Raw genomic sequence first — 56,403 nt, forward strand, 5'->3', positions numbered from 1 at the left:
CGAGTACTGCCAGGACCGGGGCCTGCCGTACGCGGAGATCGGCAAGCTCGTCATGGCGGTGCGCGAGGACGAGCTGGGCCGGATGGAGAACCTCTACGAACGGGCCAGGAACAACCACGTGCCCGAACTGAGGAAGGTCTCCAAGCAGGAGATCAGGGAGCTGGAGCCCCACGCCGGGGGCATCGCGGCCCTGCATTCCCCGCGCACCGCGATCACCGACTACCCGGCGATCGCCCGGGAGTTCGCCAAGGACATCGAGGCCTCGGGCGGCGAGATACGCCTCGGATTCCCGGTCACCTCGATCACCGACGTGCCCGGCGGCATCGAGGTGGCCTGTGGGCAGGAGCATGTCCGCGTCGACCGGCTGATCCTCTGCGCGGGCCTCCACTCGGACTCCGTCGCCCGGCTCGCCCAGGACAAGAAGGAGCCGAGGATCGTCCCGTTCCGGGGCGAGTACATGCTGCTCAAGCCCGAGCGGACGGACCTGGTGCGCGGGCTGATCTACCCGGTCCCGGACCCGCGTTACCCCTTCCTCGGCGTGCACTTCACCCCCCGCGTCGACGGCTCGGTCGAGGTCGGCCCGAACGCCGTCCTGGCCCTGGCCAGGGAGGGTTACACGCTCGGCAGGATCTCACCGAAGGACCTCGCGGGACTCGCGGCCTACCCCGGCTCCTGGAGGATGGCCGCCCAGCACTGGAGGACCGGCATCAGGGAGTACCGCGGCTCGCTGTCCAGAGCCGCGTTCATGAAGGACGCCGAGCTGTACGTTCCCGGCGTCGGCGTCTCGGACGTGGTCCGCGGCGGAGCCGGCGTACGCGCCCAGGCCCTGGACCCGGACGGCATGCTCGTGGACGACTTCCGCATCCACCGGGTGGGCCGGATCACCGCCGTCCGCAACGCGCCCTCCCCGGCCGCCACGGCCTCCATGGCGATCGCCGAGCACATCGTGGACGCCGTGCTCGGGGGCGCCGGCGCAATCTGAAAATGCCCTGCGTACGGGCGACTTTCGCGCAAGTTGTGCTTGCGCCCCGGGGACTCGGCAAGGCCCCACCACCCGCCTAGCGTTCCTTCCACACCACCCCGCCACCCCCTTCCCTTCGAGGGAAGCACTTCCCCTTCGAAAGAATTCGAGAGAAAGAGCCGAGGACATGTTCGTTGTCGACACGCAGATCCACATCTGGAAGGAAGAGACCCCGGAGCGCCCCTGGGTCCCGGGCGCGCGTGAGCGCATCCGCCTCAACGGCCACCGCGAGGACCCCTTCTCCTACGAGGAGGCCCTCGAGCTGATGGACGAGGCCGGCGTCAACCGGGCGCTGATCCTGCCCCCGTCGTGGGAGGGCAACCGCATCGACTACGCGCTCGAGGCCTGCGAAGCGCACCCCGACCGCTTCGGCATCATGGCCCGCGTCCCGCAGGACGACCCGGTCGAGGGCACCGCCCTGCTGAAGGAGTTCGCGCGGAACCCGTACATCAAGGGCACCCGGCTCACCTTCCACCGCCCCCAGGACCGCAACTGGATGATCGACGGGACCAACGACTGGTACTGGCCGATCGCCGAGGAACTCTCCATCCCCACCATGGTCCACGCCCCGATCTGGAAGCGTGAACTCGGCCAGATCGCCGCCAAGCACCCCGGGCTGAAGATCATCATCGACCACATGGGCATCATGGCCCGCTGCGTGGACGACGCGATCGGCTACTGGGTCCAGGAGACCGCGGACCTCGCCGAGCACCCCAACATCTACGTGAAGGTCTCCGCGCTGCCGGGCTACTCGACGCAGCCCTTCCCGAACAAGAACATCGAGAAGTACGTGCGCGAGATGGTGGACAGGATGGGCCCGCAGCGCTGCTTCTACGGCACCGACATCACCCGGCTGCTCGGCCACGGCATCACCTACACCGACACCATCGAACAGTTCGCCAAGCACTGGGACTTCACCCCCGAGGAGCTCGAGTGGATCATGGGCCGGGGTATCTCCGAGGTCCTGAACTGGCCGATCGAGGGCTGAGGAAGCACACGAGATGACGGACACCCGGAACACGCCGGACGCCGCCGGAGGTGACGGCGGCGATGCCTTCGTGGCCGCCTTCAACGCCGTCGGCGCCGACTACCTCTTCTGCTCCTCGGGGTCCGAATGGGCCCCGGTGTGGGAGTCCCTCGCCCGCCGACACCGTGACGGGCTGCCGTGCCCGCGCTACCTCGACCTGACCCACGAGACCGTCGCCGTCGGCATGGCCACCGGCTACGGACTGATCGAGCGCCGGCCGCAGGGCGTACTGCTGCACGCGGCGCCCGGACTGCTGCAGGGCTCCATGGCCGTCCACGGCGCGCTCCTCGCCGGCGTCCCGATGGTGGTCGCCTCCTCGGAGTCGACCACGTACGGCGACGGCCCCGGTCAGGACCCGGGCGGCCAGTGGTATCGCAACCTGTCTTTCGTGGGCGGCCCGCACGGCGTCGCCCAGCCCTTCACCAAGTGGGCCAACGAGGCGGCGAGCGTCCACACCCTGCCCACGATGATCACGCGGGCGGCGGAGCTGTCCTGGCGGGCCCCGGCGGGCCCGGCCTACCTCAACATCCCCCTGGAGATCCTGCTGGAGGAGTGGGACGGCCGCGAGGCCGTGCCCGTCGCCCCGCCGGGCTCCACGCACAGCTCACCCGAAGAGGTCGACCTCGTCGCCCAACTGATCCGCGAGGCCGACAGCCCCGTGATCGTCACCGAGACGGCGGGCCGTGAGGCGGGCGGCTTCGAGGCACTCCTCGCCTTCGCCGAAGCGTGGAACATCCCGGTCGTCGAGCCCGACTCGGCCGTGTGCGGCAACTTCCCGCGCACCCACCCGCTGCACGCCGGCAGCGACATCGGCCCATGGATGGACGAGGCCGACCTCATCCTCCTCGTCAACTGCCGCGCGCCCTTCTACCCGCCCTCGCGCCGCCCGTCGAAGGCGCGGATCGTCGTCATCGACGAGGTGCCGCAGCGCCCGCACGTCGTCCACCAAGTCCTCTTCGCCGAGCGGTACCTGGAGGGCAACGTCGCCCACACCCTGCGCCAGCTCACCAAGCGGGCGAAGGACGCCCACGCTGACGAGACAGCCGTGGCCGCCGCCACCGCGCGGCGCTGCGCGCAGGAGGAGCGGCACGCCGACGAACAGGCCTCGATCGCCGCGGTCGAGGCCAAGGCGGCAGGGGCCGAGGGCATCGACCCGGTGCTCGTGGCCGCGACCCTGCGCGGGCTGCTCGACGGGCGGGACGCGATCGTCGTCGACGAGACGATCACCCACAGCCGCGTCGTGAAACGCCATGTGCAGACCTCGGACCCCGACTCGTACTTCTATGTGCAGGGCGGACTCGGTCAGGGCATCGCGGTGGCCCTCGGCGTCAAACTCGCCGCCAGGGAAAGGCCCGTGGTCCTCACCATCGGCGACGGGGCCTTCGCGTACAACCCCGTCATCCCGTCGTACGACGCCGCCAAGGCGTACGACCTGCCACTGCTCATCGTGGTGTTCAACAACCGCGTCTACAAGTCGATGAACCTCAACCACCGCAGGTTCTACCCCGAGGGCGCGGCCGCCGAGACCGGCGAGTGGCTCGGCACCGACCTGCACCGGTTGCCCCGACTCGCGCAGTTCGCCGAGCCGTTCGGCATGCACACCGAGACCGTCGACGCGCCGCACGCGCTCGCCCCCGCCCTGGAGCGCGCGCTCAAGGCCGTGGCGGAGGGCACCACCGCCGTCGTCGACGTTCTCGTCACCCGCTGACCCAGGAGGCCCCCGCCACCATGACCGGCACCCCAACGCCCAATGCGGGCAAGGTACTTGTCCCCGCCGACGACCTGCGCGCCTTCGCCGCCGCCCTCCTGGAGAAGGGCGGACTCGGCCCCGAGCACGCCCGCACCACCGCCGACGTGTTCGTCTGGGCCGCGCTGCGCGGCGTCGACTCCCACGGCACCGCGCGGGTCCCCGCCTATCTGGAGCTGCTCGCCAAGGGGGTGGCCAACGCCCGGCCCGAGATGACGTTCGAGTCCGGTACGTCGGCGGTCGCCGTCCTCGACGCCGATCGCGCGCCCGGCCCGGTGGCCCTCACCGCGGCCGCCGAGGAGGCGGTGACCCGGGCCCGGGCGGGGGGTGTCGCGGCCGTGGGGGTACGCCGGACCGTCCACACCGGCGCCATCGGCTACTACGTGTCGAAGATCGCCGAACAGGGCCTGGTCGGCATCGCCTTCGTCGCCGGGATGCCCAACATGGGCTACACCGGGGTCAAGGGCGCGGCCGTGGCCACCAGCCCGCTCGCCATCGCCGTACCCGCCGCGAGCCACGCGCCGCTCCTGCTGGACATGGCCACCGCCACGATCGCCCTGGGGAAGATCCGCCAGGCCAGGGCGAGCGGCACCCCATTGCCGGAGGGGGCCGCCGCCACCGCGGACGGCACCCCCACCACCGACCCGGAGAAGGCGGTCATGCCGCTGCCGCTGGGCGGCGCCAAGGGGTCCGGCATGTCGCTGGCGTTCGAACTGCTCACCAGTGTGCTCGTCGGAGCGCCGATCTTCGCCGCCTTCCACTCGGACGATCCCCAGGGCCGGGGGCACCGCCAGAACGCCCTGATCATCGCCATCGACCCGGCGGCCTTCGGCGACGCGGACGCCTTCACCGCGGCTGTCGACGCCACTCTGGGCACGCTCAAGGGTCTGGCCGCGGCGGACGGCGCCGAGGGGGTGTTCTACCCCGGTGAGCGCAGTGCCGCCGTGAGTGTGCGGCGCGCCGAGAAGGGGGTACCCGTTGCGGCGAAGGTGTGGCGTGAACTGACGGAGAGCGCGGGCAAGTTGGGCATCACGCCACCCGAGGCCCGCTCGCAGGGCTGACAGGCGCCTCCATGGAGAGGGGGATGGAGGAGCGGGTGGCCGGGGCGTCCGACGTGCGGCGGGCGCCTCGTCCGTCCCGGGCCCGCCCGCTCGACTGCCCCCCGCCCGCCTTGCCCATCCCGGCGTGCGGCGCTGCTCAACCGGCCTCGCGGGCCTCGGGGTTGAGGGCCCGGCGCACATGACGGGCGATCACGGCGTAGGTCTCCAGGGCCTTCTTGTCGTCCTTGCCGTCGTACCCGTGATCGACCCCGAGCACGTCGTGGTGCTCGACGAGGGCGCCCGCCCGCTGAAGACGCTCGGCGTAGCGCACGGCTTCCGCCTTGAGAAGGTCGAACTCCGCCGTGACGACCAGAGCCGGGGCGATGCCCTTGAGGTCGGCGGTGTCGGCCGCGCCCGCGGGGGACACCAGCCGGTCGGCGCGCTCGCGCGGGTCCGGGACGTACGAGCTGTCGAAGATCTCGCCCATCCAGGGGCGCAGCACAGGCTTGGCGATGGCGGCGCGCTTGTCCCGGGCGCTCGTCGCGAGGTCCAACGGCGGGTAGTGCAGGACCTGCAGGGCGATACCGGGCCCGCCCTCCTCGAGTGCCTGGCGCGCGACGGCCGCGGCGAGACCGCCTCCGGCGCTCTGTCCGCCCACGGAGAGGCGGCTGCCGTCCCAGCCGTGCTCGCCCCCGTGCGCGGCGATCCACCGGACGACCTCGAAGGCCTGCAGGGGCGGGGCGGGGAAAGGGTGCTGCGGGGCCACGACGTAGTCGACGTTGACCACGGCCACCCCCGCCTCGGCGGCGAGGAAGCGGCAGAGCGGATCGTCGATCTCCGTCAGCGGCATCACGTACCCGCCACCGTGGAAGTTGACGTGAACCGGCGGTGGCGGACCCTCGGACGTCGGCAGGTACACCACGACCCGGGCCGGAGCGACCGAGGTCGGGACCGTCAACTCGCTCACGGAGCGCGGGAACTCGGGAAAGCGGCCGTGCGAGGCGGCCGCCGAACCGCGGCCGCTCGGGCGCCGGTCGGCCGCCACGGCGAGACGCTGTATCGACTTGGCGGCGAAGGAGGCCACTCCGGGCCGGGCAAGGAGAGACATACGGTTCCGATCGTCGAGCCATGTCATCGATCGACAGGATTCCTGGCAATTGGTGGGGCGATGCTAGCACGGGCACCCAAGCCTTCTCGGTCCTCTCATGATGTCTCTCGTGCGCGCGGGGCCCAAGCCGGACGCCGACGTGACGTGGCACCCGCCGCGCCGCACGTCCATGGGCTTCCCCGCGAGCCCCGATGATGGACCGGACGAGTCCTAGGCGGTCCCGCCGTTGTTCCACAGTTGCTGGGGCTCGTCGCTGTTGCAGGTGGCCACCATCACCTGCTTGCCGCCCCCGTACGCCGGGGAGGCGATCTCCAGGCAGTGCCCGGTCTCGGTGTTCTTCAGGGTCTGGCCCGCCGCGGTGGAGCTTCCGAAACGCCACACCACATGGCCGGTGCCTCCGACGCCGCCGCAGGCTTCCAGCCCGGCCGCGTAGTTGTTGTTGAAGGGCGCCGACAGGCAGTTTCCACTCGCGCGGTTGACCAGCTCGAAGGTGCCGCCGCCGGAGGAGCGCAACGTCCATGCGTAGGCATCGCTGGAATCGCACGTCCCGAAGTCGGGGTAGACGGAACCGTCGCCGGACGCGCACTGGTTGGTGGAGACGTTCCGCAGGCGCGACACGGACCCCGGGGAGAGCTTGGTTGCCCCGGACTCCGCGGCGGGCGGCGCCCCGGCCTCGGGCGTGGCCGCCGCACCGGTCCGCTCCGGCTGGGCCACGGCTGCCGCGGAGCCGGACGCGCGCACGATCGGTGCCGAAAGGGAGGCGGTGGCGGACGGGGAGCCGGTGGCGGACCGTGGCCCGGGAGGCGACGGTGTCGGGGAGAACCACGGTGCCGGGGACGACTGCTCCGGGCCCGACGGAGATGAGTCCGGCGCGAGAGTGATGGCCGTGATCGTCCCGCCCGCCACGACGACGGGCACGACCAGCATCCGCAAGCGGCGTGCACGCTGCTTGCGGATGTACGTGACATGGTCGGCGTGGCCGACCGCCACCGCTCCATGGGAGGCGGTGACGTAGGGGGCCCGGCTGTCACCGGCGGCGCCGAAGCCCGCCATGTGCAGCAGTGTTCCGAGGAACGCGCCGCGGCTACGGCGCTGTGGACTGGAGGAGCCGGGGGCGGTCAGTCCTGGACCGGCCCCGGCTTCGGAGGGTCCACACGCACACCTCCGTTGACCACGCCGGCGACAACCGATCCGTTTGTGGCCTTCATGATGACGTCGCCGGTGGCCGCGAACCCACCGGTACCGGCCGAGGCACCGGAGCCGGAAGCGTGCTGCCGGACATGCTCGACCAGGGAACGCAGCGCCCTGACGGCCTCGTCCCTTTCGGATTCCGGCAGATCCTGGAGCAGGTCCGTGAAACGCGTTTCCCAGGACCGGGACTGCGCGCCACGTACCCGTTCCAGCGCTCCCCGCGCGTCTTCGCCGGATGCCCTTGCGAGATCCGCGGCGGTCTGGTCAAGGCGCTGCAACACCACCTCTTCCCGTTGCCCGTCCCGCCCCAGGAGCCGGGCCACTGTTGTTCGGGTCCCTGACCAGGCGTCGGTGCCGGCCGCCGTCACGACCGCCGTTCCCCCCGAAGCGGCAAGCCCGACCAAGATTTCCGGCAACATCCAGATCCCCTATGAACAGTTGAGTGACGGACCTTCAGCCACGCAATTCAACACGCCTCGTCGGGTGCAGGGGCGACGAATGAGACAACGGGGTGACCGACCGGGATAGGGATTCGGAACTCGCCGGACCGGCCACGTTCGCCGACGTGCACCACGCTCGCGCGCCGGCGACCGTTGACAAAGCGGAACGTCGCTCCGTATCTTAATCGGAACGACGCTCCGTTTCATCCGGAGCCGATGCCGGGCGCCCCTGACGGGGCCTGACCGCCTCACTCGCCGTCAGCCGAAGGGGACCGGCAGCAGAGGTCATTGAAGGGAAATACGCATCATGAGTGAATCGACGTACCCGGCCCACACCTTCGGTCCGCCCACTCCAGTGCTCTCGGTCAGTCCCGTAGTGCTCCCGGCCCCCGGCCGGGCCGTGGACCTGGAGGTGCGCGTCTCCGCGCCCGTGACCGGGAGCGACCTTCCGCTCATCCTCCTCTCGCACGGCCAGGGTTACTCGAACCACCTCTCCTCGCTGAACGGCTACGCCCCCCTCGCCAACTTCTGGGCGGCGCACGGCTTCGTCGTGATCCAGCCCACCCACCTGAGCTCGAGCACGCTGAGCCTGGATCCCGGTACCCCCGGGGGGCCGCTGCACTGGCGATCGCGGGCCGAGGACATGACGCGCATCCTCGACCGACTCGACGTGATCGAGGCCGCCGTACCGCAGCTACTCGGGCGCCTGGACCACGACAAGGTCGCCGTGGCCGGGCACTCGATGGGCGGGCACACGGCGAGCCTGCTGCTCGGCGCCCGGCTCATCGATCCGGACGACGGAACGGAAGTGGACCTGGCGGAGCCCCGGATCAAGGCGGGTGTACTGCTTGCCGCGCCCGGCAGGGGCGGCGATGCCGTCACCGAGTTCGTGGCCGAGAACTATTCGTTCTTCTCGACCATGGACTTCTCCAAGATGGCGACGCCCACGCTCGTGGTCGCCGGCGACAAGGACGCCTCCACCCACCTGACGGTTCGGGGCCCCGACTGGCACGCCGATCCGTACTTCCTCTCCCCGGGCCCCAAGTCCCTGCTCACCCTGTTCGACGCGGAGCACGGGCTCGGCGGGGTTTCCGGATACGACGTCGCCGAGACCACGGACGAGAACCCGGAGCGAGTGTCCGTGGTTCAGCGGCTCACCTGGGCCTACCTCCGCACCGAGCTCCACCCCGGGGATTCCGCTTGGCAGACGGCGCGTGACGCGCTGACGGCCGACCCCGACCCGCTCGGACGAGTCGAATCCAAGTAAGTCGAATCCAAGTAATCCAAGTAAAGGGTGCAAGGCGGTCCCGGGCGGCCACCAACGGTCAGCAGTACGGGGGCTGGTTGGTGAGGGAAGCCGCTACTCGCATCCACACTCCGAACAGCCGGTAAAGGCTGGGCAGAGTGCCCTGTGCCTGGACGGTCCGCGTGTCCGTCGAGGTGACCCCTGGAATTCCCAGGAGGGTGGCGGCCACTGAAGCCGACTGCCACCGTACGGTGAGCGTGGACGGGCCCGATGGCACCACCGTGGCCGGTCGTCGCGCGGACAGACTGGCGGCGACCGCCTCCTCGATCGCGGTACGCGCTTCCTCGGCGGGTCGCAGATCCGCCGCGAATCTGTCCCGCGCACTCTTCACGGCCACGGTGGTGACAGAGGCGTCCCATGCGGTCATCTCCGCGCAGGCGCAGTCGTCACCGGTGAGGACCGCCACCGGAACGCCGATGGCCACCGCGGTGGCGTGGGCCAGGCCGATCTCGCCCACCGGCCGGCCGTCCAGCCACATGTCTTCGATCTCGTGGCCCATGAAGCTGTGGCTCAGCACTCCGAGTGTGCCGGCCTTCGAGTGATAGCCGACGCAGAGCATGGCATCGTGCTCGGGCGCGAGACCTTCGAGCATGAGCATGTGCTTGGGCTTGCCGCGGATGAGGCGGGCCGCCGGGTGCAGGGCCTCCGGAAGGAGGTTGCGCATCGGTCCGTGAGCATCGTTGACAGTGATGTCGGTGGCGCCGGCCGCGAGGGCACCCCGGATCGCGGCGTTGACGTCCTCCGCCATCATCAGCCGTCCGCGCTCGTAGTCCCGGCCGCCGGGCTGCACATCGTCGGCGTCGACGAGCCCTGTGACGCCCTCCATGTCCACGCTGATGTAGATCCGCACTGCGCACACTCCTCAAGCTTGATCGCTGAGGAGACGACTGCCACTCCTCCTGCGGTTCCGGCGGGCTGCGACTGCCGTACGGCCACGGGTTCGAGCCGGGTCCGCGGAGTGACCTGCCTCACATGCTGTCACAGCGATCGATCCCGCGGTGTCTTGAGGCCGAACCCCCGGAATCGAAGGAGACACCATGACGGAGAACACCGATGTGGTCGTGATCGGCGGCGGATACGCCGGGGTCATGGCGGCCAATCGCCTGACACAGCGCGACGACGTGACCGTGACTCTGATCAACCCGCGCCCGACCTTCGTCGAGCGGATCCGCCTGCACCAACTGGTGGGCGGGTCCGACGACGCGGTCGTCGACTACCGCAAGGTCCTGAGCGAGCGCGTCCGGCTGGTGGTCGACACCGTGACCCGGATCGACGCGGCCGAGCGCGGCGTGACGTCGGCCACCGGCGGCACGGTCGGCTACGACTATCTGGTCTACGCGGTGGGCAGTGGCAGCGCCGACCCGCAGGTGCCCGGGGCGGCCGAGTTCGCCTACCCGATCGCCGGCCTGGAGGAGGCCCAGCGGCTGCGACCGGTCGTCGAGGCCGCGCCCGCAACGGCCGCGGTGACCGTTGTCGGAGCCGGTGCGACCGGCATCGAGACCGCCGCCGAACTCGCGGAGGAGGGCCGCACCGTGACCCTGGTCTGCGGCGGGGTGCTCGGCCCCTCCCTGCACCCTCGGAGTCGGCGCTCGGTCGCCAAGCGGCTGGCCGGACTCGGTGTGACCGTGCTCGAAGGACCCGACGCGAAGGTGACGGCGGTGACTCGTGATGCCGTACGGCTCAGTGGCGGCCGCGAGTTGCCGAGCGAGGTGACCATCTGGACCGCCGGATTCGGTGTGCCGGACCTGGCCGCGCGCAGCGGACTGAGCACCGACGCGTTGGGCCGCCTGCTCACGGACGAGACCTTGACGAGCGTGGACGACGTGCGCATCGTCGCGGCCGGGGACTCGGCGGCACCGTCGGACCTGCCGTTCCGGATGAGCTGCCAGGCCGCGGTTCAGCTGGGCCCGCAGGCCGCCGAGACAGTGCTCAGCCGACTCGCGGGCGAGCAGCCCGCGCCCATCGACGTCGGGTTCGTCAGTCAGTGCATCAGTCTGGGCCGTCGCGCCGGCGTCTTTCAGCTCACCGGCAGGGATGACACCGCGAAGGGGTTCTACCTCGGCGGCTGCCCGGGCGCGAAGATCAAGGAGCTCATCTGCAAGGGCATCCCCTGGCAACTGGCGTACGAGGCACGCAAGCCCGGTGCACGCACCTGGTGGGCCAAGGACGCCAAGCGCCGGCAACTGCTGGGGACCGAGCGCGGCGAGGCGCCGGCCACCGCTGAACGGGCTGCCTAGCCAGGCACTCATGGCGGCCCGGCCGAGCGTCAGCGGTTCTGGTCCGCAGGTCGTGCGGCGACGCCCGTTGTCGCGGGCGTCCCCCCCCGGGCCCAGGGCGCCTGATCACTACTCAACAAACCCACGGGTATGGACAGTTACTCATGAGAAGGATCTGGCTGTGGATGCACGCTTGAAGGACTTCGGCGACCGGCGTCGGCCGCGAAGGAGAGGAATCGAGATATGAGCGACCACGTCACCGACACGGCGACCGAGACGTTCGTCGCCCACCGCAACCTGCTCTTCACCGTGGCCTACGAGATGCTCGGATCGGCCGCCGACGCCGAAGACGTTCTCCAGGAAACCTGGCTGCGGTGGGTCAAGGTCGACCTGGGGCAGGTACGCGACCCGCGTGCCTACCTGGTCCGGATCACGACCCGGCAGTCGCTCAACCGGCTGCGCTCGATGAGTCGCCGCAAGGAGGTGTACGTCGGCCCCTGGCTGCCCGAGCCGCTGCTCACCGCGCCGGACGTGGCCGAGGACGTCGAACTCGCCGAGAGTGTGTCGATGGCGATGATGCTCGTGCTCGAGACGCTGTCGCCGACCGAGCGCGCGGTCTTCGTACTGCGCGAGGTCTTCGACGTCAGCTACGACGAGATCGCGGCCGCCGTCGACAAGACCCCCGCGGCCGTCCGTCAGATCGCACATCGCGCACGTCGGCACGTCGATGCCCGCCGCCCCCGCGAGGTGGTCCCCTCGGGCAAGATCCGGGCGGCCCTGGAGTCGTTCCAGCGCGCGTTCGAATCCAGGGACCTGCAGGGCCTCATGGACGTGCTCGCCCCCGAGGTCGTTCTGGTGAGCGACGGCGGCGGCGTCAAGCAGGCCGCGCTGCGGCCGATCAGCGGTGCCGCGAAGGTGATCCGCTTCATCGTCGGCGGGACCGGCAAGGCCGAAGGCACGCTCACCAGTGACCCCACCGTGGTCAATGGCAACCCGGCACTCGTCCTACGCCTGGACGGCGAGGTCGACGGCATCATGGCGATCCGTGTCGAGGACGCCCGCATCACCGGCCTCTACTACGTCCGCAACCCGGAGAAGCTGACCCGCGTCGCATCCGAGACCCCGCTCACCCTGCGATGAAGACCATGAAGACGATGAAGACGATGCCGACCGGTGGCGGAACAGCCCCCGGGTATCAAGTGCCGCGTCCGACGCGGCGATCCGGACCACGGAACCGCGCACCCGACGCGGCGACGCACACGCTGGTGCGGTTACGGGTGCGCGTCCGGCGCGGGGTGTGCCGTGCGGGACCCGGCCGACGCTCTCGGCCCCCGCGAACTCCAGGGCCGTCCCACCGCGCCCGGTGCTGTCCTTGACGGACCCGACCATCCGCGCCCGATATGCGTGTTCAGCCCCGTGCGCCTCCAGCAACGGACACCAGGTCGGGACGTGAAGGTGCTTGCCGTGGAGCGACGGGAAAGGGCGTGCGGTGACTCACGCGGCGATGACGGCGGCACCCACGCGGCCGCCGTCGACGTCCACCACCGATCCGTGGACGAAGGAGGCCTCGTCACCGGCGAGCCAGACGGCGGCGCGCGCGATGGCGTCCGGGCTGCCGACTTCGCCGGCCGGTGTCCCCTTCATCATGATCTCGCCGGGGTGCGGTTCGTTCCCTTCGGTGGTGTGGGGGAGGATCACGCCCGGCGAGATGGCGTTCACCCGCACTCCCCGCGGTCCGAACTCCGCGGCCCATGCCCGGGTGAGGGTCTCCATGGCCCCTTTGGTGGAGCTGTAGAGCGCGCCGACCGGAATACCCAGGCGCGCGACCCATGACCCGAGGTTGATGATGCTGCCCCCTCCGGCCTCCGCCATGGCCGGTGCGACGGCGGCGGTCAGGAAGAACGGTGCCTTGACGTTCACCGCGTAGACCCGGTCGAAGGTCTCCTCGTCCGTGGCGGTGGTGACGGAGCCCGGGTAGATGCCGGCGTTGTTGACCAGGATGTCGATGTGCCCGCCGAGGGACCTGCGTGCCCGCTCGGCCAGGTCCCGCGAGGCCTCGGCGCTGCCGTCGAGGTCCGCCACGAGGAAGTCGGCGCGCCCGCCGGCGGCGCGGATGCCTTCGACGACCTGGGCCGCCCGCTCCCGATCGCGCCCCGACACGATGACATGGGCCCCCTCGGCGGCGAACGCCTCGGCGATCGCCCGCCCGATATTGCTCGTCGACCCCGTGACGAGCGCGGTCTTGTCGTGCAGTCGTTCACCCATGATGTGGTCCCTCGTCCCGCTCTCAGCGGCCGGGCAGGCCGACCGGCTCCGTACGGCGGTCCACCAGTGGGCTGAACCGCGTGACCCACTGTGCATCGGCAAAAATGGACCAGCAAGTCCAGTCCGGGCGCCTGCGAGGACGTAAAATGGACTCTCCGGTCCAGGGATGGAGGAGCACGCCATGTCGCACGCGCCGACCACGAAAGGCCGGGCCACGCGGGCCCGCATCATCGAGGGTGCCGCCGAGGTGCTGCGCGAAAGGGGTGTCGCCTTCACCACGCTCGACGACATCCGCGCCCGGACCGCCACGAGCAAGAGCCAGCTCTTTCACTACTTCCCCGAAGGCAAGGACGAGCTCCTGCTGGCGGTGGCGCAGTTCGAGGCGGACCGCGTCCTGGAGGACCAGCAGCCGTATCTGGGATGCCTGGACTCCTGGGAGTCCTGGTACCAGTGGCGGGACGCGGTCGTGGAGCGCTATGAACGCCAGGGTGATCAGTGCCCGTTGGGGTCCCTGTTCCTCCAGGTCGGGCGATCCCGGCCGGGCGCACGGGCCATCGTGGCCGAGCTGATGCGTCAGTGGCAGGAGCAACTCGCCCGGGGCATGCGCGCGCTCCGGGCGCGTGGCCTGGTGTCGCCCACCCTCGACGTCGACACGACGGCCGCCGCACTGCTGGCCGGAGTCCAGGGAGGTGTCTCAGTGATGATGTCCACGGGCGACTCGACCCACCTGAAGGCCGCGCTCGACACCGGTATCGAGTACCTGCGCGTGACGGCCGACCGGACCGGCCCACGCTGACCGCGGCGCTCCCCGTACCCGCGATCGGTGATCACGCGGGCGTGCCACGTGATCGCCGGGCGCCCGCTCCACGTGGACCCTCGTCAGGACGTTCCGCGTGGGACGACCAGGCCGCAGTCGTACGCCAGGATCACGGCCTGGACGCGGTCGCGCAGCTGGTACTTCTCCAGGATGTGGGCGACGTGGGTCTTGACCGTGGTCTCGCCCACGCCGAGTTCGAGCGCGATCTCCGCGTTGGACAGACCACGGGTGAGGGCGCGCAGCACGTCGAGTTCGCGCCCGGTCAGGGCGTCGAGCTCCGTCGGCACGGTCGGCGTCGCGGGCGCGGCGAGGTGGGCGAAGCGGTCCAGTAACCGGTGGGTGACGCGCGGAGAGAGCACGGCCTCACCGCCGGCCACCGTACGGATGGCGCCCACCAGGGAGTCGGCGGGACCGTCCTTGACCAGGAAACCGCTGGCCCCGGCGCGCAGGGCGTCCACGACGTGCGCGTCCAGGTCGAAGGTGGTGAGGATGACGATCCGGCTGGGTGAACCCGCCCCCACGATCCGGCGGGTGGCCTCTACACCGTCCATGTGCGGCATCCGGATGTCCATCAGGACGACGTCCGGGGTGAGGGCCTCGGCGCTCTCGACGGCGGCCACGCCGTCCGACGCCTCGCCGACGACGACGATGTCCGGTTCGGCCTCGAGGATGAGCCGGAATCCCGTCCGGATCATGGGCTGGTCATCGACCAGCAGGACGCGGATGGCTTGCATGCGGGGAGTGCCCTTCGTGCTGGGGGTCGGGTTCGGGGGAGGGGAGCGGGACGACCGCGTGGACGCAGTATCCGCCGCCCGGGCGGTTGCCGGTGTGCAGGGAGCCGCCCACGGCGCCGATCCGTTCCCGCATACCGACCAGACCGTGACCGGAACCCCTTGCCGGCATGGGCGGTCGCGCCGTCTCGCCGCCCTGCCGCGGCCCGTCGTCGCAGAGCCGCAGGGTGAGCCGGTGCCGCTCCGGCTCCCAGGAGACGGTCAGCGCGGTGTGCGTGTGACCGGCGTGCTTCAGGGTGTTGGTGAGGGCTTCCTGTACGACGCGGTAGACGGCGAGTTGTGAACCCGCCGGGAGCTCGGCGGGGGTTCCCCTGGTGTCGAACTCGACCTGGAGACCGGCGGCGCGCACCGACTCCACGAGCGCCGGCAGGGCGTCGATGGTGGGCTGGGGCGGTTCCTTGTTCGGGTCGCTCTCCGCCTCTTCGTCGGTCCGCAGCACGTCAAGGAGCCTGCGCAGCTCGGTGACGGTGGCCCGTCCCGTCTCCTCGATGGTGCCGTGCAGTTCGTGGGCCTTGGCGCTGTCGCGGTCCTGGACCCGGTCGGCGGCGATGGTCTGCACCACCATGAGGCTGACGTTGTGGGCGACGATGTCGTGCAACTCGCGGGCGATCCGGGCCCGTTCCTCCATCACGGCGGCGCGCGCGTTGGCGACCTGTTCGCGTTCGATCGCCGCGGCCCGTTCCAGCGCCTGGTTCCGGATGGCGGCGCGCGCCCTGGAGAGCCGGCCCAGCGCCCACGCGGCGACCAGCAGAACCGTCTCGATCAGCAGGGTGGTGACACGGTACCCGGCCGGCGCGAGCAGCGACTCGGTGACGGCCGCGGCCGGGATGAGCACCGCCACGACCAGGGTCGCCGTACGGGGGGTGGACCGTACGGCGGTGAGGAACACGCCCGTGGCCACGCCCACGTAGGTCGGTCCGATGGAGGTGCCCTCGGGCCCGGAGAGCTGCGGGATGTACTGCAGGCCCTGGAGCGCGGCGGCCGCCGCCGACATCACCAGCAGCGCGGGCAGCGGAGAGTGGCGGTGGACGGCGAGCGGCAGCGCGGACATCAGCACGAGCACCAGGAACCAGGCGTCCGGCGAACGCAGTTCGGGCCCGCCGGGCGGGATCGCCAGCGGTGTGGCCGCGCATCCGGCGATGAGCAGCAGGGCCAGACCCGCGTCGGTGACGGCCGGGGGCACACGGCGCCCGGCGAACGAGTCCATCAGGTCCATGCGCCCCACGTTAGACGTCTCACCCGGTGCCCTGATCTGCCCTGGGGGTGAGAGCGCGTGGCCGGTCTCCTCCGCGGCGGCATCCTCCGCAAGGAGGAGGCGCCCCGCGCGACCGGCGGCGCGAGGAGACCCTGTCCTCCTCCCTATGGCGGAGGGCATCGGGGATCTCGCCCGACCGGCGGAGACCACGGTTCCACGGTGCGGCCGAGGCCGCGGCCCGTTGCCGCCGCTGGACTGGGAGCACCTCTCACGGAACGCCGTGCGAGAGGCCGGAACTTCAGTAACCGGAACTTGAGAAGCCGGAACTTGAGAAGCCGCAATTCGAGCAGTCGGAATGTGAGAAGTCGAGGAGTCACAGTGCGGTCTTGGGGCCAACAACCGGACGGGCCGGCCGACGGCCGGTACGCGGTGCAGCTGACGGACGTGACCAAGCGGTACGGCGACGGCCCCTCGGCCGTCCTGGCGCTCGACAAGGTCGGCGCGGGCATCGCACCCGGCACGTTCACGGCCGTGATGGGCCCTTCCGGATCAGGCAAGAGCACCTTCCTGCACTGCGCGGCGGGCCTCGACCGGCCCACCTTGGGCGTGGTCCGGCTGGGCGCACAGGACCTGTCGGCACTGAAGGAGCGACGGCTCACGGAGCTGCGGCGCACCCACATCGGCTTCGTGTTCCAGGCGTTCAACCTGCTGCCCTCGCTGACCGTCGAGCAGAACATCACGCTGCCCCTGCGGCTGGCCGGACGGCAGGTCGACGAGGGCTGGTTCGACCACATCGTGAAGGCCGTCGACCTCGGCGACCGGCTCGCGCGCTTCCCCGCCCAGCTGTCCGGCGGCCAGCAGCAGCGGGTGGCGATCGCACGCGCCCTGGTCACCCGGCCCGAGGTGATCTTCGCCGACGAGCCGACCGGGGCGCTCGACCCGGAGACCGCACGGGACATCCTGGGGCTGCTGCGGCAGGCGGTCACCGATCTGCATCAGACGGTGGTCATGGTCACCCACGATCCGGTGGCCGCCGCACACACCGACCAGGCTCTCTTCCTGAGCGCGGGGCACCTCGTCGACGCCTTGGCCGAGCCGAGCGCCGACCGCGTCGCGGACGTCATGGCCGGCCTGCGGAGGGCCGCCTGATGCTGAGTCTCGCCCTGCTGACGCTCAGGGCCCGCAAGGGCGGTTTCGTCGGCACCTTCGTCGCCCTGCTGCTGGGCGCCGCCGTCCTGAGCGCGTGCGGGATCCTGCTGGAGTCGGGCATACGGGCCGGATCCTCCGCCGAGCGGTACGCGGCGGCCGACGTCGTCGTCGCGGGCCGCCAGGAGGTCGAACTGACCTTCAAGGACCTCGACGGATCGACCGTGAACGAGTCCCAGCCGCTGCCCGAACGCGTACCGCTGCGGACCTCGTCGGCCGACCGGATCACCGGCGTGGACGGAGTGAAGGCAGTGATCGCGGACGTGGGCGCCCCGGTGCGGCTGGTGACCGGTGCCGGTCAGCCGGTGCCGGGACACCACGGCACGGGGGTGGAGGCACACAACTGGTCGAGCCTGGGCCTCGGCGACTTCCGGCTGACCATCGGTCACGCGCCCCGCGCCGCCGGAGAGATCGTCCTGGACACCGCACTCGCCGCGCAGACGCACGTCCGACCCGGCGACGACATCCGCCTGATGAGCACCTCGGTGCCCCGTACCTTCCAGGTCGCCGGACTGGTCGCCCTGAAGGACGGCGGCGCCCCCCGCCGATCCGTGGTGTTCCTGGCCGACGCGACCCTGCGCCAGTCGGTTCCCGAAGCCTCCGTCCAGGCCTTCGGCGTCCTCGCAGCGCCCGGCGCGTCACCGCACCGACTCGCCGACGCCATCCGGTCCGTGCTCCACGACGACACCCTCGCCGTGCACACCGGGGAGGGGCGCGGACGGGCCGAGTTCCTCGACGTCACCGTCAGCGGCTCCAACCTCGTCGTCCTTGCGGCCGCGATCGGCGGCAACGTCCTGCTCGTCGCCGTCTTCGTCCTGTACGCCACCACGTCTCTGTCGATCCGGCACCGCCGCCGGGAGATCGCCCTGCTGCGCGCGATCGGCACCACTCCCGGCCAGATCCGGCGCATGGTCGCCGCCGAGGCCGCCGCCACCGGCCTGCTCGCCGGAGTGGTCGGCTGCCCGGCGGGTCTGCTCCTCGTGTACTGGCTGCGCGACCGGTTCGCCGGACACGGCATCGTGCCGTCGGACTTCGGGCTCGCCCTCAGTCCCCTGCCCTTCCTCGCGGCGGTGCTCGTCACCGTCCTGACCGCGCTGGTCGCGGTGTTGTCCGCCGCGCATCGCGCGACCCGGATCCGGCCCACCGAGGCGCTCGGCGAGGCCGCCGTGGAGACCCCGGGGCTCGGCCGCGGACGCCGGATCACGGGCGGCGTGCTGCTCGTGCTGTGCGCGGGGATCTTCGTCACCGGACTGGCGCAGGACGCCGACTTCTTCACCCTCGTCGGGCTCGCCAACGCCCTTGTCCTCATCCTCGTCGTCGCGGTCGCCGTCCTCGGCCCGCTGGTCTCCCGTACCGCCGTACGCCTGCTCGCCCCGCTGCTGAACCGGACCGGTGTCACCGGCTACCTCGCGGCGGCCAACACCCGGGCCAACGTGGCCCGGCTGGCCGGCGCGATCACCCCGCTCGTGCTCGCCGTCTCCTTCTCGTCGACCGTCGTCTTCGCGCAGACCACCGGGCTCAGGGAGTCGGCCGACCAGCTGCGGGCCGGGCTCGTCGCCGACCACGTCCTCACCGCGCCGTCCGGAGTGTCACCCGAACTCGCCGAGAAGGTGAGGGACATGAAGCAGGTGGCGTCGGCCACCGGACTGGTCAGGTCCAAGGTCGTCGCCCTCGGCAAGATGCTGGGCGCCCAGGAGTCCGTCTCGCTCAGCGCGCAGGGCGTGGATCCCCGGGCGCTCGGCAGCGCCCTCGATCTGCGGCCGCGGGAAGGGAACATGAAGGCCCTGTCGCGGAACACCGTGGCGATCAGCACCACCACGGCCTCCTGGCTCGGACTCGGCGTCGGGGACACCGCCCGGCTCCACCTCGGCGACGGCACCCCGCTGCGGGCCGAGGTCGTCGCCGTGTACGAACGCGGCTTCGGATTCACCGACGTGACCATGGACCACGACCTGCTGCTCGCCCACACCACCGGCAAGGTCGACGAGTCCGTCCTCGTACGCTCCGCCCCCTCGGCACCCGACCTGACCCAGGCCCTGTCGCACCTGGCCGCGGCCTACCCCGGCACGGTGCTCCGGGACGGCCTCGCCGTCGACGACCAGCTCGCGGAGCAACGGGCGAACGCCTGGGTCAACTACCTCGTCGTCGGCGTGATCATCGCCTACACGGCGATCACCGTCGTCAACACGCTGGCGATGAGCACGGCCGCACGCCGACGCGAGTTCGCCCTGCTGCGGCTGTCCGGCACGGCCCGCGGGCAGGTCGTGGGCATGATGCGGCGGGAGAGCGTCATCGTCATCGCGGCCGGGGTGGGCATCGGGACCCTGCTCTCCGCGTTCCCGCTCGTCCTCGTGTCGATGGCGGTGAGCGGCACCCCGATCCCGGCCGTAACCGGCCTCGGCTACCTGGCGATCGCCGGCGCGACGGCGGCCCTCGCGGCCGCGGGCACGATGCTGCCGACGCGGATGCTGCTGAGGATCCGGCCGGTCGAGGCGATCGGTGCGAAGGAATGACCTCGGCGTGAGCGGGCCCGGGGTGCCTCACAGGCATCCCGGGCCTCACTCGTGCCAGACCTCGATACGGGCCTCGCCGGGCCCCGGCGGTGGTCAGTCCCTCAGGCGGTCTATCTGGCGGATCTTGTTGGTGGCGTCCAGGGCGGCGACCTTGTAGGACTCGGCCAGCGTGGGGTAGTTGAACACGGCGTCGACGAGGTAGTCGACCGTGCCGCCGCACCCCATCACGGACTGCCCGATGTGGATCAGCTCGGTGGCCCCGGTGCCGAAGCAGTGCACGCCGAGCAGCTTGCGGTCGTCCGGGGAGACCAGGAGCTTGAGCATGCCGTGCGAGTCACCGATGATCTGGCCTCGGGCCAGCTCGCGGTAACGGGAGATGCCGACCTCGAAGGGCACGCACTCCTCGGTGAGCTGGTCCTCGGTCCGCCCGATGAAGCTGATCTCCGGGATGGTGTAGATGCCGATCGGCTGGAGGTCGTGCATCGGGTGCACCGGCTCGCCGAAGGCGTGGTACGCGGCCGTACGGCCCTGCTCCATCGAGGTCGCCGCCAGCGCCGGGAAGCCGATGACGTCGCCCACCGCGTAGATGTGCGGCACCTCGGTGCGGTAGTTCTCGTCGACCTTGATACGGCCGCGCGGGTCGGCGGACAACCCGGCCTTGTCCAGGTCGAGTTCGTCGGTGAGACCCTGTCGGCCCGCGGAGTACATCACGGTGTCCGCGGGGATCTTCTTGCCGCTCTCCAGGACGGTGAGAGTGCCCCGGGGATGATGCTCGACCGAGGCGACCGTCTCCCCGAAGCGGAAGGTGACGGCCAGGTCCCGCAGGTGGTACTTGAGCGACTCGATCACCTCGACGTCGCAGAAGTCGAGCATCGAAGCCCGCTTCTCGACCACCGTGATCTTGCTGCCGAGGGCCGCGAACATGGAGGCGTACTCCATGCCGATCACCCCGGCCCCCACGATGACCATGGAGCGCGGCACCCGCTCCAGGTTGAGAACGTTGTCCGAGTCCATGATCGTGCGTCCGTCGAACGCGACGCTCGCGGGCCGTGCCGGCCGGGTGCCGGTGGCGATCACGATGTGCTCGGCGGTCAGCAGCTTCTCGTTGCCGTTCGCCTCGACCAGGGCGACCGTGTGGTCGTCCACGAAACGGCCGGTGCCGGCGAACAGGGAGACGTGGTTGCGGGACAGCTGGCTGCGGATGACGTCGACCTCGCGGCTGACCACGTGCTGGGTGCGCGCGGTCAGGTCGGCGACGGTGATGTCCTCCTTGAGGCGGTAACTCTGGCCGTACATATCGCGTTGGGTGAGGCCGGTGAGATAGAGGACCGCCTCGCGCAAGGTCTTGGAGGGGATGGTCCCGGTGTGGATGGAGACCCCTCCGACCATGTCGGGGCGGTCGAGGACGGCGACCCGGCGGCCGAGCTTGGCCGCGGCGATGGCGGCCTTCTGACCACCCGGGCCGGATCCGATGACAAGCATGTCGAAGTCGCGCACCCTCCGGAGTCTGTCAGGCCGAAGTCCTCACCCGGAAGGGTGAATGGACAACAGTCGTTCCCACGACGGAAATGAGGGTGGCTCAACGCACCAGACACGGACGCTTGCCGTCGAACTCCCAGCCGGGGACGAGGTAGCGCATCCCGACGGCGTCGTCACGCGCCCCCAATGCCTTCTCCTGGTAGAGCTCGTGGGCCGCGAGCAGCCGCTCCCTGTCGAGCCGGACACCGAGACCGGGCGCGTCGGGCACGGCGATCTCCCCGCCGACGATGCGCGGCGGTTCGACGGTGAGGCGCTCCAGACCCTCCTGCCAGATCCAGTGCGTGTCGAGGGCGTTGTACGCGCCCGGAGCCGCGGCCCCGCAGTGCGTCACCATCGCCAGTGAGATGTCGAAGTGGTTGTTCGAGTGACAACCCCAGGTCAGCCCCATCGCGTTGCACAGCTGCGCCACGCGCACCGAGCCCTGCATGGTCCAGAAGTGCGGGTCGGCCAGCGGGATGGACACCGACTGCAGCGCCAGGGCATGGGTCAACTGCCGCCAGTCGGTGGCGATCATGTTGGTCGCGGTCGGCAGGCCCGTCGCGCGGCGGAACTCGGCCAGGATCTCCCGACCGGAGTAGCCGCCCTCGGCTCCGCAGGGGTCCTCGGCGTAGGCGAGCGTGCCCACCAGGGGCGTACACAGCTCGATCGCCTCGCGCAGCGACCACGCGCCGTTCGGGTCCAGGGTGATCCGCGCCTCGGGGAAGCGGTCCTTGAGCGCCCGTACGGCCTTGACCTCCTCCGCGCCCGCGAGGACACCGCCCTTCAGCTTGAAGTCCCGGAAGCCGTACAGGTCGTGGGTCGCCTCGGCCTGCCGGACGATCGCCTCGGGCGACAGGGCCTCCTCGTGCCGGATCCGGTACCAGTCCTCGGCCGCGTCCGGCTCGCGGACGTACTCCAGTTCCGTGCGGCCGGGGTCACCGACGTAGAACAGATAGCCGAGGACCCGTACGGAGTCGCGCTGCTGTCCGTCGCCCAGGAGCGCCGCGACGGGTACGTCGAGATGCTGCCCCAGCAGGTCGAGCAGCGCCGACTCGACCGCGGTGACGGCGTGGACGGTGGTCCGCAGGTCGAAGGTCTGGGCGCCGCGCCCACCGGCGTCGCGGTCGGCGAAACGGTCACCGATCTCGCGCAGGACGCGCTTGTAGTCACCGACCTTCGCCCCGACGACCAGGGACTCGGCATCCCGCAGCGTCCGCGTGATCTTCTCCCCGCCGGGGACCTCACCGAGACCCGTACGCCCCTCGGAGTCCGTCAGGACGACGACATTGCGGGTGAAGTAGGGGCCGTGCGCGCCGGAGAGGTTCAGTTCCATGGAGTCCCGGCCGGCGACCGGGTAGACGGAGAAGGCGGTGACGGTCGGCTGGCTCTTGCTCATGCGTCTCAAAGTCCTTGGGTACGGAGGTGATGGGGGGCTGCGGTCAGAGGCTGAGGACGTCGAGGGCCCACTCGACCGCCAGGACACCGCCCAGACCGAGGACGGCCAGCACGGTGGTGTACGTGGTGCGGACCTTGATCGCCTCGACGACCGAGAGGTCGAAGTACTCCTTGAACAGCCAGAATCCGGGGTCGTTGACGTGGGAGAAGGCGATCGAACCGCAGCAGACGGCGAGCACCATCATCTCGGGGTGTACCCCGCCGCCCGCCAGGAGCGGCAACACCACGCCGGAGGCCGTGACGACGGCGACCGTCGCCGAGCCCAGTGCCACCCGGAGGATGACCGCGATGAGCCACGCGAGGACGATCGGCGAGATGGACCAGCCGTGTGTCTGGTCCTTGATGTAGTCGGATATCCCGCCCTCGACGAGGACGTTCTTGAAGGCGCCGCCGGCACCGATCACCAGCAGGATCATGGCCATCGCCTGGGCGGCGGAGTTGCAGGAGGCGCTGACCTCCGCGAGGCTCCGGCCGATGCGCGGGCCGAACGCCCAGACCGCCAGCAGCAGGGTCAGCAACAGTGCGATCGGCGCGGATCCGATGAAGGCGACGAAGTGCAGGAACGGGCTCGAACCGGACGTGGCCATGTCGGTCACGGCGGCACCGGCGATCAGCACCACCGGGAACAGGGCCACGCCCAGTGACCAGCCGAGCCCGGGCATCTCCTCGTCCTCGAAGACCCGCTCGCTGACCAGGCCCGGGGGGATCGAGGGATTCATCGCCCTGATGAACGGCAGCCGTGGCCACACCAGGGCGATCAGCGCGCCGACCGGGACGGCGATGAACAGGCCGTAGAACAGCGTCAGACCGACGGACGCGTGGAAGGTCGCGGCCACCGCGGTGGGACCGGGGTGGGGCGGCAGAAAGCTGTGCATGGTCGACAGGGCGATCGACATCGGCAGCCCGACCCACAGCAGCTTCGCGCCGGTCACCCGTACCAGGGTGAACGCGATGGGCACGATGATGATGAACGCCACCTCGTAGAACATCGTCACGCCGATGAGCATCGACGTCACCACCATGGCCACCTGGACGCCGCGCGGGCCGAAGGCGTTGAGGAGCTTGCCGGCGATGCGCTGGGCGGCGCCCGAATCCCCCATGACACGGCCGACCATCGCGCCCAGCCCGATGGTGAGCATCGTGTCGCCGACCTGGCCGCCGATGCCTTCCGAGAGGACGTCCGGGATCTTCTCCAGCGGAATCCCACGGACCAGACCGACGCCGACCGCCACCAGCAGCAGGGCGGCGAAGCCGTTCAGTTTGAGTTTGGTCATGAGCAGCAGCAGGACCAGCACGCTGATCCCGACTACGAGGAGCGGCACGTCTCAGTTCCCCTTTGAACTGGTTGGACCGGGTGACGGGTGACGGATGACAGAGGGCAGATGACGGATTACGGATGACAGGTGACAGGTGACAGGTGACAGGTGACAGGTGACAGGTGACAGGTGACAGGTAACGGATGACAGATGACGTCATCTGTCATCTGTCAGTCAGATCGCCGTACCGCTCCGACCACCCTCAGACCGTCGTCGAGCACCTTCGCCAGCGCGTCGACCTCCTCCGGACCCGGATCCGTGAGCGGCGCCCTCACCGGCCCGACCGGCAGGCCGCGCAGCCGGGCGGCGGCCTTGACCAGCGACACCGCATAGCCGGGGACCCGGTCGCGCAGTTCGACGAGCGGGACGTAGAAGTCGCGCAGGAGCTTGGTCACTCCGGCGTCGTCGCCGTCCCGCAGGGCGGCGAAGAAGGCGTTCGCGATCTCGGGCGCGAAGGCGTGGACCGCCGAGGAGTAGGCGGGGACGCCCACGGTGGCGTAGGCGCGGGCCTGGATCTCGGCGGTGGAGGCGCCGTTGAAGAAGAGGAAGCCGTCGGGCGCCGCGAGTGTGAGGCGCTGGAGGCGGTCGAGGTCGCTGTGCCCGTCCTTGAGGCCGATGACCGTGGGGATCTCCGCGATCCGGCGCAGACTGTCGGCGGTGAAGGCGACCTGACCGCGCTGGTAGGCGATGAGTGGCAGAGAGGTGCCGGAGGCGATCCGCCGGAGCTGTTCCACCAGCCCGTCCTGCGGGGCGGCGACCAGGTAGTGGGGGAGTACCAGCGCGGCGTCCGCGCCCGCCTCCTCCGCGATCCGGGCGAAACGCAGCGCCTGCGCCCAGCCGTAGCCGATGCCCGCGACGACCGGCAGCCGTCCGTCGGCGATCTCGACCGTGGCCCCGACGATCGCCCGGTACTCGTCCTCGTCCAGCGAGAAGAACTCTCCGGTACCGCAGGCGGGGAACACCGCGCCCGGCGCGCTGTCCAACTGGGCGGTCAGATAAGCCCGGTACGCCTCCAGATCCAGACTGCCGTCCTCCCGGAAGCTCGTGAGCGGGAAGGACAGCACCCCGCCCACCGTGCCGTCCCGCAGTCGCTTGGCCACGCCCTCGGCCGCCGCACTGAACCGTGTCATGAACTCTGTCCTCATATGCAGATGACGTCTATGTATGAAGATGGAGGCTAGATTCGTGAACGCGTGGGGTCAATGGGTGCGGCAGGCCGGATTTACGATGGGGCCCATGCCGGAGAGCAGTGGTGTGCGAGAAGTGAAGTCGGCGGCCCGCACGGTCGCGCTGCTGGAACTGCTCGCCGGGCGGGGCGACCGGCCGGCCCGGCTGGACGAACTCGCCGCGCAACTCGGGGTGCCGCGCAGCAGCATGTACCAGTTGCTGCAGACCCTCGTCGACCGCGGCTGGGTGCGCGCCGACACCACCGGTTCGTTGTACGGCATCGGGATCCGTGCCCTGCTCACGGGCACCAGCTATCTCGACAGCGACCGGCACGTACGGGTGGTCCGCCCCTACCTCGACGAAGCCTCGGAGGCGCTCGGGGAGACCATTCACCTGGCGCGCCTCGACGGCGCTGACGTCGTCTATCTCGCGACCCGCGAGTCCCACGAGTACGCGCGCACCCTCAGCCGGGTCGGCCGCCGGGTCCCGGCCCACGCCGGTGCCCTCGGCAAGGCCCTGCTCGCCGAGCGTCCGGACAGCGAGCTGTCACTTCCGGCGCAGCCGTGGACCGCTCTCACGGAGAACACGCACACCGCGTCGGCCTCCCTGCTCGCGGACCTCGCGGAGGTACGGGAGCGCGGCTACTCCATCGACCGCGAGGAGACGGTGTCCGGCATCGCGGGCTTCGGCTTCGCCCTGCGCTACGACACGCCGGCCGTCGACGCGATCAGCTGCTCGGTTCCGGTGGCCCGGCTCACCGGCGAGCACGAGGCCCGTATCGTCGCCGTCATGCGGGAGACGCGGATGAAGATCGAGTCCCTGCTGTCGCCCGCCTCGGGTGCTCCCGACTGGCGTTGACCGGTTCGGTGGCGACGGTTTCGGTGGAACGGCCTGTCCGGCACCGGCCGCCGTTGTTACCGTCAATCATGGACACGACCTTGTACGGCCCCGGGGCCTGGGAGGGGCCGACGCGCCGCTACGGTCCCATGCGACGGGTCGCGGTCGTTTCCGACGTCCACGCGAACGTGCCGGCGCTGACCGCGGTCCTGGCGGAGATCGAGGGAGTCGGCGTCGATCTGGTGGTCTCGTGCGGAGACCTGACCTGGGGTGCCGAACCCGACCGTACGGTGCAGCTGATGGCCGGGCTGCCGCGGGCCCTGTTCGTCCGGGGCAACGGGGAGCGCGCCGTCGTGGACATTCACCGCGGGGTCCGTCGGCCGAGCACCGAACGTGAGGCGTGGGTGCCGCGGCAGCACTCCGACGCGAGTGTCGCGTTCGTCGCCGGGATCCCCTTCAGCGTCGTCGTGGACGTCGTCGGACTGGGACCCGTGCGGTTCTGCCACGGATCGCCGCGCGGTGACACGGAGTTGGTCACACCCGCCACGCCTGCCGAGCGTTTCGCGGAACTGGCCGCGGACGTCGAGGAGGCGGTGATCGTCACCGGGCACACGCACCTCCAGTTCGACCGCACCGTCGCCGGACGGCGCAGCGTCAACCCGGGCAGCGTGGGGCTCCCTTTCCACGAGGGCCCGCCGGGCACCGCCTTCTGGGCCCTGCTCGGCCCGGACGTCGAGCTGCGGCAGACCTCGTACGACGTCGACGCGGCCCGTGCCGCCGGGCCCCGGACGGGCGACCCCGCCGCCGAACGCATCACAGCCCTGCTGAACGCCCCGCCCACGCCGGCCGAGATCACCTCGGACGCGGAGGCGCGGGTCTTCTCCGACTAGTGGCGGGGCGCCGGACGGCGGGCGACGCGTGTGGGGTTCACCCTGCCGGGGCCGGGCCCGCGTTCGCGCGGCCCGGTTCAGCGACGGGCGGTCAGGGTCTCCTCCACCCACTGCTTCAGCGCCGGCGCGGGCGCCGCTCCCGTCTTGCGTGCGATCACCTCTCCCTTGTCGAGCAGCAGCAGCGTCGGCACGGCCTGTACCTGGAACCGCTGGGCGAGCCGCGGGTTCTGGTCGATGTCGACCTTGACCAGCTTGACCCGCCCGGCGAGTTCGTGGGCGACACGCTCCAGCGCGGGGGTGACCATCCGGCAGGGCCCGCACCAGGTGGCCCACAGGTCGACGACGACGTACGGCTTCGCCTGTTCGGCGACCTCGGCGAAGTCCGCGTCGCCGGCGTCGGCGATCCACGCGAGCGGGGACGCGCAGTTCCCGCAGCGCGGCGTGCCCTCGGCCGCCGCCGGCACCCGGTTCTTGCGGCCGCAGTGGTCGCAGACGACCGTCGTGCTCGTGCCCGTACTCGTGGTCACCGCGCTCACGCGGCTTTCCGCACGTCCGGTGCGGTCTGTCCGCCGTAGGTGACGACGAGTTCGCCGTTCTGGGCGTCGACGCGGATCGTCGTACCGTCCTGCACGTCACCGCGGATCAGCGCCCGGCCGACCATTGTTTCGACCTCGTGCGAGATGTACCGGCGCAGCGGCCGGGCTCCGTACACGGGGTCGAAGCCCTGCTCGGCGATGAGTTCGCGGGCGGAGTCGGTGAGCTCGACGGCGATCTGCCGTTCGGCCAGCCGTCGGCGCAGGTCGTTGAACTGCAGCTCCACGATCCGCTTGATCTGGGTCATGCCCAGCGGCTTGAACAGCACGATGTCATCGACGCGGTTGAGGAACTCGGGCCGGAAGTGGCTCCGCAGGTCGCCCATCACCAGCGTCCGCGCGTCGGGCTTGATCTCGCCGTCGGCGGTCACCCCGTCCAGCAGGTGGGCCGAGCCGATGTTGGAGGTCATGATGATCACGGTGTTGCGGAAGTCGACGGTGCGGCCCTGGGAGTCGGTGACGCGGCCGTCGTCGAGCACCTGAAGCAGGATGTTGAAGACGTCGGGGTGGGCCTTCTCGATCTCGTCGAACAGGACCACGGAGTACGGCTTGCGGCGCACCGCCTCGGTGAGCTGGCCGCCCTCCTCGTAGCCGACGTATCCGGGAGGCGCTCCCACCAGCCTGCTGACGGTGTGCCGTTCCTGGTACTCGCTCATGTCCAGGCGGACGATGCTCTCCTCCGAGTCGAAGAGCGCCGCGGCGAGCGCCTTGGCCAGCTCGGTCTTCCCGACGCCGGTCGGGCCGAGGAAGATGAACGAGCCGATCGGCCGACGCGGGTCCCGGATCCCGGAGCGGGCCCGGATGATCGCGTCGGTGACCAGCTTGACCGCCTCGTCCTGGCCGATCACCCGTTCGGTGAGGATCTCGTCGAGGCGCAGCAGCTTCTCGCGCTCGCCCTCCTGGAGGCGGGTGACGGGGATGCCGGTCCAGGCGGCGACGATCTCCGCGATCTCGTCCTCGGTGACGACCTCACGCAGCAGCCGGTTCTCGCCCTGTTTGGCGGCGAGCGCCTCCTCCTCCGCCGTGAGGCGGCGTTCGAGTTCGGTGAGCCTGCCGTAGCGCAGTTCGGCGGCCCGGTTGAGGTCGTAGCTGCGTTCGGCCTCCTCGGCCTCCTGCCGGACGTGCTCCAGTTCCTGGCGCAGCTCCTGCACCCGGCGGATGGCCTGGCGTTCGGCCTCCCACTGGGCGTGCATGGCGTCGGCCTCGGCGCGCAGGTCGGCCAGTTCGCGGCGCAGCTCGTCGAGTCGCTTCTGGCTGGCGGCGTCGGTCTCCTTGGCGAGCGCCGCGTCCTCGATCTCCAGACGGGTCACGCGGCGGGTGATCTCGTCCAGTTCGGCGGGCATGGAGTCGATCTCGGTACGCAGCCGCGCGCACGCCTCGTCGACCAGGTCGATGGCCTTGTCCGGCAGGAACCGGTCGGAGATGTAGCGGTGGCTGAGGGTCGCCGCCGCGACCAGCGCGGTGTCCTGGATCTTCACACCGTGGAAGACCTCCAGACGCTCGCGCAGTCCGCGCAGGATGGAGATGGTGTCCTCGACGCTCGGCTCGTCCACCTGCACCTGCTGGAAGCGGCGTTCGAGGGCCGCGTCGGACTCGACGTACTTGCGGTACTCGTCGAGGGTGGTGGCGCCGATCATGTGCAGCTCGCCGCGCGCGAGCATCGGCTTGAGCATGTTCCCGGCGTCCATCGCGCCCTCGGCACCGCCGCCCGCGCCGACGACCGTGTGCAGTTCGTCGATGAAGAGCAGGATGCGCCCCTCGCCCGCCTTGACCTCGCTCAGTACGGCCTGCAGTCGTTCCTCGAACTCGCCGCGGTATTTGGCGCCCGCCACCAGCGAACTCATGTCGAGCGAGAAGATCGTCCGGTCGCGCAGCCCGTCGGGTACGTCGCCCCGCACGATGCGCTGGGCGAGCCCCTCCACGATGGCGGTCTTGCCGACACCCGGGTCACCGATGAGGACGGGGTTGTTCTTCGTCTTGCGGCTCAGGATCTGGATGACCCGGCGGATCTCCGCGTCCCGGCCGATCACCGGGTCCATCCTGCCGCTGCGTGCCTCGGCGACCAGATCACGGCCGTACTTCTCCAGGGCCTCGTACGCCGCTTCGGGCGTCGCCGAGGTGACGCGCTGGTTGCCGCGGATCCTGGTGAGCGCGGACAGGAACCCGTCCTTGCTGACGCCGTGCTCCTTGAGCAGCCGGCCGGATGCCGTGCGGGACCCCTCGTCGACGAGTGCCAGCACCAGGTGCTCGACGGACACGTACTCGTCCTTGAGCCGCTTGGCCTCCTGCTCGGCCAAGTCCAGTACTTTCGCCAGCCGTTGGGTGACGTACACCTGCCCGGGGGTGGCACCGGGGCCCGTCACCTTCGGCCTGCGGGCCAACTCCTCGTTCAGCGCGGTGCGCAGGGCCCGGGTGTCGGCGCCCGACTGGTCGATCAGCCGCGGTATGAGGCCGTCGGGCTGGTCGAGCAGGGCGAGGAGCAGATGCTCGCCGTCGACCTCGGTCTGGTTCAGCCGGCCGGCGAGGGTCTGCGCTTCCTGGAGCGCCTCCTGGGACTTCTGGGTGAGCCGGTTCATATCCACGATTCATCACTCCTGGAGCCGGCGTTGCTGCGCCTCAGAGCGTCCTCCAACTCACTGATCCGGTCGAGCAGATCGAGCACCAGACCCAGGGAGGCGTAGTTGAGGGGGAGCGCGGCCCGTAGTCGTTGGATGCGGGCGAGGGTGGCGGGAGCGGACGGCTCGAACCACAGTCGCCCGGTGGCGTCCCGGGTGGCGTCGACGAGACCGAGGGTGACGAACCGGCGTACGAGTTCCGGATGGAGACCGGAACGGGTGGCGACGGCGTCGAGACCGAGCCGATGGGCCGGTCCGAGCGGGGCGGCGCGGACCACGATGTTCAGGACCGGCCGGGGTACCGGGGTGGCGGTACGGCGGTGCGCACCGCCGGGACGGGGGGCTGCGGTCATCGGGGCCTCCTCGGGTCGAAGGCGGACGCGGCGGCCAGTTCCTCGAAGAGCTCGCGCTCACGGGCGGTCGGCTCGGGCGGCACCATGATGCGGACCTCCGCGTACAGGTTGCCGTCCTCGCCCCGCGGGTTGGGCATGCCCTCGCCGCGCAACCGCAGCCGGCGGCCGCTGGAGGAGCCCGCGGGGACGGTGACCTTGGCCGTGCCGCCGGGGGTGGACACCGGCACGGTCGCGCCGAGTGCCGCCTCCCACGGTGTCACCGGGAGGACCACGTGGATGTCGCGGCCCTCCAGCCGGAACCGCCCGTCGGGCTTGATCCGCACGCGCAGATACAGGTCGCCCGGCGGGGCGTCGGGGCTGCCCCTGCCCCCTTCTCCGGCCAGTCGGATACGCTGCCCGTCCACCACCCCGCGCGGGATGGTGACGTCGTAGGTGCGCTGCCCGGTGGGGCCGCCCAGGGTGATGCCGCGCTTGCCGCCCCGGTACGCCTCCTCGACGCTGAGCTGGATCTCGGCCTCCTGGTCGGCGCCCGGCACGGGACCCCAGCTGCCGCCCGCGCCCCCGCCGCGTCCGAAGATCCCGCCGAACAGGTCCTCGAAGTCGACGCCGGAGCCGTCGAAGTCGGCACCGTCCGCCGTACGGAAGCGCACCCCACGTCCGCCGCCGCCTCCGGCCCCTCCGACGCCCGCGCTCCAGCCGCCCCGGGCACCCGCTCCCGCGGCCACCCGCTCGTCGTAGTCCTCCGGGATCTGCCGGAAGTTCTCACCGAAGCGGTCGTAGCGCTGCCTGGTCTTGGGGTCGGACAGCACGCTGTACGCGTCGTTGATCTCCTTGAAGCGCTCCTCGGCTCCCGGGTCCTTGTTGATGTCGGGGTGGTGTTGGCGCGCCAGCTTGCGGAAGGCCTGCTGGATCTCCTCCGCGCTCGCGGTGCGCGGCACCCCGAGCACGTCGTAGTAGTCCCGTGCCATGGGGCGTCACTCCTGCCGCTTGCTGACCACGACGAAGGCGGGGCGCAACTGCTTCCCGTCCGCCCCGTAGCCCGGGCTCACCACCTGGGCCACGGTGTTCGGCTCGGCGTCGGGGGTGTCGACGACTCCGACGACCTCGTGCCGGGTCGGGTCGAAGGGCACCCCGGTCTCCTCGTAGCGGGGATACCCGAGGCCGCGCAGCACCTCGACCGCCTGGTCGCGTACGGCTTCGACGCCCTTCAGCACGGCGGAGGGGTCGGAGTCGGAGTGGGCCAGCGCCCGTTCCAGGTTGTCGAGGACGGGCAGCCAGGCCGCGGAGGTGCGGGCGCGCTCCTCGGCCCGCACGCGTTCGAGTTCCTTCGCGTGACGCTTACGGAGGTTGTCCAGGTCGGCGAGCGCGCGGCGCCAGCGGTCGCGCATCTCGTCGAGGGCGGCGGTCTGTTCGTCCGCCTCCGGCACCGGCGAGGACGACGGGGTCTCGCCCGGCTGTTCCGGGGGCGTCATCGGCTCCTGCTCGGTGGCCATGACCGCTCCTCAGCTCTTGTCGAATTCCGCGTCGATCACGTCGTCGCCGGCTGCTGCCGAGGCGCTCGCGGTGTCCTCCGTCCCGGTTCCGGTGCCGGCCTGGGCCTGTGCGGCCGCGCCCGCCTGGTACTGGGCGAGCGACGCCAGCACCTGCTGGAGCTCGGAGGTCAGCGGCCTGGCCTTGTCCGGGGACGCCTCCTGCTGGACCGCCTCACGGGCATCGGCGACGAGCATGTCCGCCCGGGCCCGCTCGTGCGAGGGCACCGTCTCGCCCAGCTCGTTCAGCCGGCGCTCCACCTGGTAGGCCACGGCGTCCAGTTCGTTGCGGGCGTCCACGGCGTCGCGCAGCGCCTGGTCCTCGCCGCGGTGCTGCTCGGCCTCCTGGACCATCCGCTCGACCTCGCCCTTGTCGAGGTTGGAGCCCTCGCTGATGGTGATGGTCTGTTCCTTGCCGGTGTCCTTGTCCCGTGCGGTGACGTTCAGGATCCCGTTGGCGTCGATGTCGAAGATGACCTCGACCTGCGGCTCGCCGCGCGGGGCGGGGCGGATGTCCTTCAGCTGGAAGCGGCCGAGGACGCGGTTGTCGGCGGCCATCTCGCGCTCACCCTGCAGGACGACGACGTCCACGGCCTCCTGGTTGTCCTCCGCGGTGGAGAAGGTCTCCGAGCGGCGGACCGGGATCGTGGTGTTCCGGTCGATGATCTTCGTCATCACCCCGCCGCGGGTCTCCACGCCCAGCGACAGCGGCGTCACGTCGAGCAGCAGGACGTCCTTGACCTCTCCCTTGAGTACGCCTGCCTGGATCGCCGCGCCCAGCGCCACGACCTCGTCGGGGTTGACGCTCATGTTCGGGTCCTTGCCGCCGGTGAGCCGGCGGACCAGGTTCTGCACGGCCGGGATGCGTGTCGAGCCGCCTACGAGGATGACCTCGTCGATGTCGTTCGCGCTGGCCTTGGCGTCGGCCATCGCCTGCTTGACCGGTTCCATGGTCCGCTCGACCAGGTCGGCGGTGATCTTCTCGAACGTGGACCGCATGATCGTCTCGGTCAGGTGCTTGGGGCCGGCGGCGTCCGCGGTGATGAACGGCAGGCTGACCTGCGTCTGCGTGACCGAACTCAGCTCCGTCTTGGCCTTCTCCGCGGCTTCGAACAGCCGTTGCAGCGCCTGTGGGTCCTTGCGCAGGTCGATCCCGTTCTCCTTCTGGAAGCCGTCCGCGAGCAGGTCGACGAGTCGACGGTCGAAGTCGTCGCCGCCGAGGTGGCTGTCGCCCGCCGTCGAGCGCACTTCCACGACCCCGTCACCGACGTCCAGGATGCTCACGTCGAAGGTGCCGCCACCGAGGTCGAAGACGAGCACCGTCTCGTGCTGCTTCTTCTCCATGCCGTACGCCAGCGCCGCCGCCGTCGGCTCGTTGATGATCCGCAGTACTTCGAGCCCCGCGATGCGCCCCGCGTCCTTGGTCGCCTGGCGCTGGGCGTCGTTGAAGTACGCGGGCACGGTGATGACGGCCTCGGTGACCTTCTCGCCCAGCTGCTTGCCGGCGTCGTCGGCGAGTTTGCGCAGCACCAGCGCGCTGATCTCCTCCGGCGCGTACAGCTTGTCGCGCACCTTGAAGCGCGCGACTCCGCCCTCGCCCTCGACGACGTCGTACGCCACCGCCTTGGCCTCGTCGGATATCTCGTCGAAGTGCCGGCCGATGAACCGCTTGGCCGAGTAGATGGTGCCCTTGGGGTTGAGGATCGCCTGGCGCCTGGCGAGCTGACCCACCAGCCGTTCGCCGCTGTCGGTGAAGGCGACGATGGAGGGCGTGGTGCGCGAGCCCTCGGCATTGGGTATGACGGTCGCTTCACCGCCCTCCCATACGGCGATCACCGAGTTGGTGGTGCCCAGGTCGATTCCGACTGCCTTGGCCATGAGGAACTCCTTCGCCTGCCACCCCCGGCGTCCGCCCGTCTCCGGTTGTGGCGGTTGTCTTCAGGTGAGGTCGCGTGTCCGCGGGCGTCAGCGGGCGGACACGGGTCGTGGGTTCCGTCCTTGCCAGGGTGTTACGGGACGAGGGACGACGCCTGCTCCCGACGGGGCGAAATTCGGCCCCTCCTCTCCCCCTGGGAGTGCAGGAGGCCACGCGGCACGCGCCACCCCCAGGGGTGTTCGATGCAAGAAGCGGCGAAAGGTGGCGAAAGCTAGTATTACGGCATGTCTGGCACGGCCGACGACGCGACCGGTGCGGCGCACCGCAGCATCGCACCACGCGGCCTCGGCAGCCGGGCGCCGACCACCGCCCTGACCGGCTGGGGACGCAAGCAGTCGGCGAGCCTGTACGACGTGTTCGTACTGGCCGTGACCATGCTCGACGGCCGTCCGGCGGACGAGATCCTCCAGTTGGCCATGGACGAGGTGCCACGCCTCCTCGACTGCCGGCCCGAGGGCTGCTACATGCTCAGGGACGGCCGCTTCGAGCTCGAGGCCACGCCGAGCACACGGGCCCTTGACGGCCGGGCACCGCGCGATCCGACCCACCCGGTCGAACAGCTGACCGCGCTGAAGGGGAAGGACGGCGCCGTCCACTTCCGGGAGGGCGGCTGGGGCTGGGCCGTGGGCCTGCGCAGCTCCGGCGGGCTGCTCGGCTACCTGCTGGTCAGCGCCGGGAATCCGCCTCCCGACGAGGACCGGTTCCTCGTCTACGCCCTTGCTCATTCGACCGGCGCCGCGCTCTACAACGCCGAAGCCCGCCGCCGCGACCGCGAGTACGCCCGACAGCTGTTCCGGGCGATCGAGGAGCGGGACGCGGTCAACGAACGACTCACCGCGCTGGTGGCGGAGCTGGAGGAGCAGCGCACCGTGCACGACGTCCTCGCCCGGACCTCCCTCACCGACGAGGGGGAGCACGGCATCGCCGCCGCCGTGTACGAGTTGACCGGCCTCGCCGCCCGTGTCGAGGACCGCTTCGGAAACCTCCTCGCCCGCGCGGGCCCGGTCCCGCCCGAGGCCGACACCAAGCCCGATCCGCTCCAGCGCGAGCAACTCATGCACGACGCGATGCGCGAGCTCGGTCCGATCCGTCACGAGGGACGTCTCATCGGACTGGCCCGCCACCACGGTGAGCCCCTCGGCAGCATCGAACTGATCGACCCCGACGGCACGGCGGGCGCGGCCGAAATGTTTGCCCTCGAACACGCGTGCACGGCACTGTCCCTGGAACTGGCCCACCGCCGCAGCCTGGCGGAGGCCGAACTGCGCCTGCGCCGGGAACTTGTGGACGACCTGCTCACCGGCGCCGACGCCGGCGGCGCCTATGCCAGGGCCGAGGCCGTCGGTCACGACCTGCGTGGACCGCACCACGTCACGGTCGCACAGTGGCGGGGAACGGCCGCCGACGACCGCTTCCTGGGAGCGGTGGGACGGGCCGCGCAGGGACGGGGCCTGCGGTCGCTGCTGGCCCGACGAGGGGACATGGCGGTGCTCGTGGTCCGCGGCGAGCCGCGCGACTCGGGTCTGTACAAGGCCCTCGCCGACGAAGTGGGCTCCCCGCACGGCGCGGTGGGCATCGGCAGCCTGTGCGAGGCGGTGGCGGACATCCCGCGCTCCTTCGACCAGGCCGTCCGCGCGCTGGCCGTACGCCGCCAGTCCCACCCCGCGGACGGCACCACGACCTGCGAGGAACTCGGCCTCTACCGCATCCTGGCCCGGGACAAGGACGCGGGGGACGTCACCGACTTCGTCCGCGAATGGCTCGGCGCGCTCCTCGACTACGACGACGCCCACGGCACCGACCTGGTGCACACCCTCACCCGGTACTTCGACCACGGCGGCAACTACGACGAGACGGCGCAGGCCCTCGCCGTGCACCGCAGCACGCTCCGCTACCGTTTGCAGCGCATCAGGGAGGTCAGCGGCCGTCGGCTCGACGAGGTGGACAGCCGTTTCAACCTCCAGGTCGCCACCCGGATCTGGAAGGTCAGCGGCCCCGCCTTCTGACCGCCCGGCTCGCCCCGCTCACCCGCGCATCACTCGAACCGGGAGGGGCCGCCCGTCACTCGAACCGGGAGGGATCGCCCGTCACTCGAACCGGGAGGGATCGCCCGCTCCTCGTCGTACGATCTCGGGCTCGCCCTGCGAGAAGTCGATGACGGTCGTCGGCTCGACGCCGCAGTCGCCGGAGTCGAGGACAGCGTCCACCACGTGGTCGAGTTCCTCCTTGATCTCCCAGCCCTGGGTCAGCGGCTTCTCCTCGTCCGGGAGGAGCAGGGTGCTCGACAGCAGGGGCTCGCCGAGCTCGGCGAGGAGCGCCCGGGCGACGACATGGTCGGGAATCCGGACGCCGACCGTCTTCTTCTTCGGGTGCAGCAGCCTGCGCGGTGCCTCCTTCGTCGCCGGGAGGATGAAGGTGTAACTACCCGGAGTCGAGGCCTTGATCGCGCGGAACACCGCGTTGTCCAGGCGTACGAAGTGGGCCAGCTGTGCGAAGTCCTGGCACATCAGGGTGAAGTGGTGCCGGTCGTCCAGCCGGCGGATCGAACGGATCCGGTCGAGTCCGTCCCGGTTGCCGAGCTGAGCTCCGAGGGCGAAGCAGGAGTCGGTCGGATAGGCGACGAGCCCTCCGCCGCGGATGATGTCCGCCACCTGGCTGAGAGTGCGCTGCTGGGGGTTCTCGGGGTGCACGTCGAAGTACTTGGCCATGCGCCGAGCTTAGATCGGCGACGTCGAGGACCTGATGATTCGCCCCACGGCCGCTCGTTCAGCCAGTGGGACACCGGCACCGCTCCCGGCTCGGTGCTGGCGGCAGGGCGTGAGATCTCGCGCCCCAGGTACCAACCAGGTACCATCCGAGTATGCCATCACTGAACGTGACCTTCACGGAAGAGGAGCTGGAGGGAGTGCGCGCGGCCGCCGCGGCCGACGGCAAGAGCCTCAAGCAGTATCTGCACGACCTCGGTGTCCGGGAGATGCAGCGCAGGCAGTTCGTCGCGGGCGCCACCGCCTGGGCCGACCGGCTGCGCGGCGAGTTCGACGACGCGTTCCCCGACGAGGTGCCGCCCGCCGAGCGCCGGGACGGATCCGCGGCCGCCTGATGCACTTGACCATCGATGTCGCCTGGCTGCTCGACGTCCAGGAGGCCGCCCTCGCCCGCGAGGACATGTCCGTGTCGGACTACTCCGCGCTCGTCGCGGCCGTCGCCCGGCACAAGACCAAGCTGCCCACGCTCGCCGCGGCCGACCCTGACGCGGCCTGGCGCGCCGCCGCGCTGATGCACACCATCGTGCGCCTGGAGCCGCTGCCGCACCGCAACAGCTTGTTCGCCGCGTTCGTCGCCGCCCAGTACATGGACCAGTCGGGCGAGGGCATCGACCCGCCGTACGGAGCCCTGTCGGACCTTGTCCGCAAGATCCGCGACACCCGCGTCGGCGTCCCCGCCGTCGCCGACCAGTTGCGCTCCTGGAAGGTCTGAGGACGTCGGTCCACCGGATCCACCGCTGCACCCCGGAGTCGTCATCGCAGGCAGGCGCGAGAATGCGCGCCCCGATATCGAGACCCATACTTCTTGAACGGCCGGAATGTCCCTTCAAGTACAGGACGACTCGATCGGAAAGAATCATGCGAGCAACTCTGATTTACGGTGCCGGTGACGTGCGGGTGGAGGAGGTTCCCGACCCGAAGATCCAGCGGCCCACGGACGCGGTCGTACGCGTGGTGCGGTCGTGCATCTGCGGCAGCGACCTGTGGCCGTACGGGTCGCGTCCGCCCACCGAGCAGGGCGACCGCATCGGCCACGAGTTCCTGGGTGTCGTCGAGGACGTCGGCGCGGAGGTGTCCGGACTGAAGACCGGAGACCTGGTGGTGGCCCCCTTCGTCTATTCGGACAACACCTGCGACTTCTGCCGCGAGGGCCTGCAGACCTCGTGCCGGCACGGGGGTTTCTGGGCCACGGACGGGGTGGACGGCGGCCAGGGAGAGGCGGTGCGGGTACCGCATGCCCAGGGCACGCTGGTGAAGCTGCCCGTCGGCGAGGACTCCGCCCTGCTGCCGTCGCTGCTGACCCTGTCGGACGTGTTCTGCACCGGCCACCACTGCGCGGTGACGGCGGGCGTCACTCCCCGGACGACCGTGACCGTGGTCGGAGACGGAGCGGTCGGGCTGTCGGCGGTGCTGTCCGCCAAACGGCTCGGCGCCGAGCGGATCATCCTGATGGGGCGGCACAAGGTCCGCACCGACCTCGGCCGCGACTTCGGCGCCACCGACATCGTCGCCGAACGCGGTGAGGAAGGTGTCGCGCGTGTGCGCGAGCTGACCGGCGGCGACGGTACGCACACGGTGCTGGAGTGCGTCGGTACGCTGCCCGCCTTCGAGATGGCACTGGGCGTGGTGCGCGCGGGCGGCACGATCAGCCGGGTGGGCGCTCCGCAGTACGACCAGGCGCCGCTGGGCTTCGACGTGTTCATGAACAACATCACCGTCACCGGCGGAGTGGCTCCGGCCCGCGCCTACATCGAGGAACTGCTCCCCGACGTCCTCGAGGGGAAGATCGAACCCGGGCGCGTCTTCGACCGCACGGTGAGCGTCGACGAAGTACCCGACGGCTATCGCGCGATGGCGGCCCGGGAAGCACTGAAGGTGCTCGTCCAGCCCTGATCACGGCGCCGACCGCCCGGCCCGATCCCAAGTCCCGTGCCGGCGCTGGCGGCGGCCGGCCTCGGCTTCTTCGTGACCACCCTCGACGCGCTGGTCGTCAACGTCGCGCCGCCCTCGATCCAGGACGACCTCGGCGGTGGCGTCACGGGCCTGCAGCGGGTCATGGACGGCTACACGCTGATGTTCGCCGCGCTGCCGCTGTTCACGAGGATCGCGCGCTCACCTCGCCGCGGTCGTGGCCACGGGCGGACGGCTGTGCTGCTGGACAACGTCCCGGCCGAGCGGGCGGGCACCGCGAGCGGCGTGCTCAACACCTTCCGGCAGCTGGGCGGCGCCCTGGCCGTGGCGGTCTACGGCGCCCTGATCACCACCGACTTCCTGCACGGCATGCGCGTAGGCCTCACGATCTCGACCGTCCTGCTGCTCGTGGTGGCCGCGGCCGCTCTCACGCTGAAGCGTCCGGCAGAAGTGACCACACCCAGTGACCACACCCATGAAGGAGGCCAGGCCATGACCACGTCCCACGGCCCGGGCGCCGACTGGTTCCGCGGCACCCGGGCCCGCCGCGAGCGCCGCTTCGAGGCCGACGGCGTCGAGAAGGACGTCACCCTGACGGACGCCGACGGCGAGATCGACAGCGAGGTCGACGCCGCCTACCGCACCAAGTACGTCCGCTGCTCCGCGAACACCATCGCCCGCATCAGTAGCCCCGTGGCGGGCTCCGCGACGATGCGGCTGGTGCCACGCGGCGGAGCGGACGCCCAGTCAGACTTCGGCAGCCGTCCGGCTGCCGACGACCCCATCACCTTCACCCCCCACTGGAGAACCGGTGCTTACCGTCCCCGCATACGCCGCCACGTCGGCGACCGAACCGCTCGCGCCGACCACCGTCGAGCGCCGTGACGTCGGTCCGCACGACGTCCTCATCGACATCAAGTACTGCGGCATCTGCCACTCCGACATCCACAACGTCCGCAGCGAGTGGGGCCCGGCGACCTACCCCCTGGTCCCCGGCCACGAGATCGCCGGCATCGTCACCCAGGTCGGTTCCGAGGTCACCCGGCACGCCGTGGGTGACCGGGTCGGCGTCGGCTGCATGGTCAACTCCTGTCGCGAGTGCGTGCCCTGCCTGCGGGGCGAGGAGCAGTACTGCCTCAAGGGCAGCACCCTCACCTACGGCTCGATCGACGCCGACGGCACCCTGACCCAGGGCGGCTACTCCACCCACGTCGTGGTCGACGACGACTTCGTCGTCACCGTCCCCGAGGGCCTCGGCCTCGACGAGGCCGCCCCGCTGCTGTGCGCGGGCATCACCACGTACTCCCCGCTGCGCCGCTGGGGTGCGGGCCCCGGCAAGAAGGTCGCCGTCGTCGGCCTCGGCGGACTCGGCCACATGGCCGTCAAGATCGCACACGCGATGGGCGCCGAGGTCACCGTCCTGTCGCAGTCGCTGAAGAAGATGGACGACGGCCTGCGGCTGGGCGCCGACCACTACTACGCCACCAGCGACCCGGCCACCTTCGAGCAGCTCGCCGGCACCTTCGACGTCATCCTCAACACGGTCAGCGCCAAGCTCGACCTCGACACCTTCCTCGGCCTGCTCGCCGTGGGCGGCACGATGGTCAACGTCGGCGCTCCCGCGGAGCCGCTGTCGCTGAACGTGTTCTCGCTGATCATGCAGGGCCGCGTGTACGCGGGCTCGCTGATCGGCGGCATCCGCGAGACGCAGGAGATGCTCGACTTCTGCGCCGAGCACCGCATCGGCGCCGAGATCGAGATCATCCCCGCCGAGAAGATCAACGAGGCGTACGAGCGTGTCCTGGCCTCGGACGTGCGCTACCGCTTCGTGATCGACACCGCGACCCTGGCCTGACCCCGCCGCGGCACCGTCCGCCCGAGACCACCCCGTACGAGGCGCGCCCCCGAACGCTCGTACGGGGTGCCTGCCGCCCGTGCCGAGGCCACCCGAGGGGCACGTGAAGAAAGGGGCGGCTAGCCGGCCGCGGGCCGCCCGGCGCGCGGGCTGCTCTCCCGCCTCCCCGGCCGTGTCGAGCAGGAGCATCGCGTCGTACTCCGGGGTGCCGGGCGGGGCGTGCCACGCGACCAGGCGGTGGCCGTCGGTGCCCTTCAGCGTCATGGACCGGTAGCCGAAGGTGACGTCGCCGAGCCGCCGGGATCCCCGGACCCGCCGGGCGCGCAGGAAGCGCCCAGTGCCGTACCGCCGTTGCCCCCTGTGCCGCCGCTGTGCCGCTCACGTGCCATGTGATCCAGCGTGGCAGTCCCGTGACCTGGGCGGCAGCCGCGTGGGGGCCCTGCCACACCCGTGAACACACCCAGGCGTGGCAGGAACCCGATGGGTGGGCCGCCCGCCCCACGGAAGTGACCCGCGCGGCCCGAGTCCCTGTCAGGCGGTGGTTTCGGGGCGGTCGGGCTGCGACCAGTGGGTGTGGAAGGAGCCCTCACGGTCGGTGCGCCGGTAGGTGTGGGCGCCGAAGTAGTCGCGCTGCCCCTGGAGGAGGGCGGCGGGCAGGCGGTCGGCGCGCAGGGTGTCGTAGTGCGACAGCGCGGCGGAGAACGCGGGGACGGGGATGCCACGCCGGGCGGCGGAGGCGACGATCTCCCGCCAGGGCACCTGGGCGTCGCTGATCTCCTGGGCGAAACCGTCCTCGGCGAGCAGGCTGACGAGGTCGGGGTCGGTGGCGTAGGCGGCGCGGATACGGTCGAGGAAGGAGGCGCGGATGATGCAGCCGCCGCGCCAGATCCGGGCGACCGAGCCGAGGTCGATCTTCCAGCCGTACTCGGCGGCGGCGTCCAGGATCATCTTCCAGCCCTGGTCGTAGGCGATGACCTTCGAGGCGTACAGGGCGTGTTCGACCTGGGCGGTGAAGCGTGCGGCCTCGGTGCGACTGAGCGGGGGAGTCGTGCCGCCGGGCAGCCCTCGGTAGGCGGCGCGCAGGTCGCTCTGGCCGGAGGCGGCGCGGGCGAAGGTGGCCTGGGCGATGGCGGTGACCGGGGAGGCCAGGTCGAGGGCGGTCTGCACGGTCCAGCGACCAGTGCCCTTCTGCCCGGCGGCGTCGTCGACGATGTCGACGAACGCGCCACCGGTGTGCGGGTCGGTGTGGGCGAGGACCTCGGCGGTGATCTCGACCAGATAGGAGCCGAGGCGGCCCTCGTTCCAGGTGCGGAAGACGTCGGCGATCTCGGCGGGGCTGTACCCGGCGACCTGGCGCAGCAGGTCGTAGGCCTCGGCGATGAGCTGCATGTCGGCGTATTCGATGCCGTTGTGGACCATCTTGACGAAGTGTCCGGCGCCGTCGGTGCCGATGTGGGTGGCGCAGGGTTCGCCGTCGACCTTGGCGCTGATGCTCTCGAACATCGGGCCGAGGACGGCGTACGACTCCGCCGAGCCGCCGGGCATGATGCTCGGCCCGTTGAGGGCGCCCTCCTCGCCGCCGGAGATGCCCGCGCCGACGAAGTGCAGGCCGCGTTCGCGCAGCGCGGCCTCGCGGCGGCGGGTGTCGGCGAAGTGGGCGTTGCCGCCGTCGATGATCATGTCGCCGTTCTCGAGGAGCGGGGCGAACTCGTCGATGACGGCGTCGGTGGCCGCGCCCGCCTGCACCATGATCATGAGGCGGCGGGGGCGGGCGAGCGCGGCCACGAACTCCTCGGCCGTCTCGGCCGGGACGAAGGAGCCCTCGTGGCCGAACTCGTCCACCAGCGCGCGGGTGCGGCCGGCGGAGCGGTTGTGGACGGCGACGGTGTAACCGTTCCGGGCGAAGTTACGGGCCAGGTTGCGGCCCATCACTCCGAGGCCGGTGACGCCGATGGAAGCGGATGCGTTCATGAGGCTGCCTGTTCTTCGAATGTCGGCCATGTCAGGGGCGGGGCGACCCCATGACCATGGGTACGGGCCGACGGCCCGGTCTTCTCGATGTCGCGGCGGCCAATCTTGATCAGGTTCCCGGAGGACGTCGTCGCGACGCGCTCCACTCGGCCGCGACGCGCACGGCGTCCAGATCCCGCGGGCGGTCAACTCCTCGACGTGTCGGCGACGGCGTCGGCGACGAGGCTCGCAGCGTGTTCACCATCGGCGGGGCGATCGTCATCGGTCCTGCGCCGCCCGGTACGGGAGCGAGTCGGCCGGCGACGCCGTCCACCTCGCTCGCGCGGACGTCGCGGTGAGCCCGGGGCCGGTCCTGTGGATGCCGACGTCGATGACCGTCGCCCCCGGCTCGATGTGCTCGGGGCCGACGAGCCCAGGCACCCCGGTGGCGACCACGACGGCGTGGGCGCCCTCGATGGTGACGCCCTCCACGGACGACTACTCGCGAAGTTACATCCGGGGCCTCGACGACGAACTCGCCGCGCACGACCATGTGCTCCTCGTCCGGCACGGCCATTGCGCGCCGCACTCGACGCAGCAGGTCCTCGACACGATCACTCCGCGTGCCGTGCTCCGGTTCGCCGAGGCCTATCTGGGCGGCCACGAGCCCGACGCCGAGGACTGGAAGAGCGGCTTCGCCGGGCATGCGGCCCTGCAGATCCGCTACCTCGCCGAGCGCGGCCACACGGACCTCGCCATGGCGCTGCCGGACAGCGACTCGCCGCTGACCGAGGTGCGCATGCGCTTCGTCCGTGAGACGGCGGACGTGCTGGGACTGCCGGCGATCACTCCCTTCGTGGTGCCGAGGCCAAGAACGGCCGGTACCGCGGCCGTTGAGGCGTTTCGCGCGGCGCACGAGTCGGTGACGGCCGTCGCGGCCTTCGACGACGACGTCGCCCTGCGCACCCTGACCGCCCTGCGACCTCGGTCTCACCGTGCCCGACGACATCGCCGTGATCGGCTTCGACGACACCGAGTACGGCGCCCTGATCACCCCCGCACTCACCACCGTCCACATCGACGCCGAAGCCCACGGACGACAGGCCGCGCGCACCGCCCTCGGCCTCGACACGGGCGGCATCACCCGGTCCCCGGGACGGGTGCTCGTCCGCGACTCGGCCTGACCCGGCCTGCCCCGGAGGGCCGGACCTCCGTGACGTGGGAGAGCTCGGCGTCGGTGAGTCGGCGCCCCCTCCGGTCGGCGCCGGCTCACCACCTGCGGCAGCGCTCGGAGGTTTCGGACCATGGCTACGGGTAATGCGGAGGATATGGTGCAAATCGGCTACACGATGATGACCGAGCAGGCCGGCCCCCGCGACCTTGTAGAACACGTGGTCGAGGCGGAGCGGGCCGGTTTCGACTTCTCCGTCACGTCCGATCACTACTTCCCCTGGCTGGAGTCGCAGGGGCACGCCCCGTACGCGTGGAGCGTGCTCGGCGCCGCCGCCCAGGCGACGGCGCGGATACCGCTCATGACGTACGTGACCTGCCCGACGACCCGCTATCACCCTGCCGTCGTCGCGCAGAAGGCGGCGACCCTGCAACTGCTCTCGGAGGGACGGTTCCGGCTCGGGCTCGGCTCGGGCGAGAACCTCAACGAGCATGTGGTGGGCGGTGGTTGGCCCTCCCCGCAGATCCGTCTTGAGATGCTCGAAGAGGCCGTGGAGATCATCCGCGAGCTCTTCGGGGGCGGCGACGTGCACCACCGGGGCACACACTTCGAGGTGGCGAACGCCCGGCTGTGGGACCTGCCGGACGAACCGCCCCCGATCGGGGTGGCCGTATCCGGCAAGCGGTCCTGTTCCCTGGCCGGCCGGCTCGCGGACCTCGTCATCGCCACCGAGCCCGAGCCGGAACTCATCGAGGCCTTCGACCGAAGTGGCGGCCGGGGCAAACCGCGCGTCGGGCAGCTGCCCGTCTGCTATGACCCGGACCGGGAGGCCGCGGTGGCCCGCGCGCACGGACAGTTCCGCTGGGCCCTCGGCGGCTGGCCCGTCAACGCCGAACTGCCGGGTCCCTCGGGCTTCGACGGCGCCACCCGGTACGTCACCCCGGAGGACACCGCGGGAGCCATCCCGTGCGGCGACGACGTCGACACCTTCATGGAGGCGGTCCGGCTCTACGTGGAGGCGGGCTTCACCGAGGTCGCCCTGGTGCAGGTGGGCGGCGACCAGCAACTCCCGTTCATCGCCTGGGCCGAGAAGACGCTGCTGCCCGCCCTGCGCGAACTCTGACGACAACGCGACCCGCACACGGTTCGGCTCCGCTCCGCCGGTGCCGGGCCCGACCAGGAGACGTGAGAGGACACCATGAACAGCACGGCGCACCACCCCGACACCGCGCACAACACCTCGTCATCCCCCGACCCGGCAGATCGGCCGACCTCTTCCCCCGAGCTGGTGCAGGTCGTCCTGGACGCCTGCTCCGTCGCGGACGCGGACACCGTGTTGCGCGTCCTGGGTACACGCTTCGCCGAGGAGAGCGGTGACGACATGCCACGGCACGACAGCACCGCGCGGTCCGACACCTGGACCGGAGCCTTCCTCGTCGGCCGGGACGCGCGTGACGCCACGCTCCCGTCCGACCTCTCCCTGAACGGTTCCGTCACCGTGGAGCTCCAAGGCGGTCCCGTGGCGGTCGACCGGCTGCGGCAGACCCTCACGTCCGCCTTCGGCGTCCAGGTGTCCGGGTCCGCCTCCGGCGACCAGGAGATCGACCTACGGCTCCGGCTGACGCACGCGTAGGCCCACCCGGGGAACGAGCCGCCCCTCGGACCCTCAGATCTCGTCCTCCATCCGGATCACGTCCCTGAGGTTCTCGTGCGCCTCTCCCGGTTCACCTTCCTGCGCTTCGAGCAGAGCGGCGGCGATGGCGTCCAGCTTGCGCTGAATCGCTCGCTCGGCCCGTAGTTCCGAATTCTTGAGCAGTGCGAGGAGCAGCAGCGTCACCGCCGTCATGGAGTCCCCGGCGAGCAGGAGCCACTCCGTCGCGATTCCGGCGATGTGCACGGCGACAGTGAAGGAAACCAGCACGACACAGAAGACGAAGAAGGCCGGTGAACTGGTCACCGTCGACACCGACTCCGCGAATCGTTCGAACCTGCCGCGTCCGGCGCCGCCGCGGTCGGCGGGATGCTGAAGAGTCATGGTCCTGCGCGCCCTCCGTTGCGGGGTTCCGGCCCGACCCGGGTTCCGGCGTTCCGGCCCGACCCGGGCGGAGCTTGCGGCGCGTCGCGAACCTTCCTCGGTGGCGTGGTCGCGCACGCCACCGGGATGAAGGGGCCGTCACCGGCATCGATCCCGGGGCACTGACCCCGCAGGGCGCCGACCACCGCGACGGACCCGGCGGGCCGGAACACGATTCGTCACCGAGAGCGGACCGAGCGGCACCGCCACATCCGCCGAGGGGCGACGCCGAGGACCGCGCCCCGAGGCGCTGAAGACCCTGCGCGGGGCGTCGACGACCGTAGCCGGGACGCCCGGGCCCTGGTCCTCAGTGCTTGGTCCGCTGGCGGATCTGGCCCGCGGCCCTTTCGGTCATCTCCTGGGCCTTGCCGCGCAGCTGTTCGCCGCGGCCCGCCCTCTGCATGGACTTGTCGCCCAGGGCCTTGCCGAGGGTCTCCCTCATCTTGCCCCTGAGCTGCTTCGTTCTGGCATTGCCCTTCATCATCACAGTCGCTTTCCTCGAGGCCGCCGACGAGTGGGATGCGGCGACATGCCTTTCTTCACCGTGTGGCCAGGAGGTGGACACCGCAAACCGGCATACGCGATTTCACCGTTCGGGTCACGAACACGGACCCGGGCGTCCCCCTCCTGACGCCCCGGATCCCACGGACCGACGCGTCCGTTCCGTACGACGGTCTGGCGGGATCCGGCGCACCTCTTGCACGGCCCGGCTGTTGCTGATGTCATATTCAGTCGCAGGTCGGTGACTTTGGCTGATTACGTTTTCGGGTGATCCGAAAGTTTCGGCTACCTTGTGGCTGCACAGATGTTGATGCCTAAACAAGGTCTGCGTCGATGCCCTTCCCCGGTCTCGGTCGTGTCGATTCATTCCGCATGCCCGTTTCCCGACTCGCCCTCGTTCCGAGCGGAGTTCGTGTGACCCGACATCGCGTCATGGCATGGACGAGCAGTGCTCTCTCCACCGGTCCTGGTGGCGAGGTCTCCACCGGTTCCGGTGGCGAGGCGGTCCGCACCACCCCGTAGGTGCCGTCGGTGTCGAACGGACCGCCGCCGGGGCGTCACGCCGTGGACGGCGGGTGGCTCTCCGGCTCGATGAATGTCGTCCATCTGCCCGCCTGAGGGTCCTTCGAGCCCGCCGGGCGTTCCCCATCACAGCTGAGTGAAAGCCCCCCATACTCCGTGACCATTCAACTGTACGAGGGCCGACCGGCCGGTCGGCATGCCGCCGTACCGCCCGGCAGCCTGCTCCGCCGGGTCTACGCACCGCGGGCCTTCGACGCACTCGCCTTCTCCATGTCGACGTACGCCATGCCGCTCCTGGTACTGGCCACGACCGAATCCGCCTCGCTGACCGGACTGGCCTTCGCGCTGGAATGGATACCGCGGGTGGCGGCCTTCGGCCTCGCCGGTGACCTGGTGGACCGGCGCGGGGCCGCCATCGTGTTCTTCCTCGCCTCCTCGGCGCGCGGGGTCCTCGTGGCCGGCGGGAGTATCGCGCTGATGATGCTGGAACGGGGGACGGCGCAGACTCTCGTCGTGATGGCGCTCGCCGCCGCGACGGGCACCCTGACGCAGTTCAGCTTCATCGCCAACGAAGCCGTGGGCGCGATCGTGAGCCGCCGTGCGGACACCCAGGCACACAAGGTTCAGGCCGTCCTGATCGGCATCGACCAGACGGCGACGCTCACCGGACCCGCGCTCGGCGGCGTCCTGCTGCTGGCGGGGCCGACCCACATGCTCGCCGTTCTGAGCGTGCTGTCGTGCCTGGCGGCGGCCCTCGCCCTGCAGACCCCGCCGACCCCCCTTCGCGGTTCCCAGCCCGGCACCACACAGCGGGGAGCGGGCCTCAAGACGGGCTGGCGGACGCTGCGTTCGCTGCCCGCGCTCGGCTGGCTGGTGGGTGGCCTGACCGTCTCCAACCTCGCGCTCGGACTGCTCCAGTCCGCCAGCCCGATCATCGTCGTCGAACGCTTCGGTCTGTCCCCGGCGGCCGTCGGCACCCTCTGGTCGGCAGCCGCGGCCTCCACGCTCCTGACGGTCACCGTCTGCCGCTTCGCGCTCAACCGGCTGGGCCTGTGGGGAGTCGGCGTGGTGTGCTCCACCGTCGCGTCGGCGGCCTGTCTCGCCCTGGCCCACGCGCCCACGTACACCGCGTACGTCGTCCTCATGGCGCTGTTCATGGCGGGCGACGGCGGCCTGACCGTCGTCCTGCGCACACTGCGCTCCCTGCTCATCCCGGCCGCGGTCTTCGGCAGCACCCTCTCCCTGACCATCCTGCTTCTGCTGCTGCCCTTCCCGCTCGCGGGCATCATCGTCGCCCTCACCTCGCCGTGGGCCCTCGACTACGTCATCGCGGTGTGCGCCGCGCTGCAGGCCGTCGCCCTCGGTCTCGCCTTCCTGCGGCTGCGCACCGACCCGGTCCTGCGCACTCCGGGCAAACCAGCGCAGGTCACGGCTTGAACCACGGCCTGAACCAACGGGCGCCCCGCAGCGGCCCGTTCGTGTGGTCTGGGGTAGGGTCTGGCACCGGTTCGCAGCCGCTGAAGTGCTACGAACCGGTGGCGGGGAGCGTCGAAGGGCTGCGAACAGTGGAATCCCACATGGGGGACGGCGGAACCACGGACGTGGACGACACGCGGTTGGAGGCGATGACCGCGCAGCCGCTGCTGACCCGGGACTACGAGACGCGCCCCGCGCTCGTCTACGAGCGGCTGAGGCAGCGGCACGGACCGGTCGCTCCGGTCGATCTGCTGGGCGTACCGGCGTGGTTGGTGCTGGGGTACCGCGAGTCGCTTCAGGTCCTCCAGGACGACGACGCGTGGCCCAAGGGGCTGGAGAACTGGCGGGCCCGGTCGGAGGGCAGGGTTCCCGCCGACTGGCCGCTCGGACCCTCCCTGGAGGTGAACCACGTGCTGATCCAGGGCGGTCCCGGCTACCAGCCGCTGCGGACGGCGTGGGACGCGGCGCTCAAGCCCTTCCAGGATCCGCGCCATCCGCAGACCAAGCGGCTGAAAGCGGCCGTCACCGCCCATGCCGACGAACTGATCACCCTGTTGGGACAGGGCGGTGGCACGGGCGTGGCCGACCTGTCGGCGCAGTTCGCGCGACCGCTGCCGCTGATGGTGGCCAGTCATCTGCTCGGCTTCCCCGGCTCACAGGGCGACGACGCGCTGATGGACATGTGGCGGGTCCTCGACGCGGGGCCGGACGCGGAACCCGCCCTGGAACGCCTGCTGGAGACCCTGGTGGAGCTGGCGGAGGCCAAGCGGACGCGGCCGGGCGACGACTTCCCCTCCTACCTGCTGGCCGCCCACCCCGACCTCTCCCTCGACGCGCTCGCCCGCGAGCTGTTCATGCTGCTCGGCATGACGTCCGACCACGTCGGCATCCTGATCTCGAACACCGTGGTCGAGGTCATCGCGGGGGAGGGCAGCGCACGGGCGAGTCTGTCCGCCGGGATGGTCCGGGAGAGCATGAACCGGGTCGTCATGCGCAAACCGCCGCTGGTGAACTTCGTACCGAGGTTCGCGGCCAAGGACACTCCCCTCGGCAACTACACGATCCGCGAGGGCGATCCGGTCTGGGTGTCCTCCGCCGCCGCGCACGCCGATCCCGTCTTCGCCGACCACGCGGTGGCCAACACGGCCGTCAGCACCCGGGCGCACCTCGCGTGGGGCGCGGGCCGACGCCAGTGCCCGGCACGCGAACTGGCGTCGACGGTCGCGGCGGTGGGGGTGAGCCGCTTGTTCGAGCGCTTCTCCCACCTGGAACTCGCGCTCCCGGTGGACCAACTGCCCTGGCGGTCCTCCCCGTTCATGCGCGGCCTGCGATCGCTGCCGGTGCGGTACGAACTCGCCTCGCCGGTCGCCCCGTTGGCGCCGGAAGGGCCGGAGCGCGCCGCGGGCCCGGAGTCCGAAACCCCCGCTGACCCCGATACCCCCGACACCCCCGACGCGTCCGGGACGGCGGCGGCGGACCAGGCCGTCCAGCGCCGCTCGTCGCTCTGGCGCTACCTGACGGGCCTGATCCGGACGGGCCGTTGAGCCTCCGCCGCCCGCACCGCCCGCACCGCCCGCACCGCCCGCACCACCCCGCCGGGGTGCCGCGGACTCCCGCGCGCGGACGGGCGAGGAGTGGCAAGCGGCGGAGGACGATGCTGGGAGAACCCGTCGCCGGCCCGTCTCGACGCCGTGATCAACGGCCTGGGGCAGCCCTGGTTCACCGTGCTGCACGGAACTCCCTGGTGCGCGCCACGCCCTTGGTGAAGCGTTCCGGACAGGGCCCCGCCGGGGGAAGCGCCGAGGTGTCCGCGACGACCTGGGCGAGCTGACCACCCGTGAATTCGAGATCGCCGAGCTGGTGGCGGAGGAACTGAGCAACCAGGCCGTCGCGGCGCGGCTGCACCTCAGCCGCCGTACGGTCGAGACGCATCCGTCCGCCGTCCACCGCAGGAGCGGGACACCGTCCCGTTCGGCCCTGGACCTCGTCATGACACGCGCCGCATGCGGCACGGCGGGCTGAACGGGCGGGGTCACAGCGGCAGTTCGAGCACGAGCGGGCGATGGTCGGAGATCCCCGTCGCGGGGGTGCGCACTCCGCTCGCCGCTGCCACGTCGACGCCGCTCGCGAGCACATGGTCGAACTGCACGATCGGACGGTGCGCGGGATAGGTCGGGATGCGGGCCAGATCCCGCCAACCGCGGGGCGACGGTGGAGTGCGGGCCTTGCGGGGCGCGTTCAGTACGACCCCGGGCACGGCGCCGACCAGGTTGAAGTCGCCCAGCAGCACATGGGGTGAGGGCATGTCGGCGATCCACTCGCGGACGGCGAGCAGCTGTCCGATGTTCCATCCCGGTACGAACGACAGGTGCACCGCCACCGCCGTGAACGGACCACCCGGCCCCTCCAGTACGGCGGCCAGCGCGGCCCGTGGCTGGTCCCGTACCAAGGTGAGCCCGGGCCGCCCGGCCATCCGCAGGGGCATACAGAGGGGCGCCGGGGCCAACCGCCGGGCCCGCCAGTCCCGTACCGGAAACCGGGAGAGCAACGCGATCCCGTGCGAGGGGACATCCGTGGCCGAGCCGACGTCCTGCGGGCCGTACACCCGCAGTCCCGGTTCGGCCGGGTCGCGGATCCACCCACGATCCGCTGTGCAACGGGCGTGGATCGCGCTCGCGTAGCGCCAGTGCTTCAGCCCCGCCGCGTCGGCGGCGACCGACGCCTGGTCGGCTCCGCCCGATCGCTCCTGGAGGCGGTCCAGTTCCTGCAACGCCAGGACATCGGCGTCCAGGGACCGGACGGCTCGGGCGAGCGGTCCTTCGGCCGGGTTCGCGGCAGGGGAGAGGGGCTCTCCGTCCGGCAGCGGCCGGCCGTGCAGCACATTGAACGTCGCGAGCCGCACCGGCCGACGGCGCGTTCCCTGATCCCGCTGACTTCGCTGATTCTGCTGATTCATCGTCAGGCCAGTGTCCCGGTATCGGTCCGGTCCGCGGTAACCGGCGTGAGCAGCTTTCCATATCCGTGAACCCACGCCACCCACGCCACCCGGACCGTCCGGCACCGGCCGAAAAGCGCCCTGAGCCGGGGCGAACATCCAGCAAGCAATAGCCAATTTCAGCCTTTGCTTTGTCATCGCCATGACAAAACTGTGCATGCGATGCCAGTCTGCTCTTGAACGTTCACCGTTCCTTCACACCCCCCACCTGTCGCGCGCCGCTGAGTTCCGACACACCCCTCGTGGGTCACCTCGTGCAGCGCCCTTCCCTGTCCAGCGCGTTGCCAGCCGGCCACACCCTGCCGGCCCGCTCTCTCGGCCTCGACCACGGGCCGATCGTCGCCAGAAGGAGAAGTCCTTGCTCCCGCCCCACCGCACCTCGCACCGACGCAGATACACCGCGGCGTTGGCGCTCACCGCCGCCGGCACGCTGCTCGCCGCCGGTTTCCACACCGGCGTCGCGTCCGCGGCTCCCCGCGACCGCGGTCACGCGAAGATCGTCGCCACCCCCCGGGCCGCCGCGGCCCCGGCGAAACTCTCTCCCGCCGCGCACGCCGCGCTGCTCAAGAGCGCCACGGCCGCGGTCGGCGACACCGCGAAGATCCTCGACCTCGGCTCCAAGGAGAAGCTGATCGTCAAGGACGTCTCGAAGGACGCCGACGGCACCACACACACCCGCTACGAGCGCACCTACGCCGGACTGCCGGTCCTCGGCGGCGACCTCGTCGTACACGTCAGGAACGGTCTGTCCACCGTGTCCGAGGCGAGCAAGGCCGACCTCAAGGTGCCGACCACCACCGCCCGCGTCACGTCCGCCACCGCCGCCCACAAGGCGCTCGCGGTCGCGAAGAAGGCCGACGCCACGCGTCCCGCGGTCGACGGCGCTCCCCGGCTCGTCGTCTGGGCCGCCGGCGCCGAGCCGGTGCTGGCCTGGGAGTCGGTGGTCGGCGGTACCCAGGACGACGGCACTCCGAGCGAACTCCATGTCATCACCGACGCCGGCTCGGGCAAGACCCTGTTCGACTTCCAGGCGGTGCGCACGGGCACGGGCACGGGCCAGTACAGCGGATCGGTTCCGCTCAGCACGACACCGTCCGGCTCCACGTACCAGCTGGTGGACGGCGACCGCGCGGGTCACCGCACCTACGACCTGAACCAGGGCACCTCGGGCACCGGCACCCTCTTCACGGATGACAACGATGTCTGGGGAGACGGCACCCAGAGCGACCGGCAGACGGCCGGCGTGGACGTCGCCTTCGGAGCCGCGGCCACCTGGGACTACTACAAGGACGTCTTCGGCCGCAACGGCATCCGCAACGACGGCGTGGCCGCCTACAGCCGGGCGCACTACGGCAACGGCTACGTCAACGCCTTCTGGTCCGACAGTTGCTTCTGCATGACGTACGGGGACGGTGCGAGCAACACGCACCCGCTGACCGCCCTGGACGTCGCCGCGCACGAGATGAGCCACGGCGTGACCGCCGCCACCGCGGGCCTCACCTACTCGGGTGAGTCCGGTGGCCTCAACGAGGCGACCTCGGACATCTTCGCCGCCGCGGTGGAGTTCCACGCCAACCTGTCCGCCGACGTCCCCGACTACCTGGTCGGCGAGAAGATCGACATCAACGGCAACGGCACCCCGCTGCGGTACATGGACAAGCCCTCCAAGGACGGGGCGTCCCGCGACAACTGGGACTCCTCGCTGGGCGGCCTCGACGTCCACTACTCCTCCGGACCGGCCAACCACTTCTTCTACCTGCTCTCCGAGGGCAGCGGTGCCAAGACCGTCAACGGGGTCTCGTACGACAGCCCGACCTACGACGGCGTACCCGTGACCGGTATCGGCATCGAGAACGCCCAGCGGATCTGGTACCGGGCCCTGACCACCTACATGACCTCCAGCACCAACTACGCCGGAGCCCGCACCGCGACCCTCCAGGCCGCCGCCGACCTCTTCGGCGCGTACAGCGACACCTACCTCGCCGTCGCCGCCGCCTGGGCCGGGATCCATGTCGGCGACCGGATCGCGCTGGGTGTCAACGTGGCGCCGATCGACGACCAGACCAGTGGCGTCGGCCAGCAGGTCTCCCTCCAGGCCAGCGCCTACACCACCAACTCCGGCGCGAGCCTGACCTATGCGGCCACCGGCCTGCCGGACGGCCTGACGATCAGCGACACCGGCCTGATCTCGGGAGTTCCCACCACCACCGGGACCAGCCCCGTGACCGTCACGGTCACCGACAGTACGGGAGCGTCCGTCTCGGTGGGCTTCACCTGGCGGGTGGCGAACATCTACGCCAACAGCACGCGCGTGGACATCCCCGACGCCGGAGCCGCGGTCGAGTCTCCCATCACCGTCACCGGCCGGACCGGCAACGCCTCGGCCACCACCCAGGTCTACGTCAAGATCATCCACACCTACCGTGGTGACCTGACGGTCTCCCTGGTGGGCCCCGACGGCACCGTGTACTCGCTCCTGAACCACAGCGGCGGCAGCGCCGACAACGTCGACCAGACCTTCACGGTCGACGCCTCCGCGCAACCCGTCAACGGCACCTGGAAACTGAGGGTCCAGGACACCGCCTCGATCGACGTCGGCTACATCCAGCAGTGGCAGCTCACCCCCTGACCTGTCCGCCCGCCGACCTCGCCCGTCCGGCCCGCCCCGCGCGGTCCGGGCGGGCGAACCGTCCTCACCCCCGCTCGCCCCGGGCGCTGGGTGTGAGGACCAGCATCGTGACGTCGTCACGGACGGCGGTGCAGAACCGGAGGAGGTCCTCCCAGAGGCGGTCGGTGAGGTCGGCCGACCTCACCTGGGCCAACGTGGTCAGGCGCTCGGCCAGGGGATAGAAGGCGCCCGTCGCGTCCCGGGCCTCGGACACTCCGTCGGAGCCGAGGAACAGCCGGTCGCCGCGCTCCAGCGGGACGGTGCAGATCTGCGGCGGAGAGATGTCGAAGAACCCGAGACCGAGGGGGGCTCCTGGTTCGAGAACGAGCTCGACGGCCTTGCCGTCGCGCAGCAGAAACGGATGCGGGTGTCCGCAGGACGTCACACGCACCTCGTCCGCGTCGGCCGAGAACTCCAGCAGCAGAGCGGTCGCGAACAGTTCGGCGTGTGCGGTTCGGGCCGAGTCCACGACGAGCCGGCGATCGAGGCGGGCCGCGGCCGACTTCAGGTCGCCCTGGTCGAGCACGGTCTCCCGGAACGCCCCGAGGAGGGAGGCGACGGTCGAGACGGCCGACAGCCCGTGCCCCTGCACATCGCCCATCACCGCCCGCACACCGTACGGGCCGGCGCGCACGTCGAAGAAGTCGCCACCCACCAGTGTCTCGCGCTGCGCTGCCCGGTAGAACGTCGTGCAGCGCACCGGGCCGACGCGTTCGGGAAGCGGCGGCAGCACGGCGAGCTGGGCGGCCTCCGCGACGGTGCGCACCGTGACCAGATGGGCGTCGCGCCGACTGCGCACCAGGGAGATGGCGACGCTCAGGATCGCGACGAACGTGATGGTCAGCAGGTCGGTGTTGCCCGGATGGTTGAGCTGGAGCGGCGGTACGTACAGGAACACGATGACGACGGCGCCGAAGACGGCCGTCGCCACTGGTCCGTAGGAGAGCACGGCCAGCGACGGGATGGCGCCCAGCAGGAAGCCGATGTCCAAGGGGTAGCGACTCAGGAGTTCGGCGGTGCAGACCGCCACCAGCAGGGCGGGCGGCAGCACCCGCACCCAGCGCGGTGGTGGTGCTCCGCGCAGCCAGCCTTGGCTCTCCCGGCCGCTGTGCCGGTGGTCGGCCGTGCCCATAGCACTCCTCCCTACCCCACCACGCTCCTCCTTCCGGCGGTCGGGCGCATCACGTCGGGCGCATCACGGTGGGCCGGGCGGGCCGCCGGACGCCGAGGATTTCCTTCTAACGCGCGGAGTCACGCGCGGAGAATTCCCGTGTTGGTTGAAAATCGCAATTCTCTGGGAATTCTCTTCGGGAAAAAGAGTGTCGGCGCGCGCTGAACGGACACCCGGTGTTCTCAAGCGCACCGTGACATAGCTGGAGGATTTCTTCATGTACGAGAATCTGTGGGCCTACACTCCGACCAGCGGCCACACGCCCGACTCGGATCTGACCGGGTACCGGGTGGAAGCGACCGATGGGCACATCGGGAAGGTCGACAAGCACTCCGACGAGGTCGGTTCCCAGTACATCGTGGTCGACACCGGCATCTGGATCTTCGGCAAGGAGGTCCTGCTGCCCGCCGGGACGATCACCACCATCACCCACGAGGACAAGACCGTCCACGTCGCCCGGACGAAGGACGAAATCAAGTCGGCACCGGAGTTCGACAAGGAGAAGCACCTCGGCGACCCGCATTACCGCGATCAGCTCGGCGGACACTACGGGTCCGGACACTGAATCCGCCCCGTCCGCCGGTGCTGCCCCCTTTCGGGGGCGGTGCCGGCGTTTCCGCACCGGGCATCACCGCGACGACGGAGCCGCGGATCGAAGGAGGGTTCCCACGGTCGCCATCCGTGGTGGGCCGGATGTGCTGCTGGTCGGAGCCGGCCTCGCCCGTGCCCGCGACCTGACCCGGGCGGGACTCGGCGTCCGCGGTGTGCTCGGCGGTGGGTCGGCCTCGGCCTGGAACTCGCCGCGGCCGGCAACACCGAAGTCGTCCGGGGCAGGCAGCGCACCCTCAACTCGCGTGACCCGGACGGTGCCGGTGGCGACCCTTCCGTGCGGCGGCCCGCGACGGACGACCAGTGGGCGATGGGACACTTCTCCACAGGCGGAGTCGGGACACGGGGAGAGCTGTGATGCGGGGCCGAACGCGGACAAGGACCTCTGGCGCACCGGCGCGTGGACCGGTCGGGGCCGGCACCGCCCTGGTGCCGGTCCGTCACTCGGAGGCGGTGCGCGCGGCCGTGCTCGTCCTGCACGGGGGCCGGGCCGACAGCCTGGCCCCCTCACGGCCCTGGAACGTGGCGGCGCTGCGGATGAGGCCCGTGGTCCGGGCCGTCGCCGCGGCCGTGCCGGACGACGCGGTCTTCCTCGGACAGGTGCGCTACCGCCTCCAGGGCTGGAACGGTTCACGGGCCGACC

52 protein-coding genes (2 of these 52 only partly in view) are annotated in these 56,403 nt (G+C 70.8%); 27 read left to right on the plus strand and 25 right to left on the minus strand.

Annotation, left to right across the window (positions count from 1 at the left end; all coding sequences use genetic code 11):
• The 4 genes from lhgO to AQJ27_RS28325 all read left to right on the plus strand — a co-directional run.
• Nucleotides 1-982 carry the 3' portion of an L-2-hydroxyglutarate oxidase gene (gene lhgO, locus AQJ27_RS28310; protein ID WP_067374773.1) on the plus strand. Its footprint begins 227 nt before the window's first position, so only the last 982 of its 1,209 coding nucleotides appear in the window; the start codon falls outside the window, past its left edge; the stop codon is at nt 980-982.
• Between the two features lie 166 nt (nt 983-1,148).
• Nucleotides 1,149-2,009 carry an amidohydrolase family protein gene (locus tag AQJ27_RS28315; protein WP_067374774.1) on the plus strand — a complete coding sequence of 287 codons (861 nt, stop codon included), beginning with the start codon at nt 1,149-1,151 and terminating at the stop codon, nt 2,007-2,009.
• Between the two features lie 13 nt (nt 2,010-2,022).
• Nucleotides 2,023-3,756 carry a thiamine pyrophosphate-dependent enzyme gene (locus AQJ27_RS28320; protein ID WP_067374776.1) on the plus strand — a complete coding sequence of 578 codons (1,734 nt, stop codon included), beginning with the start codon at nt 2,023-2,025 and terminating at the stop codon, nt 3,754-3,756.
• A gap of 20 nt (nt 3,757-3,776) precedes the next feature.
• A complete protein-coding gene (locus AQJ27_RS28325) occupies nt 3,777-4,856 on the plus strand; it encodes an Ldh family oxidoreductase (RefSeq protein ID WP_067374778.1) in 1,080 nt (359 codons plus the stop codon).
• A gap of 136 nt (nt 4,857-4,992) precedes the next feature.
• Here AQJ27_RS28325 and AQJ27_RS28330 read toward each other — a convergent pair whose 3' ends face one another.
• From AQJ27_RS28330 to AQJ27_RS28340, 3 genes are all read right to left on the minus strand, one after another.
• Nucleotides 4,993-5,943 carry an alpha/beta hydrolase fold domain-containing protein gene (locus AQJ27_RS28330; RefSeq protein ID WP_067375089.1) on the minus strand — a complete coding sequence of 317 codons (951 nt, stop codon included), beginning with the start codon at nt 5,941-5,943 and terminating at the stop codon, nt 4,993-4,995.
• A gap of 210 nt (nt 5,944-6,153) precedes the next feature.
• Nucleotides 6,154-6,996, minus strand: a complete 843-nt coding sequence (locus AQJ27_RS28335; protein ID WP_067374780.1) for an RICIN domain-containing protein — start codon at nt 6,994-6,996, stop codon at nt 6,154-6,156.
• Nucleotides 6,997-7,061: 65 nt separating this feature from the next.
• Entirely contained in the window at nt 7,062-7,553 is a 492-nt protein-coding gene (locus tag AQJ27_RS28340; RefSeq protein WP_067374782.1) for a hypothetical protein, read from the minus strand.
• A 328-nt stretch (nt 7,554-7,881) separates the two neighbouring features.
• On the opposite strand from AQJ27_RS28340, the gene AQJ27_RS28345 reads away from it, so the two are divergent.
• Entirely contained in the window at nt 7,882-8,841 is a 960-nt protein-coding gene (locus tag AQJ27_RS28345) for an alpha/beta hydrolase family protein (protein WP_067374784.1), read from the plus strand.
• A 58-nt stretch (nt 8,842-8,899) separates the two neighbouring features.
• Here the strand turns inward: AQJ27_RS28345 and AQJ27_RS28350 are convergent, their stop codons facing one another.
• Complete coding sequence (locus AQJ27_RS28350; RefSeq protein WP_067374785.1) at nt 8,900-9,730, minus strand: M55 family metallopeptidase; 831 nt, start codon at nt 9,728-9,730, stop codon at nt 8,900-8,902.
• Between the two features lie 187 nt (nt 9,731-9,917).
• On the opposite strand from AQJ27_RS28350, the gene AQJ27_RS28355 reads away from it, so the two are divergent.
• Together AQJ27_RS28355 and AQJ27_RS28360 are read left to right on the plus strand one after the other, a co-directional pair.
• Nucleotides 9,918-11,117 (plus strand): NAD(P)/FAD-dependent oxidoreductase, encoded by a 1,200-nt coding sequence (locus AQJ27_RS28355; RefSeq protein WP_067374787.1) that lies wholly within the window; start codon nt 9,918-9,920, stop codon nt 11,115-11,117.
• Nucleotides 11,118-11,339: 222 nt separating this feature from the next.
• Nucleotides 11,340-12,236 carry an RNA polymerase sigma-70 factor gene (locus AQJ27_RS28360; RefSeq protein ID WP_067374789.1) on the plus strand — a complete coding sequence of 299 codons (897 nt, stop codon included), beginning with the start codon at nt 11,340-11,342 and terminating at the stop codon, nt 12,234-12,236.
• A gap of 354 nt (nt 12,237-12,590) precedes the next feature.
• Here AQJ27_RS28360 and AQJ27_RS28365 read toward each other — a convergent pair whose 3' ends face one another.
• A complete protein-coding gene (locus AQJ27_RS28365) occupies nt 12,591-13,361 on the minus strand; it encodes an SDR family NAD(P)-dependent oxidoreductase (RefSeq protein WP_067374791.1) in 771 nt (256 codons plus the stop codon).
• A 181-nt stretch (nt 13,362-13,542) separates the two neighbouring features.
• Here AQJ27_RS28365 and AQJ27_RS28370 point away from each other — a divergent pair, with 181 nt between their 5' ends.
• Entirely contained in the window at nt 13,543-14,157 is a 615-nt protein-coding gene (locus AQJ27_RS28370; RefSeq protein WP_067375091.1) for a TetR/AcrR family transcriptional regulator, read from the plus strand.
• An 83-nt stretch (nt 14,158-14,240) separates the two neighbouring features.
• Here AQJ27_RS28370 and AQJ27_RS28375 read toward each other — a convergent pair whose 3' ends face one another.
• Both AQJ27_RS28375 and AQJ27_RS28380 read right to left on the minus strand, forming a co-directional pair.
• Entirely contained in the window at nt 14,241-14,912 is a 672-nt protein-coding gene (locus AQJ27_RS28375; protein ID WP_067374793.1) for a response regulator, read from the minus strand.
• Nucleotides 14,881-16,185 (minus strand): sensor histidine kinase, encoded by a 1,305-nt coding sequence (locus AQJ27_RS28380; protein WP_067374795.1) that lies wholly within the window; start codon nt 16,183-16,185, stop codon nt 14,881-14,883. The genes AQJ27_RS28375 and AQJ27_RS28380 overlap by 32 nt, the downstream gene beginning before the upstream one ends.
• A gap of 357 nt (nt 16,186-16,542) precedes the next feature.
• Here AQJ27_RS28380 and AQJ27_RS28385 point away from each other — a divergent pair, with 357 nt between their 5' ends.
• On the plus strand, nt 16,543-17,313 hold the full coding sequence (locus AQJ27_RS28385) for an ABC transporter ATP-binding protein (protein WP_067374797.1): 771 nt from the start codon (nt 16,543-16,545) through the stop codon (nt 17,311-17,313).
• A complete protein-coding gene (locus AQJ27_RS28390) occupies nt 17,313-19,883 on the plus strand; it encodes an FtsX-like permease family protein (protein ID WP_067374799.1) in 2,571 nt (856 codons plus the stop codon). Before AQJ27_RS28385 ends, AQJ27_RS28390 begins: the two co-directional genes overlap by 1 nt.
• A gap of 93 nt (nt 19,884-19,976) precedes the next feature.
• On the opposite strand, the gene sthA is transcribed toward AQJ27_RS28390, so the two are convergent.
• The 4 genes from sthA to AQJ27_RS28410 all read right to left on the minus strand — a co-directional run bounded on the left by sthA (nt 19,977) and on the right by AQJ27_RS28410 (nt 25,302).
• The gene (sthA, locus tag AQJ27_RS28395) at nt 19,977-21,380 is read right to left on the minus strand and encodes a Si-specific NAD(P)(+) transhydrogenase (protein WP_067374801.1); all 1,404 of its coding nucleotides are present in this window, start codon (nt 21,378-21,380) and stop codon (nt 19,977-19,979) included.
• A gap of 82 nt (nt 21,381-21,462) precedes the next feature.
• On the minus strand, nt 21,463-22,797 hold the full coding sequence (locus AQJ27_RS28400) for an enolase C-terminal domain-like protein (protein ID WP_067374803.1): 1,335 nt from the start codon (nt 22,795-22,797) through the stop codon (nt 21,463-21,465).
• Between the two features lie 43 nt (nt 22,798-22,840).
• The gene (locus tag AQJ27_RS28405; protein WP_067374805.1) at nt 22,841-24,178 is read right to left on the minus strand and encodes a GntT/GntP/DsdX family permease; all 1,338 of its coding nucleotides are present in this window, start codon (nt 24,176-24,178) and stop codon (nt 22,841-22,843) included.
• A 164-nt stretch (nt 24,179-24,342) separates the two neighbouring features.
• Complete coding sequence (locus AQJ27_RS28410) at nt 24,343-25,302, minus strand: 5-dehydro-4-deoxyglucarate dehydratase (protein ID WP_067374807.1); 960 nt, start codon at nt 25,300-25,302, stop codon at nt 24,343-24,345.
• A 106-nt stretch (nt 25,303-25,408) separates the two neighbouring features.
• On the opposite strand from AQJ27_RS28410, the gene AQJ27_RS28415 reads away from it, so the two are divergent.
• The gene (locus AQJ27_RS28415) at nt 25,409-26,197 is read left to right on the plus strand and encodes an IclR family transcriptional regulator (protein ID WP_096240219.1); all 789 of its coding nucleotides are present in this window, start codon (nt 25,409-25,411) and stop codon (nt 26,195-26,197) included.
• 68 nt (nt 26,198-26,265) lie between these two features.
• A complete protein-coding gene (locus AQJ27_RS28420; protein WP_201264406.1) occupies nt 26,266-27,066 on the plus strand; it encodes a metallophosphoesterase family protein in 801 nt (266 codons plus the stop codon).
• Nucleotides 27,067-27,143: 77 nt separating this feature from the next.
• Here the strand turns inward: AQJ27_RS28420 and trxA are convergent, their stop codons facing one another.
• The 6 genes from trxA to dnaK are packed head-to-tail and all read right to left on the minus strand — an operon-like array spanning nt 27,144 to nt 34,034.
• Entirely contained in the window at nt 27,144-27,602 is a 459-nt protein-coding gene (gene trxA, locus AQJ27_RS28425; RefSeq protein ID WP_235613726.1) for a thioredoxin, read from the minus strand.
• On the minus strand, nt 27,599-30,241 hold the full coding sequence (clpB, locus tag AQJ27_RS28430) for an ATP-dependent chaperone ClpB (RefSeq protein WP_067374813.1): 2,643 nt from the start codon (nt 30,239-30,241) through the stop codon (nt 27,599-27,601). Before clpB ends, trxA begins: the two co-directional genes overlap by 4 nt.
• Nucleotides 30,232-30,627 carry a chaperone modulator CbpM gene (locus AQJ27_RS28435; RefSeq protein WP_079065313.1) on the minus strand — a complete coding sequence of 132 codons (396 nt, stop codon included), beginning with the start codon at nt 30,625-30,627 and terminating at the stop codon, nt 30,232-30,234. Before AQJ27_RS28435 ends, clpB begins: the two co-directional genes overlap by 10 nt.
• On the minus strand, nt 30,624-31,595 hold the full coding sequence (locus AQJ27_RS28440) for a DnaJ C-terminal domain-containing protein (protein WP_067374815.1): 972 nt from the start codon (nt 31,593-31,595) through the stop codon (nt 30,624-30,626). Before AQJ27_RS28440 ends, AQJ27_RS28435 begins: the two co-directional genes overlap by 4 nt.
• Nucleotides 31,596-31,601: 6 nt before the next feature.
• Nucleotides 31,602-32,120 carry a nucleotide exchange factor GrpE gene (locus tag AQJ27_RS28445; RefSeq protein ID WP_067374817.1) on the minus strand — a complete coding sequence of 173 codons (519 nt, stop codon included), beginning with the start codon at nt 32,118-32,120 and terminating at the stop codon, nt 31,602-31,604.
• A gap of 9 nt (nt 32,121-32,129) precedes the next feature.
• Nucleotides 32,130-34,034, minus strand: coding sequence for a molecular chaperone DnaK (gene dnaK / locus AQJ27_RS28450; protein WP_067374819.1), 1,905 nt, complete (start codon nt 34,032-34,034; stop codon nt 32,130-32,132).
• Between the two features lie 282 nt (nt 34,035-34,316).
• Here dnaK and AQJ27_RS28455 point away from each other — a divergent pair, with 282 nt between their 5' ends.
• The gene (locus tag AQJ27_RS28455; RefSeq protein WP_079065314.1) at nt 34,317-36,098 is read left to right on the plus strand and encodes a PucR family transcriptional regulator; all 1,782 of its coding nucleotides are present in this window, start codon (nt 34,317-34,319) and stop codon (nt 36,096-36,098) included.
• A gap of 81 nt (nt 36,099-36,179) precedes the next feature.
• Here the strand turns inward: AQJ27_RS28455 and AQJ27_RS28460 are convergent, their stop codons facing one another.
• Nucleotides 36,180-36,800 carry an L-threonylcarbamoyladenylate synthase gene (locus AQJ27_RS28460; RefSeq protein WP_067374821.1) on the minus strand — a complete coding sequence of 207 codons (621 nt, stop codon included), beginning with the start codon at nt 36,798-36,800 and terminating at the stop codon, nt 36,180-36,182.
• A gap of 152 nt (nt 36,801-36,952) precedes the next feature.
• On the opposite strand from AQJ27_RS28460, the gene AQJ27_RS28465 reads away from it, so the two are divergent.
• The 5 genes from AQJ27_RS28465 to AQJ27_RS28485 all read left to right on the plus strand — a co-directional run bounded on the left by AQJ27_RS28465 (nt 36,953) and on the right by AQJ27_RS28485 (nt 40,623).
• Nucleotides 36,953-37,192 carry a hypothetical protein gene (locus AQJ27_RS28465; RefSeq protein WP_067374823.1) on the plus strand — a complete coding sequence of 80 codons (240 nt, stop codon included), beginning with the start codon at nt 36,953-36,955 and terminating at the stop codon, nt 37,190-37,192.
• Entirely contained in the window at nt 37,192-37,569 is a 378-nt protein-coding gene (locus AQJ27_RS28470) for a hypothetical protein (RefSeq protein ID WP_054229421.1), read from the plus strand. The genes AQJ27_RS28465 and AQJ27_RS28470 overlap by 1 nt, the downstream gene beginning before the upstream one ends.
• A 146-nt stretch (nt 37,570-37,715) precedes the next feature.
• Nucleotides 37,716-38,750 (plus strand): zinc-dependent alcohol dehydrogenase family protein, encoded by a 1,035-nt coding sequence (locus AQJ27_RS28475; RefSeq protein ID WP_067374825.1) that lies wholly within the window; start codon nt 37,716-37,718, stop codon nt 38,748-38,750.
• Nucleotides 38,751-38,786: 36 nt separating this feature from the next.
• On the plus strand, nt 38,787-39,653 hold the full coding sequence (locus tag AQJ27_RS57950; protein WP_067374826.1) for a DUF2255 family protein: 867 nt from the start codon (nt 38,787-38,789) through the stop codon (nt 39,651-39,653).
• Nucleotides 39,580-40,623 carry an NAD(P)-dependent alcohol dehydrogenase gene (locus AQJ27_RS28485; RefSeq protein ID WP_067374828.1) on the plus strand — a complete coding sequence of 348 codons (1,044 nt, stop codon included), beginning with the start codon at nt 39,580-39,582 and terminating at the stop codon, nt 40,621-40,623. Before AQJ27_RS57950 ends, AQJ27_RS28485 begins: the two co-directional genes overlap by 74 nt.
• Before the next feature lie 531 nt (nt 40,624-41,154).
• On the opposite strand, the gene gndA is transcribed toward AQJ27_RS28485, so the two are convergent.
• Both gndA and AQJ27_RS60205 read right to left on the minus strand, forming a co-directional pair.
• Complete coding sequence (gndA, locus tag AQJ27_RS28490; RefSeq protein WP_067374830.1) at nt 41,155-42,594, minus strand: NADP-dependent phosphogluconate dehydrogenase; 1,440 nt, start codon at nt 42,592-42,594, stop codon at nt 41,155-41,157.
• Nucleotides 42,595-42,852: 258 nt separating this feature from the next.
• Nucleotides 42,853-43,065, minus strand: a complete 213-nt coding sequence (locus tag AQJ27_RS60205) for a hypothetical protein (protein WP_067374832.1) — start codon at nt 43,063-43,065, stop codon at nt 42,853-42,855.
• A gap of 503 nt (nt 43,066-43,568) precedes the next feature.
• Between AQJ27_RS60205 and AQJ27_RS61205 the strand changes: the two genes are divergently transcribed.
• The 3 genes from AQJ27_RS61205 to AQJ27_RS28515 all read left to right on the plus strand — a co-directional run bounded on the left by AQJ27_RS61205 (nt 43,569) and on the right by AQJ27_RS28515 (nt 45,377).
• Nucleotides 43,569-43,757 carry a substrate-binding domain-containing protein gene (locus AQJ27_RS61205; RefSeq protein WP_067374834.1) on the plus strand — a complete coding sequence of 63 codons (189 nt, stop codon included), beginning with the start codon at nt 43,569-43,571 and terminating at the stop codon, nt 43,755-43,757.
• 144 nt (nt 43,758-43,901) lie between these two features.
• Nucleotides 43,902-44,867, plus strand: a complete 966-nt coding sequence (locus tag AQJ27_RS28510; RefSeq protein WP_067374836.1) for an LLM class F420-dependent oxidoreductase — start codon at nt 43,902-43,904, stop codon at nt 44,865-44,867.
• Nucleotides 44,868-44,942: 75 nt separating this feature from the next.
• The gene (locus tag AQJ27_RS28515; protein ID WP_079065315.1) at nt 44,943-45,377 is read left to right on the plus strand and encodes a hypothetical protein; all 435 of its coding nucleotides are present in this window, start codon (nt 44,943-44,945) and stop codon (nt 45,375-45,377) included.
• 33 nt (nt 45,378-45,410) lie between these two features.
• On the opposite strand, the gene AQJ27_RS28520 is transcribed toward AQJ27_RS28515, so the two are convergent.
• Together AQJ27_RS28520 and AQJ27_RS28525 are read right to left on the minus strand one after the other, a co-directional pair.
• A complete protein-coding gene (locus tag AQJ27_RS28520) occupies nt 45,411-45,779 on the minus strand; it encodes a low affinity iron permease family protein (protein ID WP_067374838.1) in 369 nt (122 codons plus the stop codon).
• 346 nt (nt 45,780-46,125) lie between these two features.
• A complete protein-coding gene (locus tag AQJ27_RS28525; protein WP_079065332.1) occupies nt 46,126-46,302 on the minus strand; it encodes a CsbD family protein in 177 nt (58 codons plus the stop codon).
• 695 nt (nt 46,303-46,997) lie between these two features.
• Between AQJ27_RS28525 and AQJ27_RS28530 the strand changes: the two genes are divergently transcribed.
• Together AQJ27_RS28530 and AQJ27_RS28535 are read left to right on the plus strand one after the other, a co-directional pair.
• Complete coding sequence (locus AQJ27_RS28530; RefSeq protein ID WP_067374841.1) at nt 46,998-48,278, plus strand: MFS transporter; 1,281 nt, start codon at nt 46,998-47,000, stop codon at nt 48,276-48,278.
• 140 nt (nt 48,279-48,418) lie between these two features.
• Nucleotides 48,419-49,861 (plus strand): cytochrome P450, encoded by a 1,443-nt coding sequence (locus AQJ27_RS28535; RefSeq protein WP_201264405.1) that lies wholly within the window; start codon nt 48,419-48,421, stop codon nt 49,859-49,861.
• 175 nt (nt 49,862-50,036) lie between these two features.
• Here the strand turns inward: AQJ27_RS28535 and AQJ27_RS58885 are convergent, their stop codons facing one another.
• Nucleotides 50,037-50,249 carry a hypothetical protein gene (locus AQJ27_RS58885; protein WP_067374845.1) on the minus strand — a complete coding sequence of 71 codons (213 nt, stop codon included), beginning with the start codon at nt 50,247-50,249 and terminating at the stop codon, nt 50,037-50,039.
• Between AQJ27_RS58885 and AQJ27_RS52605 the strand changes: the two genes are divergently transcribed.
• Complete coding sequence (locus AQJ27_RS52605) at nt 50,178-50,339, plus strand: LuxR C-terminal-related transcriptional regulator (protein ID WP_235613725.1); 162 nt, start codon at nt 50,178-50,180, stop codon at nt 50,337-50,339. The two genes, AQJ27_RS58885 and AQJ27_RS52605, sit on opposite strands and share 72 nt — an antisense overlap.
• 10 nt (nt 50,340-50,349) lie before the next feature.
• Here the strand turns inward: AQJ27_RS52605 and AQJ27_RS28545 are convergent, their stop codons facing one another.
• Complete coding sequence (locus AQJ27_RS28545; RefSeq protein ID WP_201264404.1) at nt 50,350-51,273, minus strand: endonuclease/exonuclease/phosphatase family protein; 924 nt, start codon at nt 51,271-51,273, stop codon at nt 50,350-50,352.
• 397 nt (nt 51,274-51,670) lie between these two features.
• Here AQJ27_RS28545 and AQJ27_RS28550 point away from each other — a divergent pair, with 397 nt between their 5' ends.
• Nucleotides 51,671-53,941, plus strand: a complete 2,271-nt coding sequence (locus AQJ27_RS28550; protein ID WP_067374850.1) for a M4 family metallopeptidase — start codon at nt 51,671-51,673, stop codon at nt 53,939-53,941.
• 64 nt (nt 53,942-54,005) lie between these two features.
• Here the strand turns inward: AQJ27_RS28550 and AQJ27_RS28555 are convergent, their stop codons facing one another.
• Entirely contained in the window at nt 54,006-55,112 is a 1,107-nt protein-coding gene (locus tag AQJ27_RS28555; protein ID WP_067374852.1) for a PP2C family protein-serine/threonine phosphatase, read from the minus strand.
• Between the two features lie 256 nt (nt 55,113-55,368).
• Between AQJ27_RS28555 and AQJ27_RS28560 the strand changes: the two genes are divergently transcribed.
• Nucleotides 55,369-55,716, plus strand: a complete 348-nt coding sequence (locus AQJ27_RS28560; RefSeq protein WP_054229476.1) for a PRC domain containing protein — start codon at nt 55,369-55,371, stop codon at nt 55,714-55,716.
• Nucleotides 55,717-56,189: 473 nt separating this feature from the next.
• On the plus strand, nt 56,190-56,403 hold the beginning of the coding sequence (locus AQJ27_RS28565; RefSeq protein ID WP_067374855.1) for an alpha/beta hydrolase. 449 nt of this gene lie beyond the right edge of the window; 214 of the gene's 663 nt are visible here — the first part of the coding sequence; it begins with the start codon at nt 56,190-56,192; its stop codon lies beyond the right edge, outside the window.

The organism is Streptomyces olivochromogenes (assembly GCF_001514115.1).
Lineage (GTDB): Bacteria > Actinomycetota > Actinomycetes > Streptomycetales > Streptomycetaceae > Streptomyces > Streptomyces olivochromogenes.

Excerpts from the sequence above, each read along its gene's own strand:
- AQJ27_RS28315 (WP_067374774.1), top strand. The coding sequence starts at position 1,149 with ATGTTCGTTGTCGACACGCAGATCCACATCTGGAAGGAAGAGACCCCG.
- AQJ27_RS28320 (WP_067374776.1), top strand. The coding sequence starts at position 2,023 with ATGACGGACACCCGGAACACGCCGGACGCCGCCGGAGGTGACGGCGGC.
- AQJ27_RS28325 (WP_067374778.1), top strand. The coding sequence starts at position 3,777 with ATGACCGGCACCCCAACGCCCAATGCGGGCAAGGTACTTGTCCCCGCC.
- AQJ27_RS28330 (WP_067375089.1), bottom strand. The coding sequence starts at position 5,943 with ATGTCTCTCCTTGCCCGGCCCGGAGTGGCCTCCTTCGCCGCCAAGTCG.
- AQJ27_RS28335 (WP_067374780.1), bottom strand. The coding sequence starts at position 6,996 with ATGGCGGGCTTCGGCGCCGCCGGTGACAGCCGGGCCCCCTACGTCACC.
- AQJ27_RS28340 (WP_067374782.1), bottom strand. The coding sequence starts at position 7,553 with ATGTTGCCGGAAATCTTGGTCGGGCTTGCCGCTTCGGGGGGAACGGCG.
- AQJ27_RS28345 (WP_067374784.1), top strand. The coding sequence starts at position 7,882 with ATGAGTGAATCGACGTACCCGGCCCACACCTTCGGTCCGCCCACTCCA.
- AQJ27_RS28355 (WP_067374787.1), top strand. The coding sequence starts at position 9,918 with ATGACGGAGAACACCGATGTGGTCGTGATCGGCGGCGGATACGCCGGG.
- AQJ27_RS28360 (WP_067374789.1), top strand. The coding sequence starts at position 11,340 with ATGAGCGACCACGTCACCGACACGGCGACCGAGACGTTCGTCGCCCAC.
- AQJ27_RS28365 (WP_067374791.1), bottom strand. The coding sequence starts at position 13,361 with ATGGGTGAACGACTGCACGACAAGACCGCGCTCGTCACGGGGTCGACG.
- AQJ27_RS28370 (WP_067375091.1), top strand. The coding sequence starts at position 13,543 with ATGTCGCACGCGCCGACCACGAAAGGCCGGGCCACGCGGGCCCGCATC.
- AQJ27_RS28375 (WP_067374793.1), bottom strand. The coding sequence starts at position 14,912 with ATGCAAGCCATCCGCGTCCTGCTGGTCGATGACCAGCCCATGATCCGG.
- AQJ27_RS28380 (WP_067374795.1), bottom strand. The coding sequence starts at position 16,185 with ATGGACCTGATGGACTCGTTCGCCGGGCGCCGTGTGCCCCCGGCCGTC.
- AQJ27_RS28390 (WP_067374799.1), top strand. The coding sequence starts at position 17,313 with ATGCTGAGTCTCGCCCTGCTGACGCTCAGGGCCCGCAAGGGCGGTTTC.
- AQJ27_RS28400 (WP_067374803.1), bottom strand. The coding sequence starts at position 22,797 with ATGAGCAAGAGCCAGCCGACCGTCACCGCCTTCTCCGTCTACCCGGTC.
- AQJ27_RS28410 (WP_067374807.1), bottom strand. The coding sequence starts at position 25,302 with ATGACACGGTTCAGTGCGGCGGCCGAGGGCGTGGCCAAGCGACTGCGG.
- AQJ27_RS28415 (WP_096240219.1), top strand. The coding sequence starts at position 25,409 with ATGCCGGAGAGCAGTGGTGTGCGAGAAGTGAAGTCGGCGGCCCGCACG.
- AQJ27_RS28420 (WP_201264406.1), top strand. The coding sequence starts at position 26,266 with ATGGACACGACCTTGTACGGCCCCGGGGCCTGGGAGGGGCCGACGCGC.
- AQJ27_RS28435 (WP_079065313.1), bottom strand. The coding sequence starts at position 30,627 with ATGACCGCAGCCCCCCGTCCCGGCGGTGCGCACCGCCGTACCGCCACC.
- AQJ27_RS28440 (WP_067374815.1), bottom strand. The coding sequence starts at position 31,595 with ATGGCACGGGACTACTACGACGTGCTCGGGGTGCCGCGCACCGCGAGC.
- AQJ27_RS28445 (WP_067374817.1), bottom strand. The coding sequence starts at position 32,120 with ATGGCCACCGAGCAGGAGCCGATGACGCCCCCGGAACAGCCGGGCGAG.
- dnaK (WP_067374819.1), bottom strand. The coding sequence starts at position 34,034 with ATGGCCAAGGCAGTCGGAATCGACCTGGGCACCACCAACTCGGTGATC.
- AQJ27_RS28455 (WP_079065314.1), top strand. The coding sequence starts at position 34,317 with ATGTCTGGCACGGCCGACGACGCGACCGGTGCGGCGCACCGCAGCATC.
- AQJ27_RS28460 (WP_067374821.1), bottom strand. The coding sequence starts at position 36,800 with ATGGCCAAGTACTTCGACGTGCACCCCGAGAACCCCCAGCAGCGCACT.
- AQJ27_RS28465 (WP_067374823.1), top strand. The coding sequence starts at position 36,953 with ATGCCATCACTGAACGTGACCTTCACGGAAGAGGAGCTGGAGGGAGTG.
- AQJ27_RS28470 (WP_054229421.1), top strand. The coding sequence starts at position 37,192 with ATGCACTTGACCATCGATGTCGCCTGGCTGCTCGACGTCCAGGAGGCC.
- AQJ27_RS28475 (WP_067374825.1), top strand. The coding sequence starts at position 37,716 with ATGCGAGCAACTCTGATTTACGGTGCCGGTGACGTGCGGGTGGAGGAG.
- gndA (WP_067374830.1), bottom strand. The coding sequence starts at position 42,594 with ATGAACGCATCCGCTTCCATCGGCGTCACCGGCCTCGGAGTGATGGGC.
- AQJ27_RS28510 (WP_067374836.1), top strand. The coding sequence starts at position 43,902 with ATGGTGCAAATCGGCTACACGATGATGACCGAGCAGGCCGGCCCCCGC.
- AQJ27_RS28515 (WP_079065315.1), top strand. The coding sequence starts at position 44,943 with ATGAACAGCACGGCGCACCACCCCGACACCGCGCACAACACCTCGTCA.
- AQJ27_RS28520 (WP_067374838.1), bottom strand. The coding sequence starts at position 45,779 with ATGACTCTTCAGCATCCCGCCGACCGCGGCGGCGCCGGACGCGGCAGG.
- AQJ27_RS28525 (WP_079065332.1), bottom strand. The coding sequence starts at position 46,302 with ATGATGAAGGGCAATGCCAGAACGAAGCAGCTCAGGGGCAAGATGAGG.
- AQJ27_RS28535 (WP_201264405.1), top strand. The coding sequence starts at position 48,419 with ATGGGGGACGGCGGAACCACGGACGTGGACGACACGCGGTTGGAGGCG.
- AQJ27_RS58885 (WP_067374845.1), bottom strand. The coding sequence starts at position 50,249 with ATGCGTCTCGACCGTACGGCGGCTGAGGTGCAGCCGCGCCGCGACGGC.
- AQJ27_RS28545 (WP_201264404.1), bottom strand. The coding sequence starts at position 51,273 with ATGAATCAGCAGAATCAGCGAAGTCAGCGGGATCAGGGAACGCGCCGT.
- AQJ27_RS28555 (WP_067374852.1), bottom strand. The coding sequence starts at position 55,112 with ATGGGCACGGCCGACCACCGGCACAGCGGCCGGGAGAGCCAAGGCTGG.
- AQJ27_RS28560 (WP_054229476.1), top strand. The coding sequence starts at position 55,369 with ATGTACGAGAATCTGTGGGCCTACACTCCGACCAGCGGCCACACGCCC.